This is a genomic window from Siphonobacter aquaeclarae (assembly GCF_900103285.1).
Taxonomy (GTDB): domain Bacteria; phylum Bacteroidota; class Bacteroidia; order Cytophagales; family Spirosomataceae; genus Siphonobacter; species Siphonobacter aquaeclarae.
Genome location: NZ_FNGS01000009.1, coordinates 115,343 through 171,904 on the forward strand (window position 1 = coordinate 115,343; position 56,562 = coordinate 171,904).

The following is a 56,562-nucleotide window of genomic DNA, read 5'->3' on the forward strand; positions in this document are numbered from 1 at the left end:
CGTTAAAATTCAACTGATCGATTACAACGCGGCTGCCGCGCTGCTTTCCATGTCAACGATGGCCCTGGCCACCGGCATTGAAATGGAAAACGAAAGTCAGATTACCAAAAGCTGGAATCCGGGCGTGGACGATGTCAAGGGATACGAAGAATACGGAAAGCAGTCGAAAGACGCGAAAGTGATCCTGAGCGTTGCCGACCGCTTTTTCGTACAGGTATCGGCAACGAATCAGCCCAATACTGATTTCGTGAAGGAAGTCGCCAAGTCTATCAAATTATCAGACCTGGCCAATCATTAAACCGGCCGGTCTGACAGATACCCGCCCCCTCGGTCCGGAAGTGCCGAGGGGGTTTAATTTCTCCCATCATGAATCGCCGTGAAGCTATTAACCGGTTATCGCTTTCTACCGCAGCCGTCCTGACCGGATGTTTGTCGTCGACCTCCAAGCCTTCGTCCGAAGGAGATACCTTTCCGATTGTGATTGAAAACGGGAAGGTATTCACCGATGGCAAACTCCTTCTCCGGAATGTCGGTATTACTGCCGAAGGGCGTATCCACCTGAGCGAGAGTCCGCTGGCTGGCGCGGAAGTTGTCGATGCGACGGGTTGCATAGTCAGCCCCGGGTTCATCGATATCCTGGCGGACGGGCCGAAAGACCTGTCCGAGAACTACCGGATATTCGAACAATTCAAGCTGACGGACGGGGTTACGACGACCCTGCAACTTCACGGCGGGCGGGATAATCCGTCAGACTATCACCGCTTCTTTGATCCCAAACCGCATTATACCAATTACGGAGTCGGTATTTACGTCATGGGCGTTCGGGGAATAGCTGAAACAATACCCGACCGGCTGAAGCATGTGGAGAAAATGCTGGAGGAAGGAGCGCTCAGCGTTTCGCATAGCCTGGAGTATCAGCCGACGCCATACAACGAAGTGAGAGCCTATGCCCAACTGGCGAAAAAGTACAACCGTCCGATGTTTCTCCACCTCCGCTACTCTTCCAGAGAGCAGGAACTGGCGGGCGTAAAGGAGGGTATTCGTCTGGCGAAGGAAACAGGCGTACGCATGCACCTGGACCACCTGCACTCAACCGGAGGCACCTTTCATATGGAACAGGCGCTCGAACTCATCGGCAAGGCCCGGCAAAGCGGACTGGAAATCACGACCTGTGTGTACCCGTACAGCTACTGGGCTACCTATGTGCACTCCAAGCGGTTTGACGACGGCTGGATGGAACGATATGGTCTTGGTTATCAGGATCTTCGGCTCGTAGGCACCAACAAGCGCCTCACGCCCGAATCGTTTGCCTATTACCGCAAGCATCCGGGATACCTGGTGGCCGTTCCGGACGGAGCGATGCCATTTGACAAGACGATTGACCTGGCCCTGCAGACCGACTTTTGCCTCATCGGCTCGGACGGGGGGATTGTTTCGGTGGAATCGGCGAATTCGCATCCCCGCGGTGCAGGCTGTTTTGCGACGGCGCTCGCGCACGCCAGGCGCATCAACATGCCGCTTGAAAAAATACTGCCGAAAATGACGACACTTCCCGCGAAGCTGGTACGTCCGGCGCTGAAGGGCAGGGGAGAAATAGCCGAGGGAGCCATCGCCGATATCACGGTTTTTGATCCGGAGAAGGTCGACGGACTCGCAACAGTGGAAAATCCCAACCAGCAGTCTGCCGGTATCCGGGCGGTTATTCTGAACGGGGAAGTAGCCTATGCAGACGGAAAAATCAGGGGAGAGAAAGGAAAGCCGATCCGGAATCCCAGACCGGCTCCCAATAAGCCTGTGGCAGCCCGGGCGTCAGGACGCGCCTGAAGCCCGGAGTAATTATGCTTCTACGGTGAAACCGGAGAGTTTGACGAACTCCTGAATGCGGGCGTCCACTTCTTCTTTTGTCAGATTAAGCAGGCGCTCGGTACCGAATTTCTCGACGCAGAAAGAAGCCATCGCTGAGCCGTAGATCAGGGCGCGCTTCATATTTTCGAAGCTGATGTCGTCAGTAGCAGCGAGGTAACCGATAAAACCGCCGGCAAAAGTATCGCCTGCTCCGGTGGGATCGAATACTTCTTCGAGGGGCAGCGCCGGTGCGAAGAAGACATCGTCACCCTGGAATAACAGGGCGCCATGCTCCCCTTTCTTGATAATCAGGGTTTTGGGGCCCATTGCCATAATGGCTTTGGCGGCTTTGCGGAGGCTGTAGTCACCGGAAAGAATGCGCGCTTCCTCGTCGTTGATGCTGAGGACGTCTACTTTAGCTATTGCCTTTTTGAGGTCTTCCCGGGCAACTTCCATCCAGAAATTCATGGTGTCCATAACGACGAGCTTCGGGCGCTTTTCCAGTCGCTCGAGAACCGTCATCTGTACCTGCGGAGAAAGGTTACCGAGCATGAGGTACTCACAACCTTGGTAGCTGGCCGGAATCACCGGATCGAAGTCGGCGAGTACGTTCAACTCCGTGATCAGGGTATCCCGGGTATTCATGTCGTTGTGGTACTTTCCTGACCAGAAGAATGACTTCTCGCCCTGCTTGATCTGAAGGCCTTCGGTGTCAACGCCGTGATCTTCCAGCAGTTGGATGTAGTCCTGCGGGAAATCGTCTCCGACAACGGCAACAATCTGAACCGGTTTGGTGAAATAAGAAGCCGAAAGGGAGATGAAGGTGCAGGCGCCGCCGATGATTTTATCCGTTTTTCCAAAGGGGGATTCAATGGCATCGAAGGCCACGGTGCCGATAGCTAGTAGACTCATTATCAGAGTGTCGTATTGTTAACAAAGAAAAATCTGCCCGACAGGCAGAAGGTTGTATAAAAAGAATTATCCGGCAAAAATAGCCAAAGACCTGCAAATCAACGAAAAACCCCGGCCAGAATACGGACCGGGGTTTTTCGGTAAGCGCTTGAACAGCAGATCAGGCCTTCTTCTTGGCAGGCTTGGCAGCGCCGCCGTTGAGTGAAACGATCCACTTAGCGATTTTGAGCGCATCTTCCTTCGGAACCTGCGTCATCGGCGCCATCGCCGGGTAACCGGGCCAGTTTTCCGGCTTCGGCTTGTAGATCAGTTCAACGATCTGCTCGGCTTTGTATTTTTTCTTCTTCGCAACCTCTGTATAGGCAGGGCCTACCAGACGCTCCGAAACCTTGTGGCAAGTCAAACAAATGTGTTTTTCAAGCAGGGCCTTTACTTCGGCCGGCGGTTCGGTCTTCGCTTGAGCAGAGGAATTGGTGGAAGTTCCCAAAACAATGGCGGCCACAAGACCTGCCATGGGTATCAGCATTTTTTTCATAGTCAAACTCAACTCTAAATGGAGAAAAAAGGCTCGTTTTTACTAGGTCAAACGCAAAAGTAGCGAAAAATTATTTCCACCCTTTGTTAAAAAAACAAAATAATCGCTGGCAATCAGCCGATAATTGATGCCTTTTTATTGCGTCCGGCCTCTACGGCTTTGCGGACGCTGCCGTTGTGCGCCAGCAGATCTTCCGCGATTTCCCGCGTGGTGCCCAATTCTTCCATCACCATGTTGACGGCACGGTTGACGAGTTTGTTGTTCGATAACTGCATGTCTACCATCCGGTTACCCTTCACACGGCCGAGCTGAATCATGGTCGTGGTCGAGATCATGTTCAGGACGAGCTTTTGAGCGGTACCGGATTTCATACGGGTACTGCCGGTGACAAATTCGGGACCTACGACTACTTCGACCGGAAATTCCACCTCCGCAGCGATCGGGCTGCCGGCGTTGCAAACCACGCAGCCGGTGAGGATACCGTTTTTACGTGCTTCACGCAATCCGCCGATGACGTAGGGCGTCGTGCCCGAAGCGGCGATACCGATGAGTGAATCGAGTTCGTTGATGTCGTATTCCTGGAGATCGATCCAGGCTTGTTCGATATCGTCTTCCGCATTTTCAACAGCCTTCCGGATCGCGGTGTCTCCGCCAGCGATCAGACCGACAACGAGCCCGAAGGGCACGCCGTAGGTCGGCGGGCATTCCGAAGCATCCAGAATACCCAGTCGCCCGCTGGTACCTGCTCCGATGTAAAAAAGACGCCCACCCTGTTTCATCCGGGCCACGATGCCTGTCACGAGGGCTTCAATTTGCGGAAGCGCCTTCCCGACGGCAAGGGGAACGGTCTTGTCTTCGTTATTGATGCCTTCCAGCAATTGGCGGACGGACATTTCATCCAAATGATCGTAGTGAGAGGCAGATTCTGTCGTGAGCATGTGAAACAAAAAAGTCGCCGGAAGGGCGAAATGGATATCAATTCAACCCCAAAGTTAGCAGATAACCGGAAGATTCCGTCAGTGAATGTGCGGGTTTTGAAGTTTTTCGGTATTTCTGTTTGCGGGTTTCTGTTTCAGTTTTCGGTTTACAGTTTTCGGTTTTCAGTTTGATGCGCGGCAGGTGTTGATGTAAAAAAAGTGCCTGAAACGGGAGGTAAAACCCTGTTCAGGCACTCTTCTGAAAACTGAAAACCGTAAACTGAAAACTGCTTACTTAAACCACCACCCAATCCGAATCACCAGCGGACTGCCGCTGGACGAGTAGGTATTCGGATTCGAGTTATAGTTGGTATGATAGAGGAGGGTAATCTGGAAGCCCTTTTCGCCGACGGGCGCGCCATAGCCCCCGCCGATCAGGAAGCCCGGATCAAACTGATACCCATTGATTTTACCCTGGGAATTGCGGTAGGACAGTACCTGGTATTGTTCGGCTTCGCCCCAGAGAAAAAGGCCGGGGACGACATCCTTGATGAAATTCAGGTGCTGCTGTACAAAAACCCGCCCGCCAAAAAGGCTCAGCTTTTCCCGGCCTTTGACCGTAAGTCCGTCAGGACCGGTATAGTAGCTATATGTAATACCGAGACCGGCCGTCGTAGTAGGCGTAACCCGGATACCTGCCATCGGAGAGACATCAAAGCTGAAAATACTGCTACCGCCGAAAAAGCTCAGGGAAGGAGTCGTGACGTTGAGGCCATAGCGGAGCTTATCCTTGAAAGGAACAGCGCGCCAGGGAATTTCCCGCTCTTCGCCGTCTTCCCGGTAGTTTTCGTCCAGGGGTTGCTGACGGATGATAACGGGGCGGTCGGAAGTTCTCGGGGGAAGAGAGTCAATCTGGGAAAAGGCGGCCGGAATTGTGGCGATAAAAAGGACCAGGCCTGCCAGAATGGTTCGGATCATGACGTTGTGTGTAAATAGGACGACCGCCGGCTGACCGGCGGGTGGGGGTCCGGAACATTTTTAAGGATGAAACACGTTCTTCTCTGACACCAAAAAACCTAAATAGTTGCTTGGGAAACAAACCGCGCTGCCGGCAAACCCGAACGCTCTCCGGAGCGATAAGGTCTCCCTGCACGTCCTCATGTAACGGATCATGCTGCAATTTCTTGCACAAACCGCTGGTTCCCGCGATGGAAACCTCTTTTTTTGTCGACGTTGCGCCGCTTGCGGCCGTTCGGTGAAAACAATGAATCACCCTTTTCTTCCCAGCCCCGGACGGGCTATCTTTGTACAATGAATTCTTCCGAACTACTGGCCGGAGTACGGCCCGGCGTAGAAACCCTTGATCCCAAGAAGTACATCCTGATCAAAGGCGCCCGGGTTAATAATCTCAAAAACATCGATGTCGCGATTCCCCGTAACAAGCTCGTGGTAATCACGGGGTTATCGGGCAGCGGCAAGTCGTCTCTGGCGTTCGATACGCTGTTCGCGGAAGGACAGCGCATGTACGTCGAGAGCCTCAGCAGCTACGCCCGCCAGTTTCTGGGGAGAATGGAAAAACCGGAGGTTGACTGGATACAGGGCGTTTCCCCGGCCATCGCCATCGAACAGAAAGTATCGACGAAAAACCCGCGGTCTACTGTCGGTACGACCACTGAAATATACGATTACCTCAAGCTGCTTTTTGCGCGCATCGGAAAGACGATCTCGCCGGTTTCCGGACAAGAGGTCCGCAAGGATACCGTCACTGATGTCGTTGATTACCTCCTGGCACAGCCCGAAGGAACCCGGGTGTTGATTTCTGCTCCGCTGATCCGGAAGGAAAACCGCTCCCTCGCCGAAGAGTTGACCATTCTGGTTCAGAAAGGGTTTACGCGGATTGTGGCCGACGGCGAGATGCGGCAGATCGAAGAGCTGCTGGAAGACGCCGAAGCGCTGGCAGAGGTATCCGGAAAAAAAGAGGTACACATTCTGATCGACCGGATAGCGATCAAACAGGACGATGAGGAAACGCAGTTCCGGCTTGGTGATTCGGTGCAGACGGCCTTTTTTGAAGGAGAAGGCTCCTGTTTTGTCCGGATTGCCGGCGGAGAGTACCGGGAGTTTTCGGACCGGTTTGAGCTCGACGGTCTCGTTTTCGAAGAGCCGAGTGTTAACCTCTTCAGTTTCAATAACCCGTATGGGGCGTGTAAACGCTGCGAAGGCTTCGGAACCGTACTCGGGATTGATAATGACATGGTTTTTCCGGACCGGAACCTGTCGGTTTTTGAAGGCGCCGTAGCGCCGTGGCGGACTGAAAAAATGAGCGAGTGGCTGACGCCGCTGCTGAAAAACGGCATCCGGTTTGACTTCCCGATTCACCGGGCCTACAAAGACCTGAGCGCGGAAGAGAAAGAACTGCTCTGGACCGGAAATGCCTATTTCTCGGGATTGAATGCCTTCTTCAAAATGCTGGAAGAAGAGTCCTATAAGATTCAGTACCGCGTGCTGCTGAGCCGGTACCGTGGCCGGACGGTATGTCCGGAATGCCGCGGTTCCCGTCTGCGGAAAGATGCGGGGTATGTCAAAATCGGATCAAAATCGATCATCGATCTGGTACTGCGCCCGATTTCAGAAATAGCGGCGTTCTTCCGGGAATTGGAACTGCCTGATTTTCAGGAAAAAGTAGCGCGCCGTATCCTGACGGAAATCCGCAACCGGCTTGACTATATGGAGCGGGTAGGATTGGGGTACCTTACCCTGAACCGGTTGACGAATACGCTCTCGGGCGGTGAGTTTCAACGTATTAAACTTGCTACGTCCCTGGGTAGTGCGCTGGTTGGCTCCATGTATATTCTTGACGAACCGAGTATCGGTCTTCACCCGCGGGATACCCAGCGGCTGATCTCCGTACTGGAATCGCTCCGGGATCTGGGAAATACGGTGATTGTCGTCGAACACGAAGAGGAAGTAATGAAGTCAGCCGACGAAATCGTCGATATCGGCCCTGAAGCGGGTACAGGCGGCGGCCGGCTGGTCTTCCAGGGAAACTGGGCGGATATTGCCGGCCTGGCCGAAAGTACGTATTCCGGCGAGTCCCATACCATTGCCTTCCTGACGGGGCAGGATCAGATACCGTTGCCGGCTTTCCGCCGGAAACCGTCGGGCTGGATTGAGCTGAAGGGCGCCCGGGAAAACAACCTGCGCGACGTAGATGCGCGTTTCCCGCTCGGTACGCTGACGGTGGTAACAGGTGTCAGCGGTTCCGGGAAATCGACGCTGGTCCGGAAGATTCTGTACCCCGCGCTCGGTAAAATGCTGGGAACCTACTCGGACGAATCCGGCAAATACTCGGAGCTGACGGGCGACCTGAAGCGCCTGGCGGCGGTGGAGATGGTTGACCAGAACCCGATCGGCAAGTCCAGTCGCTCGAACCCGGTAACCTATGTGAAAGCCTACGATCATATCCGGCAGTTGCTGAGCGATCAGGCGCTGGCGAAGGCCCGGGCATACAAGCCGAGCCATTTCTCGTTCAACGTCGACGGCGGTCGTTGTGAAACCTGCCAGGGAGAAGGCCAGGTGAAGATCGAGATGCAGTTCATGGCTGATATTTACCTTACATGCGAATCCTGCGGAGGCAAGCGCTTCAAGCAGGAAATTCTGGATGTGAAGTACCAGGATAAGGACGTTTCAGAAATCCTGGATATGACGGTAGACGAAGCCGTGGTGTTTTTCCAGGGAGAGCCGAAGATCCATGACCGGCTGGTGCCGCTGCAGGAAGTAGGGCTGGGGTATGTGACGCTCGGGCAATCGTCCAACTCGCTTTCCGGCGGGGAGGCACAGCGGGTGAAACTGGCGAGTTTCCTGGGAAAGGGCAATCCGAATGCGGGGAAGACGTTGTTTATCTTCGATGAACCGACGACGGGTCTTCACTTCCACGATATCCGGAAGCTGATGAAGTCCATCAATGCCCTGGTGGATCAGGGGGATTCGGTGATGGTGATCGAGCATAATACGGAAGTAATCAAGTGTGCGGATTACATCATTGACCTGGGGCCGGACGGCGGTGAAGCCGGCGGGCAGATCACGTTTGCGGGTACGCCTGAGGAGATGATTCAGTTGCCGGACAGCAATCATACGGCCTTGTTCCTGAAAGAAAAGATGAAATAACAGCGGGGAAACCCGTGAGTCAGAGGCGGCTTGCCGGAAACGTTGTCCGGCAAGCCGCTTTTTTTGTGATTTTCTTGAATAAGTCTTTGATCTACAGGAATAAAGCGGCTATATTTGCACTCCCTTTTTCAGCGAAGATGCCCAAAGTACCTGAAAATCAAGTGGAAACATTTTAAGCAATTTAGAAATCGTGGATCAGTTAAGCTACAAAACTATCTCGGCTAACAAAGCGACCGTCAATAAGGAGTGGGTCGTTATTGATGCCGAAAACGCGGTGCTGGGTCGTTTGACGAGTCAAATCGCTGCTATCCTGCGGGGTAAGCACAAGACCAATTACACTCCTCACGTCGATTGCGGTGACAACGTCATTGTAATCAACGCCGAAAAAATCCGTCTTACCGGCAACAAGCTGACGGAAAAGCAGTACGTACGTCACACGGGTCACCCGGGTGGACAGCGTTTTGCTACTCCCCGTGAGATTCTTGACCGGATTCCGGGTCGGGTAATCGAACATGCTGTGAAAGGTATGTTGCCGAAAAATCGTCTGGGTCGTCGTTTGTTTACGAACCTTCATGTATATGCTGGCGCGAGCCATCCGCATGAAGCGCAACAACCGAAGAAAATCGAATTGTAATCAGTTCGTTAATCTTTCCAACGATTAACGGTCAACAAATTCCAAACTCAAATGGCAGAAGTTATTAATACGCTCGGTCGCCGTAAAACGGCTGTTGCCCGTGTCTATCTGACGCCGGGTAATGGTAACATTACGGTAAACGGCCGTGATTTCAAGGAGTACTTCCCTTCTGAAGTTCTCCAGATCATTGTTAACCAGCCCTTTACGACCACCAATACCCTGGGTTCCTACGACATCAAGGCGAACCTGGACGGCGGTGGCGTGGCAGGCCAGGCGGAGGCACTCCGCATGGGTATTTCCCGTGCTCTGGATAAACTGAATCCGGAACATCACACGGCCCTTAAGAAAGTCGGCTTCCTTACCCGTGACGACCGTATGGTTGAACGGAAGAAACCCGGCCGTCGCAAGGCTCGTCGTCGCTTCCAGTTCAGCAAGCGCTAATACCGGTTTTCAGTTTTCAGTTGTCTGTTTTTCAGTCAACTGAGAACCGCAAACGGAAAACAATTCTATTGCCTCTGTTTCCGGCTTACAGTGTCCGGTGTCGGGAACAAGCGTTATCTTTTTTTCTAAAGCACTAATGGCACAAGTAACATACAAAGACCTCCTCGATGCCGGTGTACACTTTGGTCACCTGACCCGTAAGTGGGATCCGAAGATGGCTCCTTACATCTTCATGGAGAAAAACGGCATCCATATTATTGACCTGAACAAGACTGTAGCTTGTCTGGATGAGGCTTCTGCCGCCATCAAGGCAATTGTTCGGTCAGGGCGCAAAATCATGTTCGTTGCGACGAAGAAGCAGGCTCAGGAAATCGTAGCTGAAGAAGCGCGTCGCCTGAAAATGCCGTACGTAACGGATCGCTGGCTCGGTGGTATGCTGACGAACTTCGCCACCATCCGCAAGTCGCTGAAGAAGATGTCTTCCCTCGAGAAAATGCTCAAGGACGACGCAACGGCCAGCAACCTGAACAAGAAAGAGAAACTGGTTCTGTCACGTGAGAAGGACAAACTGGAGCGTGTACTCGGCGGTATCGCTGACCTGACCCGTCTCCCGGCTGCCCTCTTCGTGGTAGACGTGAAGCGCGAACACATCGCTGTTTCTGAAGCGCAACGCCTGGGTATCCCCGTTTTCGCCATGTGCGATACGAACTCAAACCCCGAGCTCGTTGACTTCCCGATTCCTGCCAACGATGATGCCTACAAGTCGATCAGCCTGATTACCCTGGCTGTCGGTAAGGCCATCGAAGAAGGTCTGCTGGAGCGGAAACAAGACAAGGACGACGCCCGCGTTCAGGAAGAAGAAGAAGCCAAGCGTGCAGCCGATTCAGGTGATGCAGCTGAAGCTCCTGCTGCTCCCGTAGCTGCAGCTTCTTCGGACGAAGAAACGGCCGCTTAATTCCCTGTCTGATCACCCGATCATCCTTGTGAATAGCCCGGAGCTTCAGCTTTGGGCTATTCCATGTTACAGTCGGTTCGTCCGGCTTAACAAAAGCTTAATTTCATAATCCGGGGCCGACGCCCCACCTTCACGGTAACAAACAAACTCACTACAATGGCTGCTATTACCGCTGCTGACGTGAATAAACTCCGCCAAATGACCGGCGCGGGGATGATGGACTGCAAAAAGGCACTCTCCGAAGCCGATGGCGATTTTGAAAAAGCAATTGAAATCCTGCGGAAAGCTGGTCAGAAAGTAGCTGCGAAACGCGCTGACAACACCACTTCCGAAGGGATTGTTCTTATTCAGGTAAGCGAAAACGGCGGAAACGGTAAGCTCGTGGCTCTCGCCTGCGAAACCGAACCCGTTTCCAAAGTAGACGACTTCAAGAACCTCGCTCAGGCGATCATCGAAGTTGCTGTTGCGCAGAACCCTGCGTCTACGGAAGAACTCCTCGGCCTCGCCCTGGCAGATGGTCGTACCGTACAGGAAACGATCACCGAGCTCGTTGGTAAAATCGGCGAGAAGATCGTTATCGCTGCCTACGAAAACGTAACGGCCGAACAGGTTGTCAGCTATATCCACTCCAATGGTAAGCTCGGCGTTCTCGTTGCCTTCAACCATGTTCAGGGTACGGACGTTGCCGAAGTAGGAAAAGACATCGCGATGCAAATCGCGGCGATGAAGCCGGTAGCCGTGAACAAAGATCAGGTTGACGCTTCCATCGTTGAAAAAGAGCTCGAAATCGGCCGCGAACAAGCCCGCGCCGAAGGCAAGCCCGAAGCAATCCTGGATCGTATCGCGCAAGGTCGTCTGGAGAAATTCTACAAGGAAAACACGCTGCTCGCTCAGGAATTCGTGAAAGACGGTTCCCTGACGATCGCCCAACTCCTCGAGAAGACCCAGAAGGGCCTTACCGTAACAGAATTCAAGCGCATTTCGCTGTCATAATCGACCCATTCGTCGAAAAAAAGCGGTCACCGATTCCGGTGACCGCTTTTTTTGTGACCTTTTATGGCAAAAATACTACAACGGGTTTACTCATGACCCTTTGGAGACTTCCCGCACTTTTACATAAATTGGCACCATAACCCTTGTTTTTACTCAATGAGTGAATAGTTTTACTTATTTTTCCTTAATTCTATACGTATGTTTATCCGAAAATCTATTCTGTCCCTGGTCGCCGCCAGTCTTGCCACCATTGCTGTCGCCCAGGAAATGCCCAAAGACACTACTTACTGGAAGAAGAAAAAGGAATTCGGCCTTAACTTCAACCAGGGCTCCTTCAGCAACAGCTGGCAGGGCGGGGGCGTGAACAACTACGGATTCGGCTCTTTCTTCAATGCAAAGGCCGAGTATCTCAAGGACCGGGATAACTGGACGAATGACTTTCAGAGCCAGTTTGGTTTTCAGAAAATCAAAGGGCAGGATTTCCGGAAGAGTATTGACCGGATTTTCTTCGACTCAAAGTATGGCCGCCGACTCGGAAAAGGACCCGACGGAAAGTGGTTTTTCGTCGCCAACTTCAACTTCCTCTCGCAGTTTGCCAACGGCTTTGACTACAACTATACCTACAAAGACGGTACATCGCCACGCATGGCCGGTTTCCTCGCGCCGATGTTCCTGACCGAAGCGGTGGGTGTGGAATGGAAGCCGACGAAGTTCTTCAACCTGAACTTCATGCCCGGCGCTGTTCGCCACACCATCCTGGCAGACAAAAACATGTATCAGGATATCGACCAGAAGAACCTGACGCAGGTAGAAGCGGGCAAAGATCCGTTTGACTTCAAAAACTACGGCGTAACCCGCGGCAAGGCCGTCCGGACGGAAGTAGCGCTGATGCAGCTCGTTGCGAATTTTGACAAGGATATCGCCAAGAATGTCAACCTGAAATTCCGGTATCAGGCGTTTGCCTCGTTCAGCGACCTGGCCGCGATTGACAACCGCCTGGACGCCAAACTGACTGCGAAAATCAACCGGTACCTGAACTTCAGCTTTGACCTGATTGCCCTGTACGATCAGGACCAGGTCAACAAGATCCAGTTTGCTCAGGCGATGGGCCTCGGCTTCCTGTATACCTTCTGATTTCACTTGTTCACCTAAATCCGTCTTGTTATGCTTAAAGAGTTCAAACAGTTTATTGCCCAGGGCAACGTGCTTGACCTGGCTATCGGCGTCGTCATCGGGGCAGCCTTTGGAAAAATCACTACTTCGCTTGTCAATGACATCATCATGCCTCCGATCGGGCTTTTGCTCGCAGGGGTAGATTTCAAGGACGCGAAATGGGTACTGAAAGCTGCGGATGAAGCTGCCAAAACCCCCGAAGTAGCCATTACCTATGGCGCTTTTATTCAGGTACTCCTGGAGTTTGTCATCATCGCCTGGGTATTGTTCCTGGTCGTAAAAGGCGCGAACCGCGCTGGTCTGACGGCCAAGAAAGCCGACGAAAAGGCCTGATAAGCAGGAAAAACAATACTTTCAAAAAAGAGCCCGGCCTGGCCGGGCTCTTTTTTTGAAAGTATTACATCCGAAAAGGCCGCTGGAACCGTTTTTTTCGGACAAGGCTATCACCATTTTTTTTCTTTCCGCCATGTTGAAAAGTTTCGTTCAGTTTATCAAACGCGGCAACGTGATCGACCTCGCCGTCGGGGTAATCATCGGCGCCTCTTTCGGCAAAATCGTAGATTCAGCCGTCAACGACCTGATCATGCCCCTGGTCAGTATTCCCGGAGACGTTGATTTCAGTAATTTATATCTCCCGCTATCGAAAAAAGTACCCCTCGGCCTTACGCTGGCCGAAGCCCGGAAGCTGGGCCCGATCTTTGCCTGGGGTAATTTCGTAACGGTGGTGGTGAATTTCTTTATCCTCGCGTTTATCGTCTTCCTCCTCGTGCGGCTGGTTCACCGGTTGATGAAGAAAGACGAAACGCAGGCGCCTCCGCTCACCAAACAGGAAACGCTGCTTACCGAAATCCGGGACCTGCTGAAGGAGAAAGAAACCGTTTCCTGACAATCCGGACCGCTTTCTTTTTGTCAATCCCCTGCTAACTTCGCTTCGAATTGATAACCGGAAGTATGGCGAAAAAAATAGCTGTTTTGGGAGGAGGAGAGAGCGGAGTAGGTGCTGCGTTACTGGCCCAGGCGAAAGGGTATGAGGTATTTTTGTCGGATAAGGGCAGCCTCGGCGAAAAGTACCGGGAGGAATTGATTCGTCATGGCATTGCGTTCGAAGAAGGGACGCATACCGAAGAGCGTATTCTCTCGGCAGATGAAGTCATCAAAAGCCCGGGCATCCCCGACAAAGTGCCCCTGATCGGAGTACTGAAAAAAAAAGGTATTCCGGTTATCGGCGAAATCGAGTTCGCCGCCCGTTTTACCAACGCCCGGCTGATCGCCATCACGGGTTCGAACGGGAAGACGACCACGACCCTGCTGACCTATCACCTGCTGAAAGAGGCCGGCTGGAACGTCGGGCTGGCCGGGAATATCGGCGACAGCTTCGCCAAACAGGTGATCGACGATCCCTATGATTATTATGTCCTTGAAATCAGCAGCTTTATGCTGGATACCATGTTCGATTTCAAGGCGGATATCGCTATTCTGTCGAATATTACGCCTGATCACCTCGACCGCTACCACTATAATTTCCAGGAATACATCGACTCCAAGTTCCGGATTTTACAGAACATGACGGCGTCGGATACCTTTATCTACTGGCAGGAAAGTGAGGCCATCGCAGGAGAACTGCAACGCCGGGGAGGCGCCGATACCCTGACGCCGCGGCGCTGGGCAGTATCCGCACAGGAGCAGCCTGCCGCCGGCGCCGGTATTGCCGATGGCATAATTCAGGTGCAGACAACTGAAGGGGTATTTGGCGTAGCCCTGGCTGATCTGCCCATTGCGGGTACGCATAATGCGCTGAACGCCAGCTTCGCCATACTCGCTGCGGTAGCCGCGGGTGTTTCCGAAGCAGAAATCCGGAAAAACCTGAAGACCTTCCGGAACGCGCCGCACCGCCTGGAGCCTGTGGGCGAGTACCAGGGTATCCGGTTTATCAACGACTCCAAGGCGACGAACGTCGACTCGGTCTTTTTTGCGTTGGGAAGCTATACCAACCCGCTCATCCTGATTATGGGCGGTGTGGATAAGGGAAACGACTATACCCAGATCGAAGCGCTGGTCGCCGGCCAGGTGAAGGTATTGATCTGTCTGGGTATCGATAATGAAAAGCTGAAAGCGTTTTTCGGTGGCAAAGTACCCGTGATACTGGAAACGCAGGATGTCCGGCAGGCGGTTGCCTGGGGCCTTGCATACGCGCAGCCGGGAGATATCGTCCTGTTGTCGCCGGCCTGTGCCAGTTTTGATTTGTTTAAGAACTATGAGGATCGCGGGGACCAGTTCCGGGAGGCGGTCCGTCAAGCCATCCACAATCCTTCCTGACACGATGAAGAAAGCAGCAGGTATCTTGCTCCTGTTCGGTTCGCTGCACGCGGCCGCCCAGCAGGTCAATGTCAACCAGTTCGGTCCGAACAAGATCGAAGGCAGCAACCAGATTGCTGTCGGCGGCTATACGCAATACGAAAACCAGCCTTATGTGTCTGAACAATGGGGCCAGGGTTTTCTGAGAAGTACGAACGGAAAATGGTACCTGTCCGACGCCCTTAATTACAACGCCTACACCGGTAAACCTGAGTTCCGGGAAGGAGAGAAGGTATACCAGTCGCGGTTTGAGGTGACGGCTTTTGTCCTGGGCGATACGCTCAGCGGAAAGAAGTATCGGGCGGGTTTTCCGGCGGTCGACCAACAGACCCCGGCAAGCTTTTACGAAGTGCTTTCCGATGGATCGGTGAAGCTGGTCCGCTATGTCAAGGCGTCACTGATGGATGTGACGTCCTTCAACTCGGCGACCAAACAAAAGCGGTTTGACTTCAACGAAAGCTACTATGTCGTCCGCCCGGATCAGAAGATTATCCGGGTTAAAAAAGACAAAAAATCCCTGCTCGAAGCCCTGCCGGAGCAGGCGGCGCGTATCGAGGAAATCGCCGCTTCCCGCAAGGTAAAACTGAAAAACTGGGAAGAAATCCGGCAGGTTCTCGCCGAATTACCTTAATTGCCGATATGAAAGCAGCCGTACTCGAAGCCACCTATACGCCTCTTCGCCTGACTGATTTGCCGGAACCGGTAGCCGGACCGGGTGAAGCCATTGTCCAGTTGAAAGCCGCCGCGCTCAATCACCGCGACGTGTGGGTACAAAAAGGACTTTATCCCGGAATGAAACTTCCCGTGACGCCGGGGTCGGATGGGGCGGGTATTGTACACGCCGTGGGTGAAGGAGTAGACCATACCTGGCTCGGCCGGGAAGTGATCCTGAATCCGTCGCTGGGCTGGGGAAATAATCCGGCACACTATAACCCCAAAACCTTCCGTATTCTGGGTATGCCGGAAGATGGTACCTTCGCGGAATTCGTCCGTATTGATGCCGCTCACCTGCATAATAAGCCGGCACACCTGAGCTGGACCGAGGCGGCGGCGCTGCCGCTGGCCGGGCTGACGGCCTACCGGGCGCTTTTCAGCCGCGGAAAACTACGGGAAGGGGACAAAGTGCTGATCTCGGGAGTAGGAGGCGGCGTAGCGCTTTTCGCGCTTCAGTTTGCGCTTGCTCACGGGTGCGACGTGTATGTGACGTCCGGTTCCGACGAAAAGATCAGCCGCGCTGTCGCGCTGGGGGCAAAAGACGGCATCAGCTACCGGTTGCCACAATGGCAAAAGGAATTGGGAACGAAAGCTGGCTTGTTCAATGTCATCATCGACTCTGCCGCCGGTCCCGGTTTTTCCAAGCTTGTGGACGTAGCCGGTTTCGGCGGGCGCATTGTCATGTACGGCGGTACGCTCGGTAACCTGACAGATATCGTTCCTGCTAAAGTATTCTTCAAACAACTCGACATAATGGGTACCACAATGGGTACTCCGGAAGAGTTTCACGCCATGCTCCGCCTGGTGGAAGAGAAACAGATCCGCCCGGTCATCGATTCGGTGTATTCGCTCGAAGAGATCGAACCGGCGCTCCGAAAAATGGAGGAAAGCCGCCAGTTCGGCAAAATCGTTCTCGAAACAGGCTTATAATTTCAGGGACTGCCAGGCAAGCATATGCCACTTGCCCTGCTCCCGGACATAAACATCCGTATACCGTAGCGTGAGGTTCAGGGGCTGCCCGTTGCGGACGGCCCGTACCTTCGCTTTTCCGGATACTACCGCTGTCTTCTGTATTACCGTGATTTTTTCTTCCAGAACCGCTATTTCCTGGTAATCCATTGTCCCGTTCATCACCGAGGCGATATACCCGGCCTTGTTGTCTACTTTCCCGTCCGAATGGGTATACGATAGCTGATCCGAGAGCAGGGATTGAAGGGTTTTTTCGTCTGCGTCGACCATCGCCGTAAAACGTTTCTTCTCCAGTTGGCTGATCTGTTCCTGCGGAGACTGCGCCAGTACGAGCTGGAGGGAGGAAAAAACGACGACTAGCGTCAGCAATATGCGGGAGGGTTTGTCGAATATCATGGTACAATGAGGCTATCAGGTACCAAAGATAGTACTCAGAGCCGTTGAATACGTGCAACATAGGCTCCGAAAACACCCAGACCATTGCGGATATTCGTAAACACAGGGACCGCTTCGGCAAACGGATTGTCGCCTACTTCCCGCTGCAGCTTCGCCGTTCGGAAAAATTCATAGTAGTTCCGATCCACCTGATAGGCAAAAGCAAAAACGGGAACGCCTTTGATAAGCTTCTTGTCGGCCTTTGCTTTCCCGACAGGGTAGGCCAGCTGAGGAGTCGTATAAGAGGTATTACTATCGTCGTGTAAAAAGGCCACTACCTCCATGTTGGAAAGACGGACCGAAACCGAATCCCTGCCATTCACGCGGGTAGAAGAAACAGAGCCTTCGCCGCTTCCGACCATGTAGTATTTCCGGCCTGTTTCGCTGGGCGACCATTTCATCGTCCGTTTCCGGTAGACGGTATAGGTGGAAGAAGGGGCGTCTGTCAGGGTATATTGGAGGTCGCCGTCCACAGACTCCGGTTCGCTGATTCCCTTTGGAATCGTACAGGTCGCATCGGTAGCCGGGTAGCCGGCTGCGCTCACCTTCAGTGTATACGTTTGACCGGGCCGGAGCGGCAGGGCGGATGCAGCGATTTTATAGACATTGGTACCCGCTGACAACAGCGTTACTTCTTTTGTTCCGTTCGAAAGCAGAACGGTAGCGTTCTTCACCGGGTTAACATTACCCCGGTCGCCGCTGCCGGCGCCGTCGATCGGGCGGCTACCGTTCACCAGAACCGAAATTTCGGCGTCTGCCGGATTCAGGTAAGATTCTACGACCAGTTTGGGAGTAGTCGCAACAAGCACGTCGCTGGAGTCTTTGACGCAGGAGGACAACGTTGCGATCAGGGAAAGAGCAGAGAAGAAAAGGGCCTTTTTCACGGTTTTCGAAGCAAAAAGTGATGATTGGGGGTGAGAACGCCCTGCGAACCCGCGTCAGCGGGTCCGAAAGGAAAAATTTTCAGGGAACGGTGTGGTTAGAACTTGTATCCGTACGAGACGCTCGGCAGGACAGGGAACAGGGTAATCTGTTTCAGCCGGTTCTCGATTTTTTTCACCTGCGGTTCGGTTGATACGTTGACCGCGTCGAGGTAATAGAAGAAAGGATTTTGCCGGTTGTATGCGTTGTAGAAGCTGATTTCCCAGGTACGTTCGCGGCGACCCATTTTCTTGTGAAACTGGATGCCGATATCCAGGCGGTGGTACGGTGCCTGGCGGAAGTTGTTGCGTTCACCGTATTCGGAGAATACCCGCTGTGTATAGTAGGGCTTGGCGTCTCCGAGTTTCTTGAGCCCGTTGGACCCCTGTACCCAGTATTGGCCCTGCGGAAGCGTAAGCGCCTGACCTGTACCGTATACCCATGTGCCGGAAAGCGTGATACGGTCGTTGACGTGGAAGATCCCCACCAGTGAAACGTCATGACGGCGATCGTAGCGGGCCCAGAACGGCTTTCCGAAGTTCAGCTCGTCGAACTGTTGCTGCGTCCAGGAGAGGGTATACCCGGCCCAGCCGGTAAAGCGGCCCACTTTTTTCTGAAGAAGAAACTCCGCTCCGTAGCTCCAGCCTTTTCCGTAGGTAATCTGATCTTCCCAGTTGGGCGCCACCTGTGTATTGCCGATGGAGAGGGAGCTGGCGCCTTCCTTATAAGCGACCATGTTGTCCATGGTTTTGTAGAAACCTTCAATCGTCAGAGTGGTGCCGGACGTGAAATCCTTCGCAATACCCAGCGCTACCTGCTGCGACCGTTGGGGCGCCGTGCGGGGAGTTGACGGAACCCAGAGGTCCGTCGGCAGGCCGATACCCGAATTCGACAGCAAATGAATGTACTGGCTCATCGACGCATAGGAAGCCTTCACGGCCCAGTTCCGGCCAGGACTATACGCAACCGAAACGCGGGGTTCGGGATGGGAGTAGGTCATGCCTTCGCTCGTGAATCCGCTGTACCGCAATCCGGCATTGATTTGCAGCCCCTCCGCCGGTCGCCAGGTATCTTCCAGGTATACCGCGCCTTCCCAGCTGTTGAGCGCTACGCTGTCGGCAGAGGGTTTGCCGGAAGCGCCGTCGAGCATTGTCGTCGAGCTCGGGCGGAACTGATGCGAGGTCAGAGCCAGCCCCCAGCGAAGCGTATGTTGCCTGCCGGCATTCCAGGTAAAATCAGACTTCAGGCCGGCATCGCGGATGCCGGAAAGGTTGCGGAGCGCGTAGGTGACGACTTCGTCTTCCGACATGACATCCCGGTTCATGTTCACGCGTGACTGGTACAGGGAATAAAACAGGGACGTCGTAGCGCTCAGCGCATTGTTGAAGCGGTGTTGCCAGCGTACCGTACCGGCGGAATTGCCCCAGCGGAGGTTGCCGTTTTCCTGTGTAACACTGCCGTTGGTTTTATAAACGAACCGGTCTTCTCCGGTATAGGCGCTGACAGACAGGAAATCGTTTGGCGTAACATCGAACGTCGCTTTCAGGTTCAGGTCGTAGAAGTAGCCGGTATGGTCGGAAATGGAAGGGACAAAAGGTTTCAGAATGAGATCGGCATAGGTCCGGCGGCCGGAAATCAGGAAGGATGATTTTCCTTTTTTCAGCGGGCCTTCGAGCGTCATGCGGGAAGAAATCAGGCCGATTCCGCCTTCTCCGCTGATGCGGTCGCGGTTTCCGTCTTTCATCTGCATTTCCACAACGGAAGAGAGACGTCCGCCGAAATGCGCCGGAAAGCCGCCTTTGGTAAGGTCTACCGATTTGATCGCATCTCCGTTGAAAAGCGAGAAGAAGCCGAAGAGGTGAGAAGTATGGTAGATCGGGGCGTCGTCGAGCAGGATGAGGTTCTGGTCCGGACCGCCGCCGCGCACATAGAGGCCGGTGGAGCCTTCCGAGCCTTTTTGGACGCCGGGAAGGAGTTGCAGCGATTTCAACACATCCTTTTCGCCCAGCAGGCTTGGAATTTCCTTCACCTGCTGAATCGGAACGGAAAGGCTGGACATCTGAACCGATTCGGACGCCTTCCGGGTGGCGGCGTTGCTTTTGACAACGACTTCGCGGAGGTTGGTCAGTTCCGGCTTCAGTTCGATGTTCATATCGGAATTGAAGTTGAGATCAGCCGTCAGGTTTTCTGTCTGATAACCGACAAAGGAATAGGAAATGCGGATGAGGGGGCGGACAGACCATTTGGCCGGCACCGCAAGCGTATAGAAGCCGGCGGAGTTGGTGGTGGTACCGACGCCGAGGCTGGGTACGCTGACATGCACGCCGGTCATCGCCGTTCCCGTCTTCGCTTCGCGAACGTAGCCGCTGAGCGTACGGAAGATCTTCTTATCGCTGGCGGCAAGGGATTGGGCCACAGTGGACGTAGCGAAAAGGCAAAGAAGTCCCAGTATCCCTCCGAGCAGAAGGGAAGAGTAAAAAGCTTTCATGTGGGTAATAGCGGATAACCTGCGCTTTTTCCGGCGCTGTCAGTGTGAACCAATACGACTCTTCCAGGGTGAATCCGGACGAAGTCACCGATACATCGTTAATGGCGGAAAAACAGAGCAACCATTTCCCGGAAAAAACCGGCAAATCATACAGCCATACCTGGCGGAGGCGTTTTTTTACTCTGGCGGAGGTTTGTCACTTTCCGAGCTGAAAGGCCCTGGCGGGACGGGAAAGCGAACTCATTCTGAAGGCGTCGAGGCGAAACTAATCAATAACGGTAAGAAGTGTACGTCAGATCGAAGTAAGGACTCTCCAACGGATGGACTTCACCGGGTTTTCATAAAGCGTGTGGTGTGTCGTTTGACAATTCGAAGATGGATCATTTTTTACGTTTATACAACCGTTATTCGATCAAGTGCATAAAACGTCGGTTTTTCGGCATAACTGAAAAGAAACTGGTGAAAGGCGGAAAAAGACCAAAAATGCCCTCAGGGCCTGTTTTGAGGGGTTTTGACAGGTGTGGAAAAATTTCCCAACTGTTCAAATTTTACGATGTTTGGTCAAAAAGCTGACTTTTTCGGTCTTTTATAAAGGTTATTCTGTGCTGACAGGACTATATGACGGTAAATGGATCATTATCAAATGATAAAAGAAAAAGGACGCCGGGAGTGGCGTCCTTTAACAAAAATGATTTTATAATCTTGAATCCGGCCGGACGGCCGGATTTTAAACGTCGCAAATGAGTACGCCCTGCTTCAGGGATTCCAGCATACCTGCCTTGTCCTTCGGCGTCGGGACGAATTCCTGACCGATGTAGCCTTTGTAGCCGGTTGCAACGATCGCTTTGACAATCGCAGGGTAGTAAATCTCCTGGCGATCGTCGATTTCCGTCCGGTTGGGCATCCCGCCGGTGTGGTAGTGACTGATGTACTGGCCATACCGCTGGATATTACGGATATGATCGCCATGCATGGACTGCATGTGGAAGATATCGTACAGCAGTTTGAAGCGTTCCGACCCAACAGCCTCGCAAAGTACCGAGCCCCATTGTACGGTGTCGCATTGGTAGTCCGGGTGGGAGTGCCGGGAGCTGAGGAGCTCCATCGTCAGCGTTACGCCGTGCTTTTCGGCGGTCGGCATGATCCGCTTAAGTCCTTTCTGGCAGTTAAGGATACCCTGGTAGTCGTCGAGACCGTTCCGGTTGCCCGAAAAACAGATCAGGTTGGTGACGCCGGCAGCCTTCGCCTCCGGAATGAGCTTTTCGTAGCATTCGACCAGCTTGTCGTGATTCTTCGGATTATTGAAGAAGCTGGGAAGGCCGGTGCCGTCGGGCCATCTGTCGGCCTGCCCCATGGCAGAAGTAAGGCCGTACTTGGCCAGTGTCGGCCATTCGGCGGGGCCGGTCAGTTCGATCGACTGAATACCGATGTTCTTGCAGGCTTGTGCAAACTCATCGAGGGGAATGGAGCCGAAGCACCAGCGGGAAACGGAATGCTTGATATTGCCTTTGAGGGCCGGCTGGGCAGCAGCAGCTTCCAGTGTGGCACCCAGCGAAGAGGTGGCAGCCGCGGCCGCAGTTTTCTTCAGCATAGAGCGTCGGTTCATAAAATGAGCAGATATGCGCGATAAAACAGGTTTCTTTAACTAATTAGAATGTTCTATACATCGGCTACCCTGAAAAGCTGAATTTTAATTTCATCCCAGACGCCGCCGGTTACATACGGTTCGGTAGTGAGCCAGGCGCGGAGGGTCGCTTCATCCGGAAAATCCATGATCATGACAGAGCCGATCATCCGGCCGTCGTCCGAAAGGAGCGCGCCGCCGATAAGGAAATGTCCGGCCGCTTTCAGTTCCCGGGCGCGGGCGAGGTGCGCAGGGCGGGTAGCCGCCCGCCGCTCTGCCGCATCGGGGTGGTCGTATGCCTGGAGGTGAAATTGCATGGCTTAGTCGAGATAGCTTCGGATGCGGGCAGCAATAACCGCCAGCTGTTCCTGGGAAAGAGACAGTTTCGGATTGGCAAAATTGACGTCCCGCATGGAGTTCATCGGAATCAGGTGGACGTGCGCATGCGGAACTTCCAGGCCGATGACACTGACGCCGAGACGGACGCAGGGGCAGGCTTTCTGAATAGCGGGCGCGATTTTCTTGGCAAACAGGATCAGTCCTGAAAGCGTCGCATCGTCCAGATCAAAGACATAATCCACTTCCTTTTTCGGAATCACAAGGGTGTGGCCTTCCGTAAGGGGCGAGATATCGAGGAAAGCGAGGTATCGGTCGTCTTCGGCAACCTTGTGGCAGGGAATTTCTCCCTGAATGATCCGCGTGAAAATAGACGGCATCGGTCCGGTAGTTTGGTTCAGACAACGAATGTAGAAGATGCAGGGTGTATTCGAAGGAATCTGCAAAAAGTACTTCTGTGCATTCTGTGTTTTCTGTGAGCTATTTATTTTTTTCTCACAGAAAACACAGACTACACAGAAGCAAGAAAAAACGGGGCTGCCTGGTTAGAAGCAGCCCCGTTTCAGGATAGTATAAGAAGGTTAAAACCTACCGGGAGATGTCCAGTACTTCAAACTCCGCTTTGCCGGCAGGCAGTTGTACTTCTGCCACATCGCCGACGGACTTGCCGAGAAGGCCTTTGCCGATCGGTGATTGAACGGAGATTTTGCCGGTTTTGACATCGGCCTCTGTTTCCGCTACCAGCGTATAGGTAGCGATCATATTGTTCCGCTTGTTTTTGATCTTGACAATCGACAGGATCGCAACTTTGGAGGTATCAATAATAGACTCGTCCAGGATACGGGCATTGGAGAGCAGCTCCTCGAGCTTGGCAATTTTCAGCTCGTGGAGGCCCTGCGCTTCTTTGGCCGCGTCGTATTCAGCGTTTTCAGACAAGTCACCTTTATCTCTTGCTTCGGCAATCTGGTGTGCGATATGCGCCCGGCCCTTGGTCTTCAGTTCATGCAGATCGGCTTTAAGCTTATTGAGCCCTTCTTCGGTATAATAGGCCACTTTTCCCATAATCAAAATCTCATTTACAGGTGTAACTTTTTTTGGGTTGATCGCGCGCCCTGTCGGACGGTTATCAGGGTGTTGCCCGGGGGCAGAAAAAAGAAGCCCAGGTTAAAAATTCAGGCAACTTTTGGTTAAGTGTCTGAATTTCAAGGTTCCTGTGCTTCGGAAATCTCGAACGTAATGACAAAAAAAAAGAACGGTGACAAGACCGCTCTGCAATTCACCCGACAGTATACCGGATGCAGAATCAATCTTCCCGCCGAAGACCCAATGGATGAATCGTACGTGTTTGCATGGACGACTTCATGATGAATGGGTCAACAAAATTAGCACATTTACCGTAAAAAGCAAGTAAAATCTCATTTTCGTCAGCCGGAGGAGAGCCGGCCGGCGCCTTCGCCGCGAAGAATTACGCGGTCGCGGTATGGACCGGCAGCGGAAAGCATGATATTTGAAGACGGTTGTCTGTCAGACAACGAATCTTACTACGTTTCCATGAGAATTTTGTTTCTGGGTACCCCGGAATTTGCGGTCGAGAGCCTCCGGGCGCTGGTCGAAAACGGATGCAATGTCGTAGCGGTGGTTACGGCTCCCGACAAGCCGGCGGGGCGCGGGCAGCATGTGCAGCAATCGCCCGTGAAGCAGTACGCCGTGTCGGCCGGAATACCGGTCCTTCAACCGGAAAAGCTGAAAAATCCTGCTTTTCTGGAGGAATTGAAAAGCTACCGGGCCGATTTACAGGTAATTGTCGCCTTCCGGATGCTGCCCGAAGTAGTCTGGAATATGCCGCCGCTGGGGACATTTAATCTGCATGCCTCGCTGCTGCCGCAGTACCGGGGCGCCGCGCCGATCAACTGGGCTGTTATCAATGGAGAAAAGAAAACCGGGGTAACGACTTTTTTTCTGCAGCATGAAATTGATACCGGTCCGCTCATTTTTCAGGAAGAAGAACCCATCGGGCCGGATGATACGGTTGGGACGCTCTATGAGCGTTTGATGCACCGCGGCGCTGCGCTGGTGGTCAAAACCGTCCGCGCGATTGAAGCCGGAAATTACCCGCAGATTCCGCAGGATGAATCGCGCGAATTGAAAGCTGCTCCGAAGATTTTCCGGGAAACCTGTGAAATCAACTGGAACCGGCCGACGGAAGCCGTCCGCGATCACATCCGGGGATTGTCGCCATACCCGGCCGCCTGGACTACTTTATTGGGCAAAACGTGTAAGGTATACCGCGCCGAACGGGTCGAATCATCGGAAGAGGCCGCGCCGGGCAACTACACAACCGATCATAAAACCTACCTGAGATTTCGCTGTGCCGATGGGTGGCTTTCCCTGACCGAGCTGCAACTCGAAGGAAAGAAACGGATGGGCATCGAAGAACTGCTCAGAGGTATTAAAGGTTTATAGGAGTACTGATTCATCAACAACGATACGCGCCGGATTCCACTGGACCCGGACATAAAAAAATGATTACGACCTCTGTATTCGATTTATTCAAAGTCGGACCGGGTCCGTCGAGCTCGCACACGATCGGACCAATGAAAGCCGCATACGATTTTCTCCTGGAAATCCGGAACAGCGCCGACGCAGCCCGTGGCCGGAAAGTAGAAATTCACCTGTTCGGGTCGCTTTCGGCGACGGGCAAAGGCCACGGTACCGACCGGGCCATTGTTGGCGGACTACTCGGATGGCTGCCGGATACCTGTGATCCCAAAGCCTTGCTCGAACTGGGAAACGACGCGCATACCCTGCCCGTTTCCGATGCTTCGATTACCACCGCTGCCGGAGAGATTATATACCACCGTGGCAAAACGGACTTTCCGCACCCCAATACCATGATCCTGAAGCTGACCGACGGCGCAGGGAATATCCTCCTCGAACACGAGTACTACTCTGTCGGCGGCGGGTTCATCCAGCGAAAAGGCCGGCCGGTAGAAGGTACCCGGGATACGGAGCCTCGTTTTCCGTATGAAAATATGGAAAGCCTGAAAAAGCAACTCGCTGCATCCGGCCTGTCGCTCCCGAAACTGATGATCGAAAACGAAAAGTCACTCACCGGGCTGAGCGAGCGGGAGATCAACCACCGCCTCGATTTTATCCTGGAAGCGATGGAGAAGGCCGTGAAACGCGGCCTGCGCGGAAAGGGATTGCTGCCGGGTACTATCCGCCTGCAACGCAAGGCCCCAAAGGTATACGAGCAGGCGAAGAGTCATTCGCTGACGTCGGATAGCTTTCTGATGTTTCTCAACGCGTATTGCCTGGCGGCTTCGGAAGAAAACGCGGCAGGCAGTATTGTTGTGACGGCTCCGACATCCGGCGCGTCCGGCGTTTTTCCGGGACTCACGTACCTGATGAAACACCACTTCCATTATTCTCCCCAGAAAATGCGGGACGGACTGCTGGTAGCCGCCGCTGTCGGCTTTCTGGTAAAACACATTGCCAGTATATCCGGCGCGGAAATGGGGTGTATGGGGGAAATAGGCACGGCGTCGGCTATGGGAGCAGCCATGCTGACCTATGCGGCAGGCGGCGCGGCGGCGCAGGTGGAAGCGGCGGCGGAAATCGGCATCGAACACCACCTCGGTATGACGTGTGACCCGATCGGCGGCTATGTGCAGATTCCCTGCATCGAGCGGAATGCCATGGGGGCAGTCAAAGCCTACAACGCCTACCTGCTGGCGATGGCGAGCGATCCGAGCTATCAGAAAATCTCCCTCGACAGCGTCCTTAAAGTCATGCGCGCCACCGGACGGGATATGTCGCAGAAGTATAAAGAGACCTCTGAAGCGGGGTTGGCGTTGAGTATGACGGAGTGTTGAGGCAGTTTTCGGTTTTCGGTTTTTTGTTTTCAGTTTTGAGGAAAGAAAAAGCGTTTCCGGGAACAAACAGATAGCTGAAGACTTTCCGAAAACCGAAAACCGAAAACCGAAAACCGAAAACCGAAAACCGAAAACCGAAAACCGAAAACCGAAAACCGAAAACCGAAAACCATTCCCATGACATCCCTCATCGTAGCGGCGGCAGAAAACGGCGCGATTGGAAAAGATAACCAGCTGCTATGGCACTTGCCGGATGATCTGAGGTTATTCAAGCGACTTACCACGGGCCATGCCATCGTCATGGGCCGGAAAACATATGAATCCATCGGGCGGCCGCTTCCCAACCGGGAATCGGTTATTTTGACGCGGCAAACAGGGTATGAGGTACCGGGGGCGACAGTAGTTGCCACGCTGGAAGAAGCCCTGGCCGGCCGCGAAGACGTATTCGTGATCGGCGGAGCGGAGATTTACAGGCTGGCGTTGCCTGTCGCCGACCGGATATACCTGACAGAAGTACATACCCGGATTGAAGGCGATGCCTTTTTTGAAATACCCGCGGGCTGGAAGGAAGTCTCCCGCGAGCACCATCCGGCCGATGAAAAGCACGCCTATTCCTTTGATTTCGTGGTATTGGACCGACAATAAGGGACTATTCCGAAACAAAAAGCGAGAGGCTGTACCGTTGAGGTGCAGCCTCTCACTTTTTGTGCGACATTTCGGATATTGCAGGCAACGAAACCTCTTTACCTATGCTGACCGCTCCCGACTGGCAGGCCGCGCTGTACTTAGGCGGCTTCGCAGGAAGCCTCCCGCTGATCCCTGCTGATTTTCAGGTGCTTGAAGAGCGGGTACGCCGGAAACTGCCGGCCCGTGCCTTTGACTACCTGGCAGGCGGCGCGGGTCGGGAGCAAACGATGGAGGCGAACCGGTCGGACTGGGACCGGTACCGGATTCTGCCGCGTATGCTCAACGATGTATCCGCGCGGGACCTCAGTACAACGCTTTTCGGGCAGCGACTACCCCTGCCGGCGCTGCTGGCACCAATAGGAGTACTCGAACTTGCTCATGCTGAAGCTGATACGGCCGTAGGGCGGGCGGCGGCCTCAGCCGGTATTCCCTATATCTTTTCGAACCAGGCTTCGCGGCCGATGGAGGAAGTTGCTTCGGCAATGGGGGAAGGTGCACGTTGGTTCCAGCTGTACTGGAGCAAATCCCGGGACCTGGTGGAGAGCCTGGTTGCCCGGGCCGAAGCCTGCAGATGCAGCGCTATCGTCATCACCCTCGACACTACCTTGCTGGGATGGCGAATCCGCGACCTGGACCATGCTTACCTGCCGTTTCTCGAAGGAAAGGGCATTGCGCAGTATACTTCCGATCCGGTTTTTCAGCGTATGCTTGACGAAGCGGAATTTCCGGCTGTGAAGCGGCGTGTTACCCTTCAGTCAATCCTGGGGCTGATGACCCTGACCAAACGGTATCCCGGAGGCGGCTTTTGGAAGAAGTTACGCTCGGGGAGGCCGCTGAAAGCCGTGCAGCAGTTTGTTCGTATCTACTCCAATCCGGCGTTGCAGTGGGAGGACCTTTCGTTTTTGCGGGAAAGAACGCGATTGCCGGTTTTGCTGAAAGGTATTCTGCATCCGGACGACGCCCGCAAGGCACTTGATTACGGTATCGACGGGCTGATCGTCTCCAACCACGGCGGCCGGCAGGTAGACGGGTCGGTAAGTACTGCCGAAATGCTTCCAGGTATTATAGCGGCTGTGGGTGGGAAGGTGCCGGTACTGGTGGATAGCGGAATACGTGGCGGCGCGGATATCTTCCGGGCGCTTGCGCTGGGGGCGTCGGCGGTTTGTGTGGGCCGGCCCTATGCATACGCCCTGGCGTTAGGCGGTCAGGAAGGAGTAGCAACGTACCTGCAGCACCTGGCTGCGGATTTCGAGCTGACAATGGCGTTGGCGGGGTGCCGTGCAATTCCGGAGATTACCCGGGAACGAATCGTGACGAGGTAGGGGTTATTCCGAAGGCCGGTGACATAGATTTATCCAATCATTGTCGCCGAAATCAGGTAGTATTTCTTGGAAAAGATCAAAACTAACTTAACCCTTCAGATTGCCGGGCCGAATCCTTACTTTTGCGGTGTTAATCTGAACCAGCCGCAGTACCGGCGAGTAACCCTGAAAACATAAATCGACATGCCTGGAACCGAATTATTTGGAGCCGAAGAACGCAAGGAAATCAACGACGTCCTCGAGACCGGTATTTTCTTCCGCTATAACCACGACGCACAACGGAATAACATCTGGAAAGCCCGCGAATTTGAGGCGGAAGTCTGCAAACTCGTTGGCTCCAAATATGCCCATGCAGTTTCTTCCGGTTCGACGGCCGTGCAATGCGCCCTGGCGGCGTCCGGCATCGGAGCCGGCGACGAAGTCATCGTTCCGCCGTTTACCTACATCGCGACGGTTGAGGCCGTTTTGATGGTTGGCGCACTTCCCGTTTTCGCCGATATCGACGAAACGCTGTGCCTCAGCGCCGAAGGTATCCGCAAAGTCATCACCCCGAAAACGAAAGCCATCTGCCTCGTGCACATGTGTGGTCAGATGGCCGACATGGACGCGATCATGGCGGTCGTAAAAGAACATAACCTGATTCTGGTGGAAGACGCCGGTCAGGCCATGGCAGCCAGCTACAAAGGCATTTCAACCGGCCTCTGGGGCAAAGCAGGCGCTTATTCCTATGATTTCTTCAAGATCGCCACAGCAGCTGAAGGCGGCGTGATGGTAACGAACGACGAAGAAGTATACCGCCTCGCCGACAGCTATTCCGATCACGGGCACGACCATATCGGCAACAACCGCGGGATGGAACAGCACCCGATCATTGGCTTCAACTTCCGTATTTCGGAACTGCATGCCGCGATCGGAAAGGTACAGACCCAGCGCGTGCCGTTCATCCGTGAAAAGAGCAACGAATACAAGAAATACCTGATGGAAAAACTCGGACAGGTACCGGGTATTTCCTTCGCCACGCTGCCCGACCCGGACGGCGATTCAGCGACGTTCCTCAATATGTTCCTGCCCGATACCGAAACGGCGGGGAAAGTTGTCGCCGAATTCAATGCTTCCGGCGTGAGCGGCTTCAACTACTGGTACACCAATATGTACCACTTTATCAACCAGTGGAATCACCTGAAGGATCTCAAGACGGCCTCGGCCCTCGGCGTGGAGAAATTCGGTGCACCGCAGGACTACCACAACCTCGACATTCCGAAGGCGCAGGAAACCATCGGACGCCTGATCTCTTTCGGCATTCGCTGCACCTGGACCTACGAAGAAGTTGACGCGCTGGTCGCGAAGGTTTCGGCGGCGGTGACGAAGGTGATGAGTGTGGAGGTTTAAGAAAAGGAGGTAATTATGATCAGCAGCGCTGCGTTGTTAGCCGAAATCAGAACACTCTCTCCGGCATTGCGGAAAGAGGCGGAGGATTACATCTCGTTTCTCAAAAAGAAGATGGAGTCGGAACGGAGTCCGTTAAAAGACCGGGAGTTCGGATACGGAAAGGGCAAGGTCTGGATTTCGGAGGATTTTGACGCTCCGCTGGATGATTTTAGCGAGTACCGTTGAGAGATGGAATTACTGCTGGACACACATGCCCTGTTGTGGTTTTATAGTGGAGATTCTGCCCTTTCCGATAAGGCGCAACGTTTGATCCGTGGAAGCGGGACGCGCTGTTACCTCAGTGTTGCCAGCTTGTGGGAAATTACCATAAAACTGGGGCTGGGTAAGCTGAAGCTGGATAGCGGTATCCCTGATTTGTTCCATTTTATAGAACGAAACCATATTGAAGTGCTACAGATCGAATTTGAGCACCTTATTCAATTACAGCAGTTGCCCGATATTCATAGAGATCCCTTTGACCGGCTCATTATCAGCCAGGCACGGGCGGAAAACCTTCCGGTTGTTTCGAAAGATCTTTTTTTCAGTAGTTATGACGTCGTAACAGTGTGGGAATAACCTGCACTCGTTAGTTTCTGAAAGCATGCATAAGAATTTCAAAGGAATCGAAAAAACCGTCTACGGGCGGGGTAGTTTCAACCAACTGGGCGAAATCCTGGCCCCGAAGCGGGTCGAAAATGAACAGTATTTTGTGTTCATCGTCGATCAGTATTTCAAAGGAAAAGACCTCGAAGTGCGCGTTCCGGCCGAAGGAAAGGACCTCGTGTACTTCATCGATGTCGATGTCCACGAGCCGACTACCGAGCAGATCGATACGCTCCGCGACGAAATCCTTGCCAAACAGGGACTTCCCTCCGGCGTAGTGGGTATCGGCGGCGGCTCCGTGATGGATATCGCCAAGGCGCTTTCCCTCATGCTGACCAACGAAGGCTCTTCCACCCTCTACCAGGGCCTGAACCTGGTGAAGGTACCGGGCGTGTACCACGTCGGCGTGCCGACTATCTCCGGTACCGGCGCCGAAGTATCCATGACCGCCGTACTGACCGGCCCGGTGAAAAAACTTGGCCTCAAATGCGAATGGACTGTCTTCAACCAGGTAGTACTCGATCCGGAACTGATTGCTTCTGTTCCGACCGACTGGTGGTTCTATACCGGCATGGATACCTACATCCACTGCGTGGAATCGGAAAACGGCCGCTTTAACAACGCCTATTCCCATGCGTTTGCGGAGCAGGCGATGAAGCTCTGCCGGGATATCTACCTCGGCGAAAACGCCGGGCAGAATGCCGAAAACGACGACAAGCTGATGGTAGCCTCCCTCATGGGCGGCCTGAGCCTGACGTACTCCGAAGTTGGGGTATGCCACGCGCTGAGCTACGGTCTTTCCAAGATCCTGGGTACCCGTCACTGCTATGCCAACTGCCTCATTATGAATCACCTGGAAGACTACTACCCCGAAGGCGTAGCCGAATTCAAGGAGATGGTGAAGCGGTTTAACGTCACCCTGCCGCAAGGCCTTGCCAAAGACTGGGACGACGAAACCATTACCAAAATGGCTCATGTTTCCTACAACCTTCCCCACATGTGGCTGCACGCCATCGGTGAAAACTGGCAGGAAACCATCACGATTGACCTGTTGAAGGACCTGTTCCGGAGACTCTAACACGTATTTATTCACCCGTAACGGCCGGGTTTCCCCCGAAAGCCCGCCAGCAATACCATGTCTCAGAAAATTGTTCGTGTCGGCGATATCGAGTGCGGATCAGATGAGCTCTTCCTCATCTCCGGTCCCTGCGTGATCGAAGACGAAAAAATCATGATGACTGTCGCCGAAAAACTCAAAGAGATTTCGGAGCGACTGAAAATCAAGGTTATCTACAAGTCTTCTTTCCAGAAAGACAACCGTTCCAGCCTGGAGTACTACTCCGGTCCGGGCCTGGATAAGGGTATCCAGATCCTTGCCAAAGTGAAGGAGCAGTTCGGATTTCCCCTCCTGACCGATATTCACTACCCCGATCAGGCCGCTCCTGTTGCTGAAGTCGTCGACGTTCTTCAGATTCCGGCATACCTCTGTATGCAAACCACGCTGACCGTCGCTGCCGCTCAAACCGGCCGCGTCGTCAACGTGAAGCACGGGCAGTTCCTCGCCCCGGAAAACATGAAGCACCCGGTCAAGAAAATCGAAGATTCCGGAAACAACCAGATCATCCTCACCGAACGCGGCTATTCCTTCGGTTATAATGACCTCGTAGTGGATCCGCGCAGCTTCTACCACATGGCCCGCACACAATACCCTGTGGTATTCGACGTGACGCACGCCATCCGGAAGTATGGTATCCCGTCGAAAGACTCCAAGGGAGGCGCCCGGGAATACCTGCCCGTACTCGCCCGCGCGGGTGTCGCTGCCGGTATCGACGGACTCTTCATCGAGGCGCACACCTGCCCGAGTGAAGCCCTTTGCGACGCGGCCAGCCAGCTCGATATCAGCCTGCTCGAGGAGTTCCTCAAGCCGCTGCTCGAACTCCATGCCGTGGAAGTCAAATACCGCAATTCCCTGCCTGAACTGGCTTAATTCCGGTTTTTGACAGAAAAGAAAAGCGCTTCCGTTTAGTCGGAAGCGCTTTTTTGTTGGGAAAAGGCTGATTGTCAGGGAGCCGGTATACGTGCAGCAGGAGATCGTCCGGAAGAGAAAGCAGGAAATTCCCCGCAGATGAAAATTTCTCCAAAAAATAATCAACTTTATGGCCGAACAACAATGTGATGCCTGGTTATGGAGGAGATCTCCCGGAACCTTACCCCGAATTTTTATATCACCAATAACGACGTGGAAATCATTGATGCGCTGGTCGACAATGGCGCGATGTTCAAGGATTTTTCCCGTAGTCAGGTGACGTCGTTTTTATGGGGCGAGGATTTCTGTCTGGTGCTGTTTTTTGCGGACGATTACGACCGGGGTTTTACGATGTACGTTGTCCGGGATTTTTCGGTCAATGTCAAGGATATGGTACAGCTTATCCACGCCCTCGATCAGATACTGGATCAGGGCTATAATTACCGGCTGTTTCACGCGGCACGGAGTAAGGTGGAAGAGATGCTGTACATGGCGCCGACGTTCCGGGCGATGTGGGACAAGGCGGACCCGGAACTGGAAGAAGAAGAAAACGACTATTAAACAAGAAAGCCGTCCCACAACAGGACGGCTTTCCTCCTGTCTGTGTATTCTGTGAAGTCTGTGAGAAAAAAAATCAGCTCACAGACTTCACAGAATACACAGACGGATCAACCCCAGTTCGATTTCTGAATATTCCCGATGCTGATCTTAATGCTTTCCAGCGGCGGGCGCTTGCAAACGTCCTGTTCGACGAAGTAATGCTTCAGCCCGGCCTGCTTCGCATGCTTAAACAGGGCGCCGAAATCAATGCTTCCTGTGCCAACCTCCGCGAATTCCTGCTGCGGCGTTTTGGCCATGTCTTTCACGTGCCAAAGCGGGAACCGGCCCGGGTACTTCGCAAAGTACTCCTGGGGCTTTTCACCGGCTTTGGTAACCCAGTACAGGTCCATTTCCATGTGTACCGGCGTTTGTTTAAGGAGCAGGTCGTACGGCTTGACGCCATCCACGCGCTGGGTAAACTCAAAATCGTGGTTGTGGTACCCGAGGGTAATACCTGCTTTTTTGGTGGTTTCGGAGCCTTTGTGAAGAAGGTCTACTAGCTTTTTGTAGTCTTCCGGACTGCGTTCGTCATCCACGAGGTAGGCAATAACCGCGAATTTCTGCCCGATGGCAGCAGCATCGTCGATTACTTTCGACCAGTTTTTCGTGAGCCCGTCGCTCATCGCCATCTTCTTTGACCGGGCGGTGAGGTAGTGGCCGCTGACAGCAGAGAGACCGTTGTCTTTCAGGATTTTGGCATATTCAGCCGGTGATTTTCCGAAGAACTTTCCCTGTGTATAGCCGAAGTTTTCCACCTTTTTGTATCCGAGCTTTGCGACCTGCTCGAGGATACGTTCGATGCCCTGCTTCTGAATATCGTCACGCAGGGTATACAACTGAAGGCCGATGGATTTGGCCTGAACAGACGCCAATACGTCCATTCCGGAGGCAGCAAGGGCGCCGAGCCCGAACGATGCCTGAAGAAAATTTCTACGGTTCATAGGGATGAAAATAAGCGGATCAGCCGCGCCCTGGCAGACGCCGGCTTCGTACGAATGAAAAAATCCGCTTCCAATGTAACCATCCTCCGGAAAGAAACAGGATAAAGCGAATATTAAATTTCATTTGAAGGAGGTATGCCGCTTATGCGTTCAGTCCCAGCAGCCGCTTGACATATTTTCCGACGATGTCAAACTCCAGGTTGACCGAATCGCCTTCCCGCAGGGAAGAAAAAGTCGTATGCTCGTAAGTGTATGGAATAATGGCTACCCGGAACCGGTTGGCTTCGGAATTGAAGACCGTCAGGCTGACGCCGTTGATGCTGATCGAGCCTTTTTCGACGGTTACATTTCCACTGGCGGTGTCGTATTCAAAATCAAACAGCCAGCTGCCGTTTTCGTCCTGTATGCGGGTGCAGACGGCGGTTTGGTCGACGTGGCCCTGAACAATATGCCCGTCAAACCGCCCGTTGGCCGGCATACACCGCTCCAGGTTAATGTGTGAGCCAATTTTAAGCGACCCCAGATTGCTTTTGCGCAGGGTTTCGTCGATCGCCGTGACGTAGTAAGTATCGGCATCGACGCCGACGACCGTGAGGCATACCCCATTGTGTGAGACGCTCTGGTCGATTTTCAATTCATGGGAAAGAGGGGACTGGATCCGGAAGGTCACGTTCGTACCTTCAAATTGCAGCTCTCTGACTTCCCCGATGGCTTCGATAATGCCGGTGAACATAGGGTGTTTTGCCGATTAGTTGACGATGTTTGCAGGACGGAAGTAATACCGAATTTGTATGCCGAACAGAAAATTGATTCTTCTCGCGATCGGGCTGGTCCTGGCCGCAACCCTGATCTACTCCTTAACCGGAGGCAAAAAAAGCTCTTTTTCGGATACCCTCCGGAAGGAACGCCAGGAAAAGGACGAAATGTTCCGGACCTCGGCCGACTCGCCCTTCCCGGATAAAAAAGACTTCCGTGCCCTGAACTACTTTGACCCGGATTCGACCTTTGAAGTCTACGCCAAAATCCGGGAAACCGAAGGCAACAAGACGTTTACCGTCGCCATGACCGGCGGACAGACCGAAACATATACCCTTTACGGAGAAGCAACGTTTGAACTGAAAGGAAAGAACTGCCGCCTGCTGGTTTTCCATAGTCCGGATAAAGGCGCCCTGTTCATTCCCTTCCGGGATGAAAGCAACAAAACGGCTTCGTATGGCGGCGGCCGGTACCTGGATGTCGAGGAATCGGCGATTACCGGCGGTCATGTCACGATTGACTTCAACCGGGCCTATAACCCATATTGCGCCTATTCACCGGAGTATACCTGTCCTGTTCCCCCGAAAGAAAATACCCTTCCGCTGGCTGTCACCGCCGGAGAAAAACGCTACCACGATTAACCACACAACCCTTCATGTCAAACTACATCATTAAATCCTTTACCCGCGGCTTTGAAGTATACCGGGAGAACGAAACCGCACCTGTTACCACTTTTCAGTATAACGGATGGTTTTCGAGCGACGGGCGCGCCGAAACCGGCAATAACACCGTCGAAATCAAGGCGAAGAATGTCTGGGCTTCCAAGTTCGATGTCTTTATCGATGGTATTGACAAAGGCGATATCCTCTTCAACTGGAAAGGAGAAATCATCATCCGCCTGGACACAGATGGCGTTGAAAAAAGCTATCGCCTGAAGTCCAGGGGCTTGTGGAATATGCACTTCGAGCTCGAAGATGAGCAGGAACAACGTTTACTGCTGCTGCAGCCTGCTTTCAAATGGGACCGCCTCAACTACGAATACCAGGTATCCGGCGAGCAGGAGCCTTCTATTTTGCTCATACTCACTTCTATTTACGGCATCAACCTGTATATGACGATGATGGCTGTGGTATAATCCCACCAAACAAAAAACGGGGGCATACCGAAAGGTATGCCCCCGTTTTTTGTTTGGGTACTATTCGATTAGTACTGGAATACCTTACCACCGGCAAGTACTTCCTGGTTCTTCTCGTCGAACGTCACTTTCAGGCCTGTGCGGTAGGCCGCGTTGGACATAATCGTGGCGATCGAGTGCTGGTAACCTGCTTCAATCGGTGCATTCGGGGTTTTACGGCTCCGTACGCACTCCATCCAGTTCTTGATGTGATTGAACGTCAGCATGTCGCCGCCGGTGTTGGCGCTGGTTTCGACCTTCGGGCCTTCCAGTTTGGTAGAGGCGAGAAGGTTGGCCTGCATGCCCATTTCGCCTGCTTCGCGGGCGGACAGACCACCCGTCGGGGAGATCATGTTGGTGTCGAGGTTGAGCTCGCCGCCGTTGGAGTAGTAGATCTCACGTGTACCGCCGGCGGAGTTGCTGAAGCGGCTCGCGAAGGATACCTGGAAGCCGGTAGTCGGATCGTTGAGCGGGCCGTAATCAAACACAACCATGAGCGTATCGGCGTTTTTACGACCGTCTTTCCACTGGTAGATACCGCCGTTGGCTACTACTGAACGGGGGTGTGCCAGGCCGGAGAACCAGTGCACCGTATCAATCTGGTGGCTCATCCACTGACCCGGAATACCGGAAGAATACGGCCAGAAGAGGCGGTATTCGAGGTACTTACGCGGATCGAAGGCTTCGAAGGGACGGTTGAGGAGGTACCGTTTCCAGTCCAGGTCTTCTTCCTTGCACTGGGCTACCAGCGCCGGACGGCGCCAGCGACCCGGCTGGTTAACATTCCAGATGAGCTCAACAGCCACGATCGGGCCGAATTTGCCTGAGCGGATAAAGTCGTTGGCGGCGTGGTAATTCGCGCCGCTCCGCCGCTGGGAACCAATCTGAACAATTTTACCCGACTGCTTCACCGCTTTCAGGACGGCGCGTGCGTCGGCCATGGTTTCAGCCAGGGGCTTTTCGGTGTACGTATCGCATCCGGCCTTGACGGCTTCGATGGTATGCAGGGCATGCTGGAAATCGGCCGTGCTGATGAAGACCGCGTCGACCGACTTGGAATCATACAGCTCGTCGTTGTTGCGGAATTCCTTAATGGAGCCGCCCAGTTGCTTTTCGAGGAATGCCTTACCTTCTTCCCGGCGACGTTTCCAGATATCGGAAACGGCCACCATCTCAAAATTCATTTCCTTGCCGAGTGTCTTGAACGGCGGTACGTGGGAACTGCGGAAACGATCCGAAAACCCGACGCAGCCGACACGGACGCGGTCGTTGGAACCCAGGATCTTGCGGTAGCTCGCTGCCGACATGGCGTTGACGCTCAACGCTGATCCGGCAGTAGCGAGAGACAGTTTACGGAGAAAATCTCTACGGTTTTCCATAGGTAGCACCGGCTTTCCGGCCGGCTCATTGAGGTTTATTTGAGGATACGGTATTCAATCCAAAGAAGGCTAGTGCCTTTACGCAAAACTACTTGAGTTCGCGGATTTTAATGCTCCGGTAGCTGACAACGTCGCCGTGATCCTGCAGCAGAATCGGGCCGGAAGCTGCCAGACCGAAGTCTTTGTAACCGGCATACTTCGAGCGCTCTACCAGGGCGCGGAACAGGGGAGAACCCCGCTCGTATTCCACTACCTTGAAGCCGTTGAGCCAGTGTTCGACGTGATTATTCGGATAAACGATGACGCGCCCTTCGTTCCATTCGCCGATTTTCTTCACAGCCGCTTTGCGGGGACCGGTTTTATCGCCCGGAATGAGGTCGTACAGGGAGCCGATGGTCCGGTTGCCGTACGCGCCGAGTTTGGCGTCGGGGTGGCGGGCGTCATCGAGAATCTGAAATTCCAGGCCGATCGCAGAGCCTTTCTTGACGTAGTTCTCCGGAACCGTCAGCGGCTGGCCGGGTTTGAATTCGTGCGTGTAGGGCAGTAACTCCTTCACGAAGTACTTCACGCCGGAGTTTGCGCCTTCCGTCAGCTTAAACTGGAACGTCAGCTCAAATGCCGGGCCGTAGTTTTCTGTGGTGACAATATCGCCACCGTTGGTACTTTCGCCGCCGTCGCCTTTGTCGACCGTCAGCAGACCATCCTTTACATTCCAGCCTTTCTGCGGAAACTCCGTTTTGTAGGCGCCGCGCCAGCCCTGGGTCGACTTGCCGTCCCACAACAACTTAAAGCCCAGTGCTTTTTCCTGTTCAGAAAGCATATTGGGAATCAGGTTGATCACCGGGGTTTTGTCCAGCGGGGACGGTTGCAGGTTTTCGGTCTGAATGCGGATATTTTTCCAGTGAATGGATTTGCCTTCCTTTTCCTTATCGTTTCCGATGCCGTGGACCTGAAGGGCAATGTAGCCTTTGGTTGTCAGGTCGTCGACCAGGTTTGATACCGGCACGCCGTTCACAAACGTGCGGATCGAGGAGCCGATCGCTTCGATGCGGTAGCGGTTCCATTCGTTTTTATGGAAAGCGGCCTTGCCGGCGGGGTTATTGTCGGGCGTGCAGAGCCAGCCGCGGCGGGCTTCGTCGTACACACCGCCGCTCCAGGCGCGGTCCGACGGGTCAATTTCCATCTGATACCCATTGACGCGACCGTCTTCCGGCCGTTGCAGGCTGCGGAATTGAATACCTGAGTTCAGGGCGTTATCTACTTTGACATCGCATTCGAAAATGAAGTCTCCGTATGGCTGGTCCGTCAGGAGAAAGGTATTGGGTGTTCCGGTTTGGGAGATGCCGATGATCTCGCCGTTTTTTACGTCATACTTCGCTTTGCCGGAAGCGGTACCATCGGCCAGTTTCCAGCCTTTGAGGGTTTTTCCGTCAAACAGGTTTTTCCAGGACGCTTTGTCCGGAGGAGTAGCATAAGAGACAAAACTCGAAACGAATAGTGCGGCAACTGCGAAGCGTTTCATCGAAAACGGTTTAATGGTTAGAGACTAGCCTGGTTTACGGGTACAAAGTCAGACGACGCCCGTTTCTACTCAGTTGGCAACGGTTTTTTTCGACTTTCTGAATGCCTTCAGCCGCCTGTCCGGCCAGTCCTTCCATAAAGACCTTTTCTGAGCCGATGACCCTGAAAAAGAAAGCTATTTTGCTGTCAGGGACCGTCCGGCGGCCGGTCAAAAAAAAACCTCAAAAAGTCTGTGAAGTCTGTGTCGTCTGTGAGAAAATTGACAGCTCACAGACGACACAGACTTCACAGACTTTTTTGGGAGGGATACTATTTTCAGCCTTTCGGTTCAAAGTACAGCATCACACACCCACTTTCATACGCTTTCTGTTTCACCAGCGTCAGTCGTTGTTCCCGCTGAACGGCCGGAAATAGCTCAATCCCTTCCCCCAGAATCACGGGTATGAGCGTGACTATGTACTCGTCGATCAGCCCGGCGTCATGCGCCTGGCGGACGAGTTCGCCGCCGCCTACGAGCCAGATATCTTTTCCCGGTTCTGTTTTCAGTCTTTGGATGGCTTCGACAACGTCTTCCGTCACCAGTTCCGCTTCGGGAATAACCTGTTTGTCCGGGTTTCGGGAAAAAATCAACGACTTTTTTCCTCCATACGGCCAATCGGGAAAAGCGACGCAGACTTCATACGTCTTGTATCCCATCAGCAGAGTATCGATCGAATCGTAGAACGGTTCATAGCCATAGTCTTCGCCATCGATATCGGGAAGCCAGTCGATAGAGTCGTCTTTGCGGGCGATTTTGCCGTCCAGGCTGGCGGCGATGTAGAGAATTACTTTGCGCATACGTTTGGGAATTTTCGACAAAACTCCTGCTTCGCTTTATCCGGAAATTGTATGAAATGAAACATCGGCCAGCATGTCGGCATCGGTTGATACCAGGTTCGGATGGCCGGCAGATACATGCCCCGCCAGTACTTCCTTCCGGTAAGCCGACGGCGTCAGGCCGGTATACTTCCGGAAGAAGCGAATGAAGTGTGCCTGATCGAAAAATCCAAGGTCATATCCCGCTCCGGTCAGGGATTCCGCGGGGTGGGAGGCAAGCCGATGCAGCGTTCGCTGAAATACGACAAGGTGCTGATACTGAGCTGGCGTACAGCCGATGAGCTGACGAAACCGCCGGATCAGGGCCTGGGGCGTCATCCCGTACCGGGCCGCCAGACGGGAGGTAAGCAGCTCAGACAGGGGCGTCGCTGCGATCTCCGAAAGACTATCCCGGATAAAGGGCGGCAGCTCCGGCCGGACAAGCTTGGTGATCAGGTAGGATTCAACCAGCTGTAGTACCCGCCCGGGCGATGGTTTCTCGCTGAGTTGCTCCGAAAGCGCGGCAATATCCGGCCCGAAAACGTCGGCCGGATCGATAAACTGATCCTGTAATTCGTTGATATCCAGTCTGGAAAAGGCTGATAAACCCCAGGGGCGAAAGAGTACGCCGACAACGTAGTGCCGGCCTTCGGCACGGGTGAGCAGCGGACTCGTCTGCTGGCCCGCGAGCCACGCAGGGCCGGCGCACGCCTGCTGACCTCCCCCGTGACGCACATCGAACACATCCGACAGCGAAAACAGCCACTCGTGATGCAGCATCGGAAGCAGCCGGTTCGTAAACGAGAATCCGGAAGCTTCCGATACCCAAATCACGTCTACCCAGGGAGAGAGGGAAGCGGGCCGGGCCGTCAGTGTATTCATCTTTCAAAGATAAAAACAGAAACGGCCGGATGATTTACCCAATGGCGATATGCTGGGACTGAAGGAATTTCTTGCTGGTTTCGGCGCAGGAAAGAGCGGTTTTGCCGGTATCGGGTACACCATCGAGCTCGATAATACCCCAGCCGTTGAATTTGATCTCGTCCAGTGCCTTGAAAACGGACGGGAGGTTTACATTTCCGGTACCCAGCTCCACGAATTTATAGGCTTTCGGGTTCGGATTTCCCTCCAGCGGACAGCGTACATCCTTCAGGTGAAGGGCATACAGCAGGTCTTTGTACTGGTGAATGGCCTTCGCCGGATCGCCGCCGCCCTGGTGGTAATGGGCTACGTCGAGCAGCAGTTTCATGTATTTCGGGTTCATCTCCTGAACGATCACGTCCACTTCTTCCGGCGTCTCGCCGAGCTGGTTCATGTGGTTGTGGTAGGAGGTCTGAATACCCAAATCCGCCGTTTGTTTGGCGATTTCATTCATCACTTTGGAGAGGCGCTTGAGCTCGTCGGTCGTCGGCTGCCGGTCTTTCGGCCGGGCGGAGTTGGTCAGCTGGATCGACGTACCGCCGAGCGCTTTCACAAAGCTCGCGTGTGCCACGTGGTAGTTGATGGTACTTTCTTCCTTGGCGGGGTCAATTTCGACGTTGCCGCTGGAGAACATCACGAGCGAGAGCTTCTGCGCATCCAGGAGGGCTTTCAGTTCACTCGGTTTATTGCGGTAGGGACCAAACGCGTTGGAGCGGAGTTGAATACCGCGGAAACCAAGCGAAGCAATGTCCTGAATGGCCTGCGTGTCATTTCCGCCCCAGGTAATGGCAGAGTATCCGATTTTCAGCCGGGATTTAGCGGAAGCAAAAGCGTGGGCGCCCAGCGCGGCAGAGGCGGAGAGGAGGGCCGATTGCCGGAGAAACTGACGTCGGGATAGATGCATGATAGAGGTTTTTGAAAAAGACGAAAATAGCGTCTTTTTCCCTGAAAAACCTCACTTAAGAGCGCCCGGGTCACCCTCGGCCTGCTGCCGTCGGGCCTTTCGCTGCCGTGCCCGCTGGCCGATGTCAAGTCGGATACGCACTTCGTCGCCTTCGTCCCTGGCGCGCAGGTTGAGCGTCCATCCCGGGATTTCTTTGGCGTCGAGTTCGACGAGCTCATAGTCCTTGCCGCGTTTGCGCAGGTTTTTGAGGGGTATCTGGACGAAGAGGTCTGTCTTCTTTGCGAAGCTGTAGGTACCGCCGACATACAGCGTCAGCGCCGACGATTCGATACCCATGCGGTCCATTTCGATCTCACGACCACGGAAACGGAACTGGCTGGCCAGGGGCGCAAACCGGACGTTGTCGAAGTCGCGGTTCTTGAAAATAAACCGCTGCAAGCGCTTCAATGGCTCAAACTGGATCAGTTCCCCGTTTTTCAGCCGGAAGTTGAGATACCCGTAAAAGGTACCCGGCAGCGGGGTATAGTCCCGGTTAAGCTGTGCCTCGATTTTGCCTTCCGAGCTCCAGATACCGTTGATATTCTTGTGGGTGATGGTCGTTTGCTGAAAATCATCGAAGGCATAAAACAGCTGCCGGATATCTGTATTCTGAAGGCGGCAGGCGACCGACATACGTGCCGGATGGTCATGGAGGTAGTCAATCTGTCCCGAAAAGTCAAAATCGCCCTTGAAGGCATTCATTTTCAGGTTTTTGATTTCGAGTTTACGGGCCGATAAACCCAGCTGCCCGCGTACCTGTGTGGCGGCGAAATGCCGGTACTGAAACCGGTCGAGCTTCACCGAAATATCCGTTTCAAGGTGGTCAAGAATCCGGTCTATTTTGGTAATCAGCTCTTTGCGAGCCTTTTTGCGCATATTGGCGCTCTTCAGGGCCGGTCTGGGAAGAATTTTCGACGCGTTGAAGTTGAGATTAGGCGACGTGATCGCCGCCTGCGCATACAACCGCGTATTCGGCACGGTCAGGAAAGGGATGAGCTTCCGGATATGACCATGCACATATACCGGGCTTTTGTTGATCTGCGCGGAGATAGACCGGACGTACAGATCCCTTGCGTCAAAATCGGCCTCGATGTTCAGCTTTTCGAAATGGAGCTTCCGGGTGAGGTACCGGAACGACCCGTCCTGCACCCGTAAGGTACCGGCCAGTAATCCGGACAGGTTACCCGTTTTCTTGTCGAATATGGCATTGACACCGCCCCGGTAGTAGGCATCCATGCGGATATGCCCTTTTTCCAGCAGGTAATGCGTGGCATTCAGGTTTTCGTTCATGCGGGCGAGGTCGGCGTCGACCCGCGTCGTCAGAAATGCCCGGGATTGGTCGAGGTTGTGGATAACGAGGCGGCCGGAAACCGGAATCGTTTCCTCCCATTCTGCCGAATACTGTTCGAAAAGCAGCCGGGAGTTGGGATCGCCGGGTTCGCGTTTGGGGTCGAGGTGATTGGTGAAATGACCCTTGAGCGTCAGCGCCGAAAGCTCTCCGACGAGCGAGTTGTATTTGGTCGGATCAGTTGAGAACGTCAGGTCAATATTGGGTTCGCGGCCGGGGCCCGTTGATCCGCTGATCCGGATATCCGCTTTCCGGACTTTCGGGAAAAGACCAAACTTGCCGATGGTCGTCGCCAGGTGCCGGTTCATGAGCCCGAGCGCCGTGGGCAGCGGCATGCGCTGCAGGTGCAGATACAGGTTCATGTCAGGCGGCCGTCTGACGTGGAATTGAAACGTACCATTGGCTCTCAGGGTATCTTTTCTTGCGAAAACCAGCCGGGAAGGTTCCAGCGTCAGCAGCCGGGCAGTGGTATCCAGCCGGACGCGCAGGTGCAGGTCCGTTTCCTGATTTGTGCCAAAGCTGCCTTTTTTGGGGTTGAAAGCGAGTCCGTCCAGGTGCATGGGACCGGTAATGTGCCCCAGTAACGCCTGCTGATCCCTGCTGATCCGGCATTCTACTTTCCGGAAAAGCCCTCCGTACCATTTGTGGTGGAGGGAGTCAACGAAACGTACCTGCACGTTTTCAAGCTTGATCTTCTCAATTTCGACCAGAAACCCGCTTTTCGCCGTACTGCCGGACGCCTCACCAGGCTGAGGGCGGTAGGCGGTATCCCGCTCAAACAGGCTCCAGTTGGCATATCCGTTGGCCTGGCGAAAGGCGGTGAGATTCCCCTCGACGAGGCGGAGGCTCGTCATACGAACCTGCTTCTTGAATAACCGCATGAGATCCAGGCGGATACGAACCTCTTTCAGCTTCAGAAAATCCTGGTGGTGGTGTTTCAGGGAATCGTCTTCGAGCCGTACGTTCTGCAGCAAAAGCGTCAGACCGGGCGAACCGTCTTCCCAGAAAAGTACATGGAAGTTATCAGCGAGAAACGTCCCGCGGATGCGCGCACTGATTTCCCGCTGGAATTGCTTGAATATCCGATCCCGGTACAGGTAAATTCCCCCCATCAGACCGGCGGTCGTCAGGATACCCAGCGCAATCAGACCGAGCGGGTAGTGATGGGGTCGAAGTTTCCGTTTCATAGATCTCGTTTTAGGGCGGGTAACCGGGAAGCGATTCAATTTTTTAATTGCGGGGCTGGTCGACAAACTCGTACAACTTGCGTAAAGTTTTTGAAATTTGCCAATTGTCCCTCATCGTTTCATCACATGCTAAGAAAGATACTTCTCATCTCTGCTTCTTTCGGACTGCTCTCTTCCGCCGTTGCACAGAAACAGCCGCTGACCGCCGCCCAGCTATTCAAAGGCCAGTCGACCAACCTGTTTACCGCGTTGCCTGTTCCTGCGGGGTGGGCCGACGACACACATTATCTCCTTTCACGGGAAGGCAAATGGGTATCAGTCGATGTAAAGACCGGCCAGGAAACACCTTACGAACGCCCTGTTTCCAAAACCGAAACCGGCCCGGAAGGATCGCAGAACGCAACGCTCTCGCCCGATGGCAAATGGCTGGCCTACACCCGCGACAAGAAAAATCTATATGTAAAAGACCTTGCCAGCGGGCAGGAAAAGGCACTCAGCCAGGACGGGTCTGAAACAGTATACAACGGCTACGCCGCGTGGGTATACTGGGAAGAGGTCCTCGGCCGCGCTACGCAATACAAGGCATTCTGGTGGTCGCCCGACGGCAAGTACCTCGCTTTCATGCGTTTCGACGAAGCTAAGGTACCGGTCTTCACCATCGCAGGCGCTACCGGTCAGCACGGTTACGTTGAAAACCAGCGGTATCCCAAAGCCGGAGACCCGAACCCCAATGTAAAGGTTGCCATTGCCGAAGTCGGAACCGGGAAAATTACCTGGGTGGATTTTGACAGCAGCGTGGATCATTACCTCGGTACTCCTTTCTGGTCGCCCGATTCCAAAACCCTCATTCTTCAATGGAAAAGCCGCGGTCAGGACAACCTGAAGCTCGTGGCGGTGCAGCCCGAAACCGGCGCCAAGGCCGAATGGGTGAGCGAAACGCAGAAGACCTGGGTAGACTGGCTGCCGTCGCTCCAGTTTCTGAAAGACGGCTTCATCCTGCAAAGCGATGAAACCGGCTGGATGCACTATTACCTCCACGGTGCAGACGGAAAGCGCAAAAACGCCATTACGTCAGGCGATTTTACGGTAACCGGTATTTCGCTCGTCGATGAAAAAAACAAATGGCTCTATTTTACCGCCCGGAAGGAAAACTCTGCCCGGAACGATTTGTATAAAGTGAAATTTGATGGGAAAGGCCTCCAGCGCCTGACCTTCGGCGATTTCTACCACCAGGTAAGCGTATCACCGCAGGGTACCTATTTCCTGACGACGTACTCCAACCTGCAAACCCCCGCCCGGGTAGCGCTGGCAGACGCCAAAGGCAAGGTACTCCGGGAACTCGCCGATAACCGTGGCACGGCATACGATACTTATTCGCTGGCCAAAACGGAAATGATCAGGGTACCGATTGCCGACGGGTATGAACTGCCCGTATCGATCAAGTACCCCGTTAACTACGAAGCGGGTAAGAAATATCCGATGCTGATCAGTATTTACGGAGGACCGAACGCGGGTACTGTGTACGACCGCTGGAGTTATACGCCGACCGCCCAATGGTATGCGCAGGAGGGCCTGCTCCAGGTAGCGATTGACCACCGGGCTTCCGGGCATTTCGGTAAGAAAGGCCAGAACTACATTCACCGGGATCTCGGAAAGTGGGAAATTCAGGACTATTCAGACGTAGTGAAAGCCCTGATTGCCAAAGGGATGGTAGATCCGAAGAAGGTCGCCATTACCGGCGGTAGCTATGGCGGATACGTGACGGCCCTGGCCCTTACCCGCGGCGCGGATGTGTTTACGCATGGTATCGCGAATTTCGGGGTAATGGACTGGCATCTGTACGACAGTGAATACACCGAACGCTTCATGGATACGCCCGCCGAGAATCCCGACGGCTATAAAACCAGCTCGGTACTGACCTACGCCGATAAGCTGAAAGGTACGCTCCGGATTGTACACGGAACGATGGATGACAACGTCCATATGCAAAATTCCATCCAGCTGGTCGACAAGCTCGAAAACCTCAACAAGCACTTTGAGTTTATGATCTACCCAGGTGCACGGCATGGCTTCGGCGCCGGAAAGGCGAAACACGCCCAAATGGAAACGGCGCGGTTTGTGTACCGGTATTTACTGGAAAAACCCTTCCCGGAGGAGGTATTCGAATAAAAAAAGAGGGGCTGTTTCAGATGAGAAACAGCCCCTCTTTTTTCTGTGTATTCTGTGCTTTCTGTGAGAAAAATAAAAATTAGGTTCTCACAGAAAGCACAGAATACACAGAAAAAATTGAATTAAACGTTCTGGACGACCATCTCGTCCACAATCCGGGGCACATCCGATTCCCGGACTTCGCCCAGCCAGAGGTTGGCCGGCTGGATGCAGACAACCGGACCCTGCTTGCAGCGGCCGGTGCATTCGATTTCCACGAGTTCGACGTCGTCCCAGATATTCTTGTCCTTGCATTCCCGTTTGAATGCCTTGCGCAGGTCTTTCTGATGACGGCTGCATTTGCTGCCCTCGCAGATCATCACCACCCAGGGGTAGGTATCACGAATCTCTCTCATACGGTGGAAGTAACGACAATTGCCCGTAATTTCCAAGGGATAATCGGAGGAGAACAGGCCTGTCAGCGGGGTGATTGACTATTTTTGACGCTATGGATTCACAATTGCTGTTATTGTTTGCATTGGGTGTTGTGGCCTTCCTGTATGCGTCGGTCGGGCATGGGGGGGCCAGCGGTTATCTGGCTGTGCTGGCGCTGTTCGGAACGAGACCGGAGCTGATGAAATCGTCCGCCCTGATACTCAATCTGTTCGTGTCGATGTCGTCTTTCGTGCAGTTTTACCGGGGCGGGCATTTTCGATGGGAGAAGTTCTGGCCCTTTGCGGCGGCGAGTATTCCGATGGCGTTTGTCGGAGCAGGTATTCCCCTGAATCCCGGTTTATACAAGCAATTGCTCGGGTTTTGCCTGTTACTGGCGATTGCCCGGATTCTCTGGCGTCCGAAAGAGACGGAGGATGAACCCAAACCCGTTCCCCTGGCTGCCGGGCTGGCAGTTGGCGCGGTAATCGGCCTCCTTTCCGGCATGCTGGGGATTGGCGGGGGCATTATCCTCAGCCCGGTATTGCTGCTGATGCACTGGGCGCGGCTCAAAGAAACCGCGGCGATCTCAGCGATTTTCATTTTTGTCAATTCCGTTTCCGGCCTTTCCAAGCTGCTGATGAAGGGATACGTTCCGGACGAGCAAACGCTGACCTGGCTGGCGGTTGCCTTCGTCGGAGGATTGCTGGGAGGGTACGCCGGTGCGCGGAAGTTTACAGTACCAGTGCTGCGCTATGCCCTGGCGCTGGGCTTGTTTGTGGCGACGCTGAAGCTGCTGTTTACCTAACCGCCAATCGTCGTCATCGACTCGGTAATGAGGGAATGCCGGTTGCGCTCGGCTTCGAAGCCGTCTTTCGGACGATGCCGGAAGGCATGGACAAATTCCTGCCGCAGCGCCTGGTCCGAAATACCACTGCGTAGTAAGTCTCTGACATTCAGGACACCGTCGTCATACAGGCAGGTTTTGAGAACGCCCTGCGCCGTCAGCCGGATGCGGTTACACGTACCGCAGAATGTCCGTGTAAAGGCGGCGATAATACCGAGATGACCGGCAAATCCCGGAACCTGATAATGATAAGCTGTAGAATTAGCAGGATCGACGACCTTCTGTAGCCCCGGAAACGCCTCTTTCAATTCCTGAAGAATACGCGGATAGGTCCAGTTCAAAACAGGATAGTGTGATCCTTCGCCGTTAAAAGGCATTTCTTCGATAAACCGGACCGAAACCGGGTACTGTTGGGTCAGGCGTGCCAGCGGGAGGATATCTTCTGTGTTCCGGCCTTCCATCACGACGGTATTGATCTTTACTTCAAAACCGGCGTCCAGCAAATCATACAGGCATTTTTGTACTTTCAGGAACTCATCCCGGCGGGTAATCGCGCGGAAGCGCTCCCGGTCGAGGGTATCAAGGCTGAGGTTGACGGTCCGCACGCCGATCGCCTTCAGGTCGGCGAGGTAGGCGCCTGTCAGCACGCCATTGGTTGTGATGGCTATTTCGCTGATGCCGTTGATGCCGGATAGTTCCCGCAAAAAGGCCGTCAGGTCATGGCGGACAAACGGCTCGCCGCCGGTAATGCGCACCTTCCGGACGCCCAGTTCGGCGAGGACACTGCTGATGCGGAGCATTTCCTCGTAGGTCAGCAGTTGTTTTTTGGGGAGATAGGCGATACCTTCCTCCGGCATGCAGTAAAAACAGCGGAGGTTGCAGCGGTCGGTCACGGCAAGCCGGAGGTATTGAATCGGGCGTCCGTGATTATCAAACAGTTGCGGTCTGGTATCTGACATAACGTACAAATAAACGAAAAAACCGACGCGTTGTTCCCCAACTCTCGCCAACTTTGAAAGATGGAACTGACCGTGCATCTATTTGGGATAACCCGCGATATCACGCGAAAATCGCGCCATACTGTCGTATTGGAAGAAGGTTCTTCGGTGCAGGATTTGCTGCGCCGTTTTTACACGGAATACCCGGAACTGGAAGGGCTGAAATCGCTCGTCGTAGCCGTTAACGACGAATATGCCGAACCGACGCAGGTACTGAATATCCGGGACGAAGTGGCGTTGATTCCGCCCGTCAGCGGAGGCTAGAAAAGATACGTTCCATGATTGCAGTCACTGATCAACCGATTGATATCCAGGCTTGTCTGGACGCTGTGCAGTCGGAAAGAGCCGGGGCGGTCGATGTCTTCATCGGCACGGTCCGCAACCACAATAACGCCCGCAGCGTCGTCCGGCTGGAATACGAGTCGTTCGACTCCATGGCCATCCGCAAAATGACGGAACTGGCGGAGGAAGCGGCGCGTCGCTGGCCGGTCGAAAAGATTGCCATCGTCCACCGCAAAGGAGTACTTTCCATTGGCGACGTGGCCGTCGTGATTGCTGTGGCCACGCCTCACCGCGCTGAATCGTTCGAAGCCTGCCGCTGGGTCATCGATACCCTCAAGCAGGTCGTGCCGATCTGGAAAAAAGAAATCTACGACGACGGGGAAGAGTGGCTGGAAGCCCACCCCTGAACCGCGGGTATCAAACGGCCGGTATGTTCTTTTCGGAGAGATAATCCCGCCCGCTGTGGCCTTATTCGGAACGCCCGGCGTAGTACCGTTTGCCGGAGGCTGTCTGAATCCCTGCGGCAAACATCGACTCCTATGAATTTTTCGCGCGTCCGCAGCATATTGATCGCCACGCTGCTTACCGGCCTGTATCTTTCCCCGGCTCTGGCCCAGAAAAAGGTACGATTCGGATTGTTTACCGATCTCCATATTGCCACCATGCACGACGGGCAAAGCCGGCTGCAATCGTTCATGGACAGCATGAAAACAGCCAGACCGGATTTCATCATCGAACTGGGTGATTTCAATACGGCTGCTCCGAAATACAGCTACGGTTTTGAGGTCTGGGACGCGTATCCCGGAGAGAAATACCACGTCATCGGTAATCACGAGATGGACGGGGGGACATCGTTGCAGCAGGCGCTGGCGCGGCGGAATATGGCTTCGGCTTATTATTCCTTCGAAAAAAACGGCTTTTATTTCATTGTTCTGGATGGAAACGAAAAGAAGACGCCGGACGTGAAAGGATACCAGGAGCATATCAATCCGGCGCAGATTGCCTGGTTGAAAACAGAACTTTCCAAAGCCAAAGGACCGATTGTGATCTTCTCTCACCAGGGACTCGGACCGGATGGAATCGACAATTCGGAAGAACTGAGAAGCATACTGGAAGCCCACAACGCCACCGCCCGGAAAAACAAAGTCATCGCCAATTTCTACGGACACATTCATTACGACCGCGCCGAGAAAATCAATGACATCTGGTACGTGTGCATCAACTCCATGTCTTACAAATGGCTGGGAGAGGAGTACGGCCATGTCCGGTACAGCGACGAAGTCGATAAAAATTTCAAATGGATCAAGTATACCGCGCCATACCGGGATCCGCTGTTTACCGTTATCGAAATTTCTCCCAAAGGAACGATTACGATCGCAGGAAAGAAGTCTGTTTGGGTCGGGCCGTCTCCGAAAGAAGTAGGATATCCCCAGAAAAACCAGGCATATGACGTGCCGGAAATCCGTCCGCGGACGCTGCGCTTTCGCTGATATTTCCGGTATGGAAAATCGCCCGTAGAAAAGCCCCCTGACGGGTCCTTTCTACGGGCGATTCGCGTTTCAGGTCTGTTTCAGATAATCATCGCGGCGTTGTCCGTTTCTGCTGCCGCGTCGCCGGCTCCCTGCCGGATAATGTCCATGTCCTGCCGCAGCCGCTGCGCAAAGAGGGCGATGTCGAAGCTGTGGACAATGATGTTTGCACCTTCCCGGACCCAGCGGATCTGCCGCTCGGGTTCCAGCGAAAAGTGAATACCGATCGCAAGTCCCTTCGCGCGGGTTTGGCGGATAATGGAGATGACGGCTTCTTCAAAAACCGGATGATCATACTGCTCGGGTACGCCAAGGCTGACGGAAAGGTCGTGCGGTCCGATGAAGACGCCGTCGACGCCGGGAACAGACAGCAGCTCATCCAACCGCTCCAGCGCAGGTACGCTTTCAATGTTCGCGATACATAAGGTATTGGCGTTGAAACGCGTGATGTAGGCCCGCAGCTCTTCCGGCATTTCTTCCTTTCCGGAAAGATAGGCGTCCAGTTTTTCGCCTTTGAGCGGGCGGTATTTGGTAGCACCCACAAGCGTTTGCACTTGCCCGACTGATTCCAGATACGGAGCGACTACCCCGGCCGCTCCGGCATCGATCGCCTGACAGGCCAGATATGGGTCCGGACTCGGAATCCGTACAATCGGCGCTATACCCAGGCCTTTGTACAGCTGACACATCAGCGAGAGTTGTTCCCGGTTTTGCGGAATGTGCTCGGTGTCCAGAAAAACAAAATCAAGGCCTGCTTTTGCCGCGGCGGCAGGCCAGTGGGGACCGCTGGCGGTCATGCTGGTTCCGTAAACGTTTTGCCCCGCCCGGAGCTTTTCCACGAGAGTCATCTTTCCTTTTTCGGATAGTACGGGCATTCGCTCCGTTCAGGCTATACCGCCGGCTTCCCGATTTTTTTTCACTTCCTTCTTGCCGGTTTCGTCATGCTTGTATATTTGCATTTAGATTAAGTCTAAATAAACATAAATGAGACGAGCACGACGTGTACTGGGGTTGGGGGTGACGATGGCGCTGACAGCTTTGACGGGCGTTTTTGCCCAGACGGGCACGGTCAGGGGCGTCGTCCATACATCCGCGGGAGAGGTATTGGAACAGGCTTCGGTTTGGGTGAAGGGAACGCGGAAAGGCACGAAAACAGCTAAAAACGGCAGGTACCGGCTGAATGACGTACCGGCAGGCAACCAGGAAATCGAAGTATCTCACGTCGGAATGGCACGGCTGCGCGTACCGGTGCAGGTGCATAGCGGAGAAGAAACCATCCTGGATATCCGCGTTCCGGAAGCGCAGAATGCGTTGCAGGAAGTTGTTGTGACCGGTCAATACGAACCCCAATCCCTTCGCCAGTCGGTCTACCAGGTCCGTACCATCGGGCCGGAACGCCTCCAGGCGCGGGCGGCCATGACATTGACAGGAGTACTGAATACAGAGCTCGGCATCCGGTTTTCGAACGATCCGGCCCTCGGGACGTCTGATATTCAGCTCATGGGTATGTCGGGGCGAAACGTGAAAATTCTGCTCGACGGCGTGCCGATGCTCGACCGCGGCGACCAGCGTGAAAGCCTCAATCAGATCGACATCAACAGCGTCGAACGCATCGAGATTGTCGAAGGGCCGATGTCGGTCTCCTATGGCTCCGATGCGCTTGCGGGCGTGATCAACATCATCACCAAAAAGCCCGGTAAGGAATCGCTTTCGGCACTCGCCCGCATACAGGAAGAGACAGCAGGGAAGGAGTATGCCGCTTTTTCCGGAAAAGGTTCTCACCTGGCAAGCCTGCAGCTGAGCGGTCGGCGCAACAACTGGCACGCGTCTGTCGGTGGCAGCCGGAATCAGTTTGGCGGCTGGCAGGGGACGTCGTTGACGCGTACGAAAGACTGGCACCAGAAAGACCAGTGGCTTGGAAACGGCGTAGCAGGTTTCACGAAGGAAACGTTCTCCGTTTCCTACCGGCTCGACGCCTTGCAGGAGAAAATCCTCGCGCTGGGTGCGGTAAATGAAAATACACGTGACGCGCGCGACCAGAATTTCATCACCCGGCGGTACATGCACCAGTTGCAGAGTTCCTGGAAGGTCAGCGACGGCTTCAGCGCCAACGGCGTACTCGCCTATACCGACTACAGCCGGCGGACGCAGACGACCATCCTCAACCTGACAACCGGGCAGCGGACACTGTCTACCGGTACAGGAGAGCAGGATGTTTCCGGTTTTGACAATGCCATGCTGCGGCTTACCGGCCGGTACCGGGCTTCTCCGAAGGTGTCGTTTCAGCCCGGCCTTGAAATCAACCGCGATGCCGCGAGCGGCGCCCGGATCGAAGGCAGGCCGGTGATTGTGGATGCCGCTTTTTACGTGTCTTCCGAAATCAAACCCACGGAGGCCATCACCATCCGTCCGGGATTACGCTTCATCAAAAATTCGGTGTATGCCGCGCCGCCGGTTATCCCCAGTCTGAATACCCGTTTCGGGCTGACGAAGACGCTTGACCTCCGCCTGGCCTATGCGCGCGGCTTCCGCTCTCCGGCGTTGCGGGAACTGTATTTTACCTTTTTCGACGCCAGTCACTCCATCAGGGGTAATCCCGACCTGAAAGCGGAATACTCCAACAGTTTCAACGGCTCACTGGCCTGGCAGCCGGTGATGCGGAAGGATTTTGTGGTGACATCGACGCTGGGCGGTTTTTACAACGATTTCCACAACCTCATCGGTTATGGAAACGATGCCGCCGATCCGCAGGTGACGGTCATGATCAACGTCGACCGCTTCAAAACCACCGGTGTGACGTTCAACCAGGTATTCAACCGGAAAAACCTTCAGGTCAACGTCGGCTATTCGTACATCGGGCGCTTCAACCAGCTGTCGGCCACGCGCAACGAACTGCCGCAGTTTGTCTGGTCGCCGGAAGTCAACCTGAACCTGCTCTATACCTTCTCTTTCCAGACCCGCGTCAACCTGTTCTATAAATACACCGGGCCCAGGACCTCGTACCAAACCACGACGAACGCAAGTGGTGAAACCATGGTGACGCCCGGCAAAACCCAGGGCTTTCACACCGCGGATATCACCGCCAGCCAGCCGCTGTTCAAGGGGCTGACGCTCAATGGAGGCGCGCGGAATTTGTTTGACGTAACGAGCCTGACAAATACGGCCGTTTCGACCGGCAGCGCGCACAGTACCGGCGGCCCGGTGCCGATGAGCTACGGACGTTCCTATTTCCTGGGCCTGACCTGGAGCTGGTCGACCCACTAACATCTTGTATAACCATCCAAATTGCTGATTATGAATCGGATATTCTCCCTTTTTCTGACCCTCGCTGTCCTGTTTGTTGTTCCTTCCTGCAAGGATGATGATCCCCCACTGCCGGATAATACCGTGCAGTTCGAAGCAGGGGAGTCGGGCTTGGCTTCGGACAAAACCGAAGCTGAAATCAAGCTGACGCTGGTTCGTGCGGTGACCGCGGCGACGAACGTCACCGTAGCCATCCAGGAAACCGGCGTGGCTTATGGCACACAGTATACCACGACGCCGGCGGCAACGTCCGGGCAACTGACCGTAACCATCCCGGCAAACAGCAATACGGCTTCGTTCAAGGTGACAAAAAAAGACAACATCTTTCTGAACGGAACGGAGAACCTGACCTTCAAAATCAGTTCGGCGGCCTCGCCGGTCGTGATCGGCACGACGGTTCAGACGAAGCTGAGCTTCTCGTCCATCGTGTCAACCGGTACTTCCCTGAAAATCAACGGCGGAGAAGGCGGAGCGAGCGCGGTGAACTCGGTATTTGTCGACTTCAGCAGCAATACCCAGACGGCCGTAGCACGCGCCAGCTGGGACCTTGGTTTTTATGCCGGATCCGACTTCCGGGTAGTGATCAACGGTACCACCGGCGCCACGGTAAAAGCACTCACCAAAACCGATCTGACGGAGGTAACCGCGGCAGATACCACAGCGCTCGCCAGCGTACTGGTACTCGGTCAGGGTGCAGGTACGTTTGATATTGTCGATGACGTGGACGGCGACCTGACGAAAACGGCTATCAAAGCCATTTCCGCAACCGACGGCGAAAACCCGGTCTACATCCTCAATCCCGGCAAAGCAGGGACAGCACAGAAACCGTGGTATAAAATCCGCGTCGTCCGGAAAGGAACCGGCTATACCCTTCAGTATGCCCGGATCACGGAAACGACCTTCAGGACGCTGGACGTGACGAAAGACGCGAATTATGACTTCAATTATGTTTCCCTCACGCAGGGTAAGGCGGTTTCCGTAGAGCCGACGAAGAACAACTGGGATATACAATGGGGCCTGAATACGTACAAGGCACAGATGGATGCCACGACGTTCGTTCCGTATCCCTACTCGGACTATGTGGTCATCAACAACCTGGCAGGCGTACAGGCGGCGCAGGTCGAGACCAAGACGGTCACGTATGATGCATACGGAGAAGCTAATATCGCGACGACAACCTTCGCGGCAGATCGTAACGTCATCGGTGGAAACTGGCGTGCCTCCGCAGCTCCGGGAAGTACAGCCGGCGTCAAAACCGATCGCTTCTATGTCGTAAAAGATGCAGCAGGTAATGTGTACAAGCTCAAGTTTGTTAACTACATCTCGTCCGACGGCGGCGAGCGCGGCTATCCGAATATTGAATACAAATTGGTAAAAAAAGGTAATTGATTGAACAGTAGAAAATAGAGCGCCGGGCGGGAGACTGCCCGGCGTTTTTACGTTCCACTCAGAATATCTGGAACTATTTTTCCTAAATTCAAGAGTTTTTCCGGTAAGTGATATATTTATAGAGGTCTCGTACTGCGGGAAAAATAGCAGAGAGGGACGAGGCTGGCAGATGAAGTTAGCCAGAAGTCACTTTTTCAATGGAGCAAAAAATGGAGGGAACAATGCTCTTATCGCATGGTGATGGTTCTCTCGAAAGGAAAATGTCTCGAATGATATGAAAAGAAGAAAGGTAATAGTAGCCATAATAGTTATTTTTTTTTCTTTGATTTTAGTTTATGAAATTGGAAATTTTCGTCTTTTTGATATTCAATTGATTATTCTTCAAGATCTGCCTGTTTCCAATAAGCAATATCGATTGCGTATATGCTATTTGCCTTCTAACGCTTCAAGTCAGTCATATATTCAGGCAAGAAAATACACGCGTGACTACGAAGAAATTATAGATAGTTTTGAGAAATATAATTATCTGAAAGATTGCTATATAGAGGGAGATACAGCTTATCTGTTAGTGGCAGATACCTCGAATACTAGATACGAAATTGAATTAAAGAAAATACTAATTCCTGTGGAATAGTAGAGTAATAAAATTTTCTTGTTGCGACATATTTTGACTAAGTAAGTACTTTTATCGACTACTTTATTTGTTCAATTCTACAGTATCGAGCAGGCCTGAGCTAGAAATAATATATCGATGATAATCGATTAAAAAATGATTGCACAGATTGGGTTTTAAGCGAGTATAATTAATGCTATATTACTAGAAAAATATAATAATACTTATTTTGTTAGTCATGCAAATGCTATCGACGCTTAAAATATATACAGAGAAAGAAAAAAATCAGAATACTTATCTTATGAAGTTGTGAACGTTTCGCTTGACGGATGAACTGAATCTTTAATTGTATGACGTATATCAGATGGCTAAATTGAGATCGAAGGACAAAAAGAAGATAATGCCTTTTTTGGTAAAAGAACGATCGAAAATCTTGAATAAAATACTTCACTTTTAATGAAATGACTGATAAACCAAGCAATGATTTTTAGGGTGTAAATTTTCTTAATAAAGTAAAATAAAATATGAAAGATTTCGGATAAAATATTGTTAACTCTGTTTTTATTCTGAAAAATTGTATCGGGATAAAACCTTGAAAACATGACCAGATGAGGCCATAAAAATAGAATTAATTCCTTTGTTTTTAGACTTGTCGCAGCTTGAGTATGAAGGTTTGTTTTTTGATTTTACAATGAATACACAGTGGAGAGACTAACCTTGGCTGAAGAAAGAGTAGAAATTCTTTTTAGAAAAATTAAAAACGAAGAGAAAGTGGTATTGGTCTTTGGTGGTGTACGCATAGATCAGCTCGATATAGCCGCTACGGTGTTAGAAGAGCTATCGATTAACATGATTTACAGAGGCCGTAAGCAAGTGGACGGACGACTCATAGATAAAATGGAAGGTAAGGGATATATGTATTTGAATTTCGTAGAGAATATTAATATAGCTTTCTGGGCTGACGAAATGGAGTTGGTAGAATCGCCTTTTGGTTCGTCAGCGTTTTGTGCTTTCGACTTTTAATTTATCGCATGATTGTCT

General features: G+C 53.4%; 56 protein-coding genes (1 of these 56 running past the window's edge). 34 read left to right on the forward strand and 22 right to left on the reverse strand.

Annotation, left to right across the window (positions count from 1 at the left end):
- Both BLR09_RS21275 and BLR09_RS21280 read left to right on the forward strand, forming a co-directional pair.
- Positions 1-298, forward strand: the end of a protein-coding gene (locus tag BLR09_RS21275) for a hypothetical protein (RefSeq protein ID WP_093207693.1). 341 nt of this gene lie to the left of the window's left edge; only the last 298 of its 639 coding nucleotides appear in the window; the start codon falls outside the window, past its left edge; it ends in the stop codon at positions 296-298.
- 68 nt (positions 299-366) lie between these two features.
- Complete coding sequence (locus BLR09_RS21280; RefSeq protein WP_093207695.1) at positions 367-1,824, forward strand: amidohydrolase family protein; 1,458 nt, start codon at positions 367-369, stop codon at positions 1,822-1,824.
- Positions 1,825-1,836: 12 nt separating this feature from the next.
- Here BLR09_RS21280 and BLR09_RS21285 read toward each other — a convergent pair whose 3' ends face one another.
- The 4 genes from BLR09_RS21285 to BLR09_RS21300 all read right to left on the reverse strand — a co-directional run bounded on the left by BLR09_RS21285 (position 1,837) and on the right by BLR09_RS21300 (position 5,187).
- On the reverse strand, positions 1,837-2,757 hold the full coding sequence (locus tag BLR09_RS21285; RefSeq protein WP_093207696.1) for a PfkB family carbohydrate kinase: 921 nt from the start codon (positions 2,755-2,757) through the stop codon (positions 1,837-1,839).
- A 160-nt stretch (positions 2,758-2,917) separates the two neighbouring features.
- Positions 2,918-3,292, reverse strand: a complete 375-nt coding sequence (locus tag BLR09_RS21290; protein ID WP_093207698.1) for a c-type cytochrome — start codon at positions 3,290-3,292, stop codon at positions 2,918-2,920.
- A gap of 113 nt (positions 3,293-3,405) precedes the next feature.
- The gene (gene murQ, locus BLR09_RS21295) at positions 3,406-4,230 is read right to left on the reverse strand and encodes an N-acetylmuramic acid 6-phosphate etherase (RefSeq protein ID WP_093207699.1); all 825 of its coding nucleotides are present in this window, start codon (positions 4,228-4,230) and stop codon (positions 3,406-3,408) included.
- Between the two features lie 270 nt (positions 4,231-4,500).
- Positions 4,501-5,187, reverse strand: a complete 687-nt coding sequence (locus BLR09_RS21300) for a hypothetical protein (RefSeq protein ID WP_093207701.1) — start codon at positions 5,185-5,187, stop codon at positions 4,501-4,503.
- Positions 5,188-5,520: 333 nt separating this feature from the next.
- Between BLR09_RS21300 and uvrA the strand changes: the two genes are divergently transcribed.
- From uvrA to BLR09_RS21355, 11 genes are all read left to right on the forward strand, one after another.
- On the forward strand, positions 5,521-8,376 hold the full coding sequence (gene uvrA, locus BLR09_RS21305) for an excinuclease ABC subunit UvrA (protein WP_093207702.1): 2,856 nt from the start codon (positions 5,521-5,523) through the stop codon (positions 8,374-8,376).
- Between the two features lie 190 nt (positions 8,377-8,566).
- Positions 8,567-9,010, forward strand: coding sequence for a 50S ribosomal protein L13 (gene rplM, locus BLR09_RS21310; RefSeq protein WP_093207704.1), 444 nt, complete (start codon positions 8,567-8,569; stop codon positions 9,008-9,010).
- 51 nt (positions 9,011-9,061) lie between these two features.
- Positions 9,062-9,451, forward strand: a complete 390-nt coding sequence (gene rpsI / locus BLR09_RS21315; RefSeq protein ID WP_093207705.1) for a 30S ribosomal protein S9 — start codon at positions 9,062-9,064, stop codon at positions 9,449-9,451.
- A 136-nt stretch (positions 9,452-9,587) separates the two neighbouring features.
- Positions 9,588-10,406: a 30S ribosomal protein S2 gene (rpsB, locus tag BLR09_RS21320; protein ID WP_093207707.1), complete on the forward strand. Its 819-nt coding sequence runs from the start codon at positions 9,588-9,590 to the stop codon at positions 10,404-10,406.
- A gap of 156 nt (positions 10,407-10,562) precedes the next feature.
- Complete coding sequence (tsf, locus tag BLR09_RS21325) at positions 10,563-11,399, forward strand: translation elongation factor Ts (RefSeq protein WP_093207708.1); 837 nt, start codon at positions 10,563-10,565, stop codon at positions 11,397-11,399.
- A 198-nt stretch (positions 11,400-11,597) separates the two neighbouring features.
- Positions 11,598-12,533, forward strand: coding sequence for a DUF3078 domain-containing protein (locus tag BLR09_RS21330; RefSeq protein WP_093207710.1), 936 nt, complete (start codon positions 11,598-11,600; stop codon positions 12,531-12,533).
- A 30-nt stretch (positions 12,534-12,563) separates the two neighbouring features.
- Complete coding sequence (gene mscL / locus BLR09_RS21335) at positions 12,564-12,905, forward strand: large-conductance mechanosensitive channel protein MscL (RefSeq protein ID WP_093207711.1); 342 nt, start codon at positions 12,564-12,566, stop codon at positions 12,903-12,905.
- 133 nt (positions 12,906-13,038) lie between these two features.
- The gene (mscL, locus tag BLR09_RS21340) at positions 13,039-13,458 is read left to right on the forward strand and encodes a large conductance mechanosensitive channel protein MscL (RefSeq protein ID WP_093207859.1); all 420 of its coding nucleotides are present in this window, start codon (positions 13,039-13,041) and stop codon (positions 13,456-13,458) included.
- Between the two features lie 65 nt (positions 13,459-13,523).
- Positions 13,524-14,888, forward strand: coding sequence for a UDP-N-acetylmuramoyl-L-alanine--D-glutamate ligase (gene murD, locus BLR09_RS21345; protein ID WP_093207860.1), 1,365 nt, complete (start codon positions 13,524-13,526; stop codon positions 14,886-14,888).
- Between the two features lie 4 nt (positions 14,889-14,892).
- Positions 14,893-15,558 carry a hypothetical protein gene (locus tag BLR09_RS21350; RefSeq protein WP_093207713.1) on the forward strand — a complete coding sequence of 222 codons (666 nt, stop codon included), beginning with the start codon at positions 14,893-14,895 and terminating at the stop codon, positions 15,556-15,558.
- A gap of 8 nt (positions 15,559-15,566) precedes the next feature.
- Complete coding sequence (locus tag BLR09_RS21355; RefSeq protein ID WP_093207714.1) at positions 15,567-16,571, forward strand: zinc-binding dehydrogenase; 1,005 nt, start codon at positions 15,567-15,569, stop codon at positions 16,569-16,571.
- On the opposite strand, the gene BLR09_RS21360 is transcribed toward BLR09_RS21355, so the two are convergent.
- The 7 genes from BLR09_RS21360 to greA form a co-directional block, all read right to left on the reverse strand.
- Positions 16,566-17,006, reverse strand: a complete 441-nt coding sequence (locus BLR09_RS21360) for a nuclear transport factor 2 family protein (RefSeq protein WP_093207716.1) — start codon at positions 17,004-17,006, stop codon at positions 16,566-16,568. The two genes, BLR09_RS21355 and BLR09_RS21360, sit on opposite strands and share 6 nt — an antisense overlap.
- A gap of 35 nt (positions 17,007-17,041) precedes the next feature.
- Positions 17,042-17,929 carry a DUF4249 domain-containing protein gene (locus tag BLR09_RS21365; protein WP_093207717.1) on the reverse strand — a complete coding sequence of 296 codons (888 nt, stop codon included), beginning with the start codon at positions 17,927-17,929 and terminating at the stop codon, positions 17,042-17,044.
- Positions 17,930-18,024: 95 nt separating this feature from the next.
- Positions 18,025-20,454: a TonB-dependent receptor gene (locus BLR09_RS21370; protein ID WP_093207719.1), complete on the reverse strand. Its 2,430-nt coding sequence runs from the start codon at positions 20,452-20,454 to the stop codon at positions 18,025-18,027.
- Positions 20,455-21,181: 727 nt separating this feature from the next.
- Entirely contained in the window at positions 21,182-22,045 is an 864-nt protein-coding gene (locus tag BLR09_RS21375) for a hydroxypyruvate isomerase family protein (protein WP_245689983.1), read from the reverse strand.
- Between the two features lie 68 nt (positions 22,046-22,113).
- Positions 22,114-22,395 (reverse strand): YciI family protein, encoded by a 282-nt coding sequence (locus BLR09_RS21380; protein WP_093207722.1) that lies wholly within the window; start codon positions 22,393-22,395, stop codon positions 22,114-22,116.
- Between the two features lie 3 nt (positions 22,396-22,398).
- Positions 22,399-22,794, reverse strand: a complete 396-nt coding sequence (locus tag BLR09_RS21385; RefSeq protein ID WP_093207724.1) for an HIT family protein — start codon at positions 22,792-22,794, stop codon at positions 22,399-22,401.
- 208 nt (positions 22,795-23,002) lie between these two features.
- The gene (greA, locus tag BLR09_RS21390) at positions 23,003-23,476 is read right to left on the reverse strand and encodes a transcription elongation factor GreA (protein ID WP_093207725.1); all 474 of its coding nucleotides are present in this window, start codon (positions 23,474-23,476) and stop codon (positions 23,003-23,005) included.
- A 489-nt stretch (positions 23,477-23,965) separates the two neighbouring features.
- On the opposite strand from greA, the gene fmt reads away from it, so the two are divergent.
- The 10 genes from fmt (at position 23,966) to BLR09_RS21445 (ending at position 32,916) form a co-directional block, all read left to right on the forward strand.
- Complete coding sequence (gene fmt / locus BLR09_RS21395) at positions 23,966-24,877, forward strand: methionyl-tRNA formyltransferase (protein ID WP_176785634.1); 912 nt, start codon at positions 23,966-23,968, stop codon at positions 24,875-24,877.
- A 59-nt stretch (positions 24,878-24,936) separates the two neighbouring features.
- Positions 24,937-26,289 (forward strand): L-serine ammonia-lyase, encoded by a 1,353-nt coding sequence (locus BLR09_RS21400; RefSeq protein WP_093207727.1) that lies wholly within the window; start codon positions 24,937-24,939, stop codon positions 26,287-26,289.
- A gap of 177 nt (positions 26,290-26,466) precedes the next feature.
- Positions 26,467-26,934: a dihydrofolate reductase gene (locus BLR09_RS21405; RefSeq protein ID WP_093207729.1), complete on the forward strand. Its 468-nt coding sequence runs from the start codon at positions 26,467-26,469 to the stop codon at positions 26,932-26,934.
- A gap of 104 nt (positions 26,935-27,038) precedes the next feature.
- A complete protein-coding gene (locus BLR09_RS21410) occupies positions 27,039-28,298 on the forward strand; it encodes an alpha-hydroxy-acid oxidizing protein (RefSeq protein ID WP_093207730.1) in 1,260 nt (419 codons plus the stop codon).
- A 183-nt stretch (positions 28,299-28,481) separates the two neighbouring features.
- Complete coding sequence (locus BLR09_RS21415; RefSeq protein WP_093207732.1) at positions 28,482-29,687, forward strand: DegT/DnrJ/EryC1/StrS family aminotransferase; 1,206 nt, start codon at positions 28,482-28,484, stop codon at positions 29,685-29,687.
- Positions 29,688-29,702: 15 nt separating this feature from the next.
- The gene (vapB, locus tag BLR09_RS21420) at positions 29,703-29,912 is read left to right on the forward strand and encodes a type II toxin-antitoxin system VapB family antitoxin (RefSeq protein ID WP_245689984.1); all 210 of its coding nucleotides are present in this window, start codon (positions 29,703-29,705) and stop codon (positions 29,910-29,912) included.
- A gap of 3 nt (positions 29,913-29,915) precedes the next feature.
- Positions 29,916-30,302 (forward strand): type II toxin-antitoxin system VapC family toxin, encoded by a 387-nt coding sequence (locus BLR09_RS21425; RefSeq protein ID WP_093207733.1) that lies wholly within the window; start codon positions 29,916-29,918, stop codon positions 30,300-30,302.
- Positions 30,303-30,327: 25 nt separating this feature from the next.
- A complete protein-coding gene (locus BLR09_RS21430) occupies positions 30,328-31,407 on the forward strand; it encodes an iron-containing alcohol dehydrogenase family protein (RefSeq protein WP_093207734.1) in 1,080 nt (359 codons plus the stop codon).
- Positions 31,408-31,464: 57 nt separating this feature from the next.
- Positions 31,465-32,316: a 3-deoxy-8-phosphooctulonate synthase gene (gene kdsA / locus BLR09_RS21435; RefSeq protein WP_093207735.1), complete on the forward strand. Its 852-nt coding sequence runs from the start codon at positions 31,465-31,467 to the stop codon at positions 32,314-32,316.
- 198 nt (positions 32,317-32,514) lie between these two features.
- Entirely contained in the window at positions 32,515-32,916 is a 402-nt protein-coding gene (locus BLR09_RS21445; RefSeq protein ID WP_093207738.1) for a hypothetical protein, read from the forward strand.
- Positions 32,917-33,023: 107 nt separating this feature from the next.
- On the opposite strand, the gene BLR09_RS21450 is transcribed toward BLR09_RS21445, so the two are convergent.
- Together BLR09_RS21450 and BLR09_RS21455 are read right to left on the reverse strand one after the other, a co-directional pair.
- A complete protein-coding gene (locus BLR09_RS21450; RefSeq protein ID WP_093207739.1) occupies positions 33,024-33,896 on the reverse strand; it encodes a sugar phosphate isomerase/epimerase family protein in 873 nt (290 codons plus the stop codon).
- 142 nt (positions 33,897-34,038) lie between these two features.
- The gene (locus tag BLR09_RS21455; protein WP_093207741.1) at positions 34,039-34,629 is read right to left on the reverse strand and encodes a riboflavin synthase; all 591 of its coding nucleotides are present in this window, start codon (positions 34,627-34,629) and stop codon (positions 34,039-34,041) included.
- Positions 34,630-34,687: 58 nt separating this feature from the next.
- Here BLR09_RS21455 and BLR09_RS21460 point away from each other — a divergent pair, with 58 nt between their 5' ends.
- Together BLR09_RS21460 and BLR09_RS21465 are read left to right on the forward strand one after the other, a co-directional pair.
- Entirely contained in the window at positions 34,688-35,293 is a 606-nt protein-coding gene (locus BLR09_RS21460; RefSeq protein WP_093207742.1) for a DUF1684 domain-containing protein, read from the forward strand.
- A 14-nt stretch (positions 35,294-35,307) separates the two neighbouring features.
- On the forward strand, positions 35,308-35,787 hold the full coding sequence (locus BLR09_RS21465; RefSeq protein WP_093207744.1) for a hypothetical protein: 480 nt from the start codon (positions 35,308-35,310) through the stop codon (positions 35,785-35,787).
- A 68-nt stretch (positions 35,788-35,855) separates the two neighbouring features.
- On the opposite strand, the gene BLR09_RS21470 is transcribed toward BLR09_RS21465, so the two are convergent.
- The 6 genes from BLR09_RS21470 to BLR09_RS21495 all read right to left on the reverse strand — a co-directional run bounded on the left by BLR09_RS21470 (position 35,856) and on the right by BLR09_RS21495 (position 43,980).
- Complete coding sequence (locus tag BLR09_RS21470; protein WP_093207745.1) at positions 35,856-37,205, reverse strand: Gfo/Idh/MocA family protein; 1,350 nt, start codon at positions 37,203-37,205, stop codon at positions 35,856-35,858.
- Between the two features lie 88 nt (positions 37,206-37,293).
- Positions 37,294-38,727, reverse strand: coding sequence for a 3-keto-disaccharide hydrolase (locus BLR09_RS21475; RefSeq protein WP_093207747.1), 1,434 nt, complete (start codon positions 38,725-38,727; stop codon positions 37,294-37,296).
- A gap of 314 nt (positions 38,728-39,041) precedes the next feature.
- The gene (locus tag BLR09_RS21480; RefSeq protein WP_093207748.1) at positions 39,042-39,563 is read right to left on the reverse strand and encodes a dihydrofolate reductase family protein; all 522 of its coding nucleotides are present in this window, start codon (positions 39,561-39,563) and stop codon (positions 39,042-39,044) included.
- Between the two features lie 36 nt (positions 39,564-39,599).
- Positions 39,600-40,463, reverse strand: coding sequence for an AraC family transcriptional regulator (locus BLR09_RS21485; protein ID WP_093207750.1), 864 nt, complete (start codon positions 40,461-40,463; stop codon positions 39,600-39,602).
- A 34-nt stretch (positions 40,464-40,497) separates the two neighbouring features.
- Positions 40,498-41,406, reverse strand: coding sequence for a sugar phosphate isomerase/epimerase family protein (locus tag BLR09_RS21490; RefSeq protein ID WP_093207751.1), 909 nt, complete (start codon positions 41,404-41,406; stop codon positions 40,498-40,500).
- A gap of 51 nt (positions 41,407-41,457) precedes the next feature.
- Positions 41,458-43,980 carry an AsmA-like C-terminal region-containing protein gene (locus BLR09_RS21495; protein WP_093207752.1) on the reverse strand — a complete coding sequence of 841 codons (2,523 nt, stop codon included), beginning with the start codon at positions 43,978-43,980 and terminating at the stop codon, positions 41,458-41,460.
- 126 nt (positions 43,981-44,106) lie between these two features.
- Here BLR09_RS21495 and BLR09_RS21500 point away from each other — a divergent pair, with 126 nt between their 5' ends.
- Positions 44,107-46,149: a S9 family peptidase gene (locus BLR09_RS21500; RefSeq protein ID WP_093207754.1), complete on the forward strand. Its 2,043-nt coding sequence runs from the start codon at positions 44,107-44,109 to the stop codon at positions 46,147-46,149.
- A gap of 122 nt (positions 46,150-46,271) precedes the next feature.
- Here the strand turns inward: BLR09_RS21500 and BLR09_RS21505 are convergent, their stop codons facing one another.
- Entirely contained in the window at positions 46,272-46,544 is a 273-nt protein-coding gene (locus tag BLR09_RS21505; RefSeq protein WP_093207755.1) for a (2Fe-2S) ferredoxin domain-containing protein, read from the reverse strand.
- A gap of 92 nt (positions 46,545-46,636) precedes the next feature.
- Here BLR09_RS21505 and BLR09_RS21510 point away from each other — a divergent pair, with 92 nt between their 5' ends.
- The gene (locus tag BLR09_RS21510) at positions 46,637-47,368 is read left to right on the forward strand and encodes a sulfite exporter TauE/SafE family protein (RefSeq protein ID WP_093207757.1); all 732 of its coding nucleotides are present in this window, start codon (positions 46,637-46,639) and stop codon (positions 47,366-47,368) included.
- On the opposite strand, the gene moaA is transcribed toward BLR09_RS21510, so the two are convergent.
- A complete protein-coding gene (moaA, locus tag BLR09_RS21515; RefSeq protein ID WP_093207758.1) occupies positions 47,365-48,366 on the reverse strand; it encodes a GTP 3',8-cyclase MoaA in 1,002 nt (333 codons plus the stop codon). The two genes, BLR09_RS21510 and moaA, sit on opposite strands and share 4 nt — an antisense overlap.
- A gap of 60 nt (positions 48,367-48,426) precedes the next feature.
- On the opposite strand from moaA, the gene BLR09_RS21520 reads away from it, so the two are divergent.
- The 3 genes from BLR09_RS21520 to BLR09_RS21530 all read left to right on the forward strand — a co-directional run bounded on the left by BLR09_RS21520 (position 48,427) and on the right by BLR09_RS21530 (position 50,177).
- Positions 48,427-48,669 carry a MoaD/ThiS family protein gene (locus BLR09_RS21520; RefSeq protein ID WP_093207760.1) on the forward strand — a complete coding sequence of 81 codons (243 nt, stop codon included), beginning with the start codon at positions 48,427-48,429 and terminating at the stop codon, positions 48,667-48,669.
- 14 nt (positions 48,670-48,683) lie between these two features.
- Complete coding sequence (locus tag BLR09_RS21525) at positions 48,684-49,094, forward strand: molybdenum cofactor biosynthesis protein MoaE (RefSeq protein ID WP_093207762.1); 411 nt, start codon at positions 48,684-48,686, stop codon at positions 49,092-49,094.
- A 132-nt stretch (positions 49,095-49,226) separates the two neighbouring features.
- The gene (locus BLR09_RS21530) at positions 49,227-50,177 is read left to right on the forward strand and encodes a metallophosphoesterase family protein (RefSeq protein WP_093207763.1); all 951 of its coding nucleotides are present in this window, start codon (positions 49,227-49,229) and stop codon (positions 50,175-50,177) included.
- A gap of 80 nt (positions 50,178-50,257) precedes the next feature.
- Here BLR09_RS21530 and BLR09_RS21535 read toward each other — a convergent pair whose 3' ends face one another.
- Positions 50,258-51,091: an HpcH/HpaI aldolase family protein gene (locus tag BLR09_RS21535; protein WP_245689985.1), complete on the reverse strand. Its 834-nt coding sequence runs from the start codon at positions 51,089-51,091 to the stop codon at positions 50,258-50,260.
- Between the two features lie 109 nt (positions 51,092-51,200).
- Between BLR09_RS21535 and BLR09_RS21540 the strand changes: the two genes are divergently transcribed.
- The 4 genes from BLR09_RS21540 to BLR09_RS21555 all read left to right on the forward strand — a co-directional run bounded on the left by BLR09_RS21540 (position 51,201) and on the right by BLR09_RS21555 (position 56,544).
- Positions 51,201-53,480: a TonB-dependent receptor gene (locus BLR09_RS21540; protein ID WP_245689986.1), complete on the forward strand. Its 2,280-nt coding sequence runs from the start codon at positions 51,201-51,203 to the stop codon at positions 53,478-53,480.
- A 30-nt stretch (positions 53,481-53,510) separates the two neighbouring features.
- Positions 53,511-54,908, forward strand: coding sequence for an HmuY family protein (locus BLR09_RS21545; RefSeq protein WP_093207767.1), 1,398 nt, complete (start codon positions 53,511-53,513; stop codon positions 54,906-54,908).
- A 274-nt stretch (positions 54,909-55,182) separates the two neighbouring features.
- A complete protein-coding gene (locus BLR09_RS21550) occupies positions 55,183-55,542 on the forward strand; it encodes a hypothetical protein (protein ID WP_093207768.1) in 360 nt (119 codons plus the stop codon).
- Between the two features lie 681 nt (positions 55,543-56,223).
- Entirely contained in the window at positions 56,224-56,544 is a 321-nt protein-coding gene (locus BLR09_RS21555) for a hypothetical protein (RefSeq protein ID WP_093207770.1), read from the forward strand.
- Positions 56,545-56,562 lie beyond the last annotated feature (18 nt).

Excerpts from the sequence above, each read along its gene's own strand:
- BLR09_RS21280 (WP_093207695.1), top strand. The coding sequence starts at position 367 with ATGAATCGCCGTGAAGCTATTAACCGGTTATCGCTTTCTACCGCAGCC.
- BLR09_RS21285 (WP_093207696.1), bottom strand. The coding sequence starts at position 2,757 with ATGAGTCTACTAGCTATCGGCACCGTGGCCTTCGATGCCATTGAATCC.
- BLR09_RS21290 (WP_093207698.1), bottom strand. The coding sequence starts at position 3,292 with ATGAAAAAAATGCTGATACCCATGGCAGGTCTTGTGGCCGCCATTGTT.
- murQ (WP_093207699.1), bottom strand. The coding sequence starts at position 4,230 with ATGCTCACGACAGAATCTGCCTCTCACTACGATCATTTGGATGAAATG.
- BLR09_RS21300 (WP_093207701.1), bottom strand. The coding sequence starts at position 5,187 with ATGATCCGAACCATTCTGGCAGGCCTGGTCCTTTTTATCGCCACAATT.
- uvrA (WP_093207702.1), top strand. The coding sequence starts at position 5,521 with ATGAATTCTTCCGAACTACTGGCCGGAGTACGGCCCGGCGTAGAAACC.
- rpsI (WP_093207705.1), top strand. The coding sequence starts at position 9,062 with ATGGCAGAAGTTATTAATACGCTCGGTCGCCGTAAAACGGCTGTTGCC.
- rpsB (WP_093207707.1), top strand. The coding sequence starts at position 9,588 with ATGGCACAAGTAACATACAAAGACCTCCTCGATGCCGGTGTACACTTT.
- tsf (WP_093207708.1), top strand. The coding sequence starts at position 10,563 with ATGGCTGCTATTACCGCTGCTGACGTGAATAAACTCCGCCAAATGACC.
- BLR09_RS21330 (WP_093207710.1), top strand. The coding sequence starts at position 11,598 with ATGTTTATCCGAAAATCTATTCTGTCCCTGGTCGCCGCCAGTCTTGCC.
- mscL (WP_093207711.1), top strand. The coding sequence starts at position 12,564 with ATGCTTAAAGAGTTCAAACAGTTTATTGCCCAGGGCAACGTGCTTGAC.
- mscL (WP_093207859.1), top strand. The coding sequence starts at position 13,039 with ATGTTGAAAAGTTTCGTTCAGTTTATCAAACGCGGCAACGTGATCGAC.
- murD (WP_093207860.1), top strand. The coding sequence starts at position 13,524 with ATGGCGAAAAAAATAGCTGTTTTGGGAGGAGGAGAGAGCGGAGTAGGT.
- BLR09_RS21350 (WP_093207713.1), top strand. The coding sequence starts at position 14,893 with ATGAAGAAAGCAGCAGGTATCTTGCTCCTGTTCGGTTCGCTGCACGCG.
- BLR09_RS21355 (WP_093207714.1), top strand. The coding sequence starts at position 15,567 with ATGAAAGCAGCCGTACTCGAAGCCACCTATACGCCTCTTCGCCTGACT.
- BLR09_RS21360 (WP_093207716.1), bottom strand. The coding sequence starts at position 17,006 with ATGATATTCGACAAACCCTCCCGCATATTGCTGACGCTAGTCGTCGTT.
- BLR09_RS21370 (WP_093207719.1), bottom strand. The coding sequence starts at position 20,454 with ATGAAAGCTTTTTACTCTTCCCTTCTGCTCGGAGGGATACTGGGACTT.
- BLR09_RS21375 (WP_245689983.1), bottom strand. The coding sequence starts at position 22,045 with ATGCTGAAGAAAACTGCGGCCGCGGCTGCCACCTCTTCGCTGGGTGCC.
- BLR09_RS21380 (WP_093207722.1), bottom strand. The coding sequence starts at position 22,395 with ATGCAATTTCACCTCCAGGCATACGACCACCCCGATGCGGCAGAGCGG.
- BLR09_RS21385 (WP_093207724.1), bottom strand. The coding sequence starts at position 22,794 with ATGCCGTCTATTTTCACGCGGATCATTCAGGGAGAAATTCCCTGCCAC.
- greA (WP_093207725.1), bottom strand. The coding sequence starts at position 23,476 with ATGGGAAAAGTGGCCTATTATACCGAAGAAGGGCTCAATAAGCTTAAA.
- fmt (WP_176785634.1), top strand. The coding sequence starts at position 23,966 with ATGAGAATTTTGTTTCTGGGTACCCCGGAATTTGCGGTCGAGAGCCTC.
- BLR09_RS21400 (WP_093207727.1), top strand. The coding sequence starts at position 24,937 with ATGATTACGACCTCTGTATTCGATTTATTCAAAGTCGGACCGGGTCCG.
- BLR09_RS21405 (WP_093207729.1), top strand. The coding sequence starts at position 26,467 with ATGACATCCCTCATCGTAGCGGCGGCAGAAAACGGCGCGATTGGAAAA.
- BLR09_RS21410 (WP_093207730.1), top strand. The coding sequence starts at position 27,039 with ATGCTGACCGCTCCCGACTGGCAGGCCGCGCTGTACTTAGGCGGCTTC.
- BLR09_RS21415 (WP_093207732.1), top strand. The coding sequence starts at position 28,482 with ATGCCTGGAACCGAATTATTTGGAGCCGAAGAACGCAAGGAAATCAAC.
- vapB (WP_245689984.1), top strand. The coding sequence starts at position 29,703 with ATGATCAGCAGCGCTGCGTTGTTAGCCGAAATCAGAACACTCTCTCCG.
- BLR09_RS21425 (WP_093207733.1), top strand. The coding sequence starts at position 29,916 with ATGGAATTACTGCTGGACACACATGCCCTGTTGTGGTTTTATAGTGGA.
- BLR09_RS21430 (WP_093207734.1), top strand. The coding sequence starts at position 30,328 with ATGCATAAGAATTTCAAAGGAATCGAAAAAACCGTCTACGGGCGGGGT.
- kdsA (WP_093207735.1), top strand. The coding sequence starts at position 31,465 with ATGTCTCAGAAAATTGTTCGTGTCGGCGATATCGAGTGCGGATCAGAT.
- BLR09_RS21445 (WP_093207738.1), top strand. The coding sequence starts at position 32,515 with ATGGAGGAGATCTCCCGGAACCTTACCCCGAATTTTTATATCACCAAT.
- BLR09_RS21450 (WP_093207739.1), bottom strand. The coding sequence starts at position 33,896 with ATGAACCGTAGAAATTTTCTTCAGGCATCGTTCGGGCTCGGCGCCCTT.
- BLR09_RS21455 (WP_093207741.1), bottom strand. The coding sequence starts at position 34,629 with ATGTTCACCGGCATTATCGAAGCCATCGGGGAAGTCAGAGAGCTGCAA.
- BLR09_RS21460 (WP_093207742.1), top strand. The coding sequence starts at position 34,688 with ATGCCGAACAGAAAATTGATTCTTCTCGCGATCGGGCTGGTCCTGGCC.
- BLR09_RS21465 (WP_093207744.1), top strand. The coding sequence starts at position 35,308 with ATGTCAAACTACATCATTAAATCCTTTACCCGCGGCTTTGAAGTATAC.
- BLR09_RS21470 (WP_093207745.1), bottom strand. The coding sequence starts at position 37,205 with ATGGAAAACCGTAGAGATTTTCTCCGTAAACTGTCTCTCGCTACTGCC.
- BLR09_RS21475 (WP_093207747.1), bottom strand. The coding sequence starts at position 38,727 with ATGAAACGCTTCGCAGTTGCCGCACTATTCGTTTCGAGTTTTGTCTCT.
- BLR09_RS21480 (WP_093207748.1), bottom strand. The coding sequence starts at position 39,563 with ATGCGCAAAGTAATTCTCTACATCGCCGCCAGCCTGGACGGCAAAATC.
- BLR09_RS21485 (WP_093207750.1), bottom strand. The coding sequence starts at position 40,463 with ATGAATACACTGACGGCCCGGCCCGCTTCCCTCTCTCCCTGGGTAGAC.
- BLR09_RS21490 (WP_093207751.1), bottom strand. The coding sequence starts at position 41,406 with ATGCATCTATCCCGACGTCAGTTTCTCCGGCAATCGGCCCTCCTCTCC.
- BLR09_RS21495 (WP_093207752.1), bottom strand. The coding sequence starts at position 43,980 with ATGAAACGGAAACTTCGACCCCATCACTACCCGCTCGGTCTGATTGCG.
- BLR09_RS21500 (WP_093207754.1), top strand. The coding sequence starts at position 44,107 with ATGCTAAGAAAGATACTTCTCATCTCTGCTTCTTTCGGACTGCTCTCT.
- BLR09_RS21505 (WP_093207755.1), bottom strand. The coding sequence starts at position 46,544 with ATGAGAGAGATTCGTGATACCTACCCCTGGGTGGTGATGATCTGCGAG.
- BLR09_RS21510 (WP_093207757.1), top strand. The coding sequence starts at position 46,637 with ATGGATTCACAATTGCTGTTATTGTTTGCATTGGGTGTTGTGGCCTTC.
- moaA (WP_093207758.1), bottom strand. The coding sequence starts at position 48,366 with ATGTCAGATACCAGACCGCAACTGTTTGATAATCACGGACGCCCGATT.
- BLR09_RS21520 (WP_093207760.1), top strand. The coding sequence starts at position 48,427 with ATGGAACTGACCGTGCATCTATTTGGGATAACCCGCGATATCACGCGA.
- BLR09_RS21525 (WP_093207762.1), top strand. The coding sequence starts at position 48,684 with ATGATTGCAGTCACTGATCAACCGATTGATATCCAGGCTTGTCTGGAC.
- BLR09_RS21530 (WP_093207763.1), top strand. The coding sequence starts at position 49,227 with ATGAATTTTTCGCGCGTCCGCAGCATATTGATCGCCACGCTGCTTACC.
- BLR09_RS21535 (WP_245689985.1), bottom strand. The coding sequence starts at position 51,091 with ATGCCCGTACTATCCGAAAAAGGAAAGATGACTCTCGTGGAAAAGCTC.
- BLR09_RS21540 (WP_245689986.1), top strand. The coding sequence starts at position 51,201 with ATGAGACGAGCACGACGTGTACTGGGGTTGGGGGTGACGATGGCGCTG.
- BLR09_RS21545 (WP_093207767.1), top strand. The coding sequence starts at position 53,511 with ATGAATCGGATATTCTCCCTTTTTCTGACCCTCGCTGTCCTGTTTGTT.
- BLR09_RS21550 (WP_093207768.1), top strand. The coding sequence starts at position 55,183 with ATGAAAAGAAGAAAGGTAATAGTAGCCATAATAGTTATTTTTTTTTCT.